Annotated in this window: 53 protein-coding genes (2 of these 53 running past the window's edge); 17 read left to right on the top strand and 36 right to left on the bottom strand. The window is 69.0% G+C overall.

Annotation, left to right across the window (positions count from 1 at the left end):
* The 8 genes from HNQ61_RS05130 to HNQ61_RS05095 all read right to left on the bottom strand — a co-directional run.
* Positions 1–8,417, bottom strand: the 5' portion of a protein-coding gene (locus HNQ61_RS05130) for a non-ribosomal peptide synthetase (RefSeq protein WP_170037702.1). Its footprint begins 607 nt before the window's first position; the window shows 8,417 of its 9,024 coding nt (coding positions 1–8,417); its start codon is at positions 8,415–8,417; the stop codon falls past the left edge of the window.
* The gene (locus HNQ61_RS05125) at positions 8,414–9,946 is read right to left on the bottom strand and encodes a serine hydroxymethyltransferase (protein WP_205761913.1); all 1,533 of its coding nucleotides are present in this window, start codon (positions 9,944–9,946) and stop codon (positions 8,414–8,416) included. Before HNQ61_RS05125 ends, HNQ61_RS05130 begins: the two co-directional genes overlap by 4 nt.
* 1,675 nt (positions 9,947–11,621) lie before the next feature.
* Positions 11,622–13,262, bottom strand: a complete 1,641-nt coding sequence (gene groL / locus HNQ61_RS05120) for a chaperonin GroEL (protein ID WP_170037704.1) — start codon at positions 13,260–13,262, stop codon at positions 11,622–11,624.
* A 69-nt stretch (positions 13,263–13,331) separates the two neighbouring features.
* A complete protein-coding gene (gene groES, locus HNQ61_RS05115) occupies positions 13,332–13,616 on the bottom strand; it encodes a co-chaperone GroES (protein ID WP_170040373.1) in 285 nt (94 codons plus the stop codon).
* Between the two features lie 419 nt (positions 13,617–14,035).
* Entirely contained in the window at positions 14,036–15,292 is a 1,257-nt protein-coding gene (locus HNQ61_RS05110) for an RNA polymerase sigma factor (RefSeq protein ID WP_170037706.1), read from the bottom strand.
* A complete protein-coding gene (locus HNQ61_RS05105; RefSeq protein ID WP_170037708.1) occupies positions 15,279–15,656 on the bottom strand; it encodes a YciI family protein in 378 nt (125 codons plus the stop codon). The genes HNQ61_RS05110 and HNQ61_RS05105 overlap by 14 nt, the downstream gene beginning before the upstream one ends.
* A gap of 85 nt (positions 15,657–15,741) precedes the next feature.
* Positions 15,742–16,095 (bottom strand): YciI family protein, encoded by a 354-nt coding sequence (locus HNQ61_RS05100; RefSeq protein WP_170037710.1) that lies wholly within the window; start codon positions 16,093–16,095, stop codon positions 15,742–15,744.
* Between the two features lie 177 nt (positions 16,096–16,272).
* Positions 16,273–17,649 carry an alpha/beta hydrolase family protein gene (locus HNQ61_RS05095; RefSeq protein WP_170037712.1) on the bottom strand — a complete coding sequence of 459 codons (1,377 nt, stop codon included), beginning with the start codon at positions 17,647–17,649 and terminating at the stop codon, positions 16,273–16,275.
* 190 nt (positions 17,650–17,839) lie between these two features.
* Between HNQ61_RS05095 and HNQ61_RS05090 the strand changes: the two genes are divergently transcribed.
* Entirely contained in the window at positions 17,840–18,136 is a 297-nt protein-coding gene (locus HNQ61_RS05090; RefSeq protein WP_170037714.1) for a hypothetical protein, read from the top strand.
* An 84-nt stretch (positions 18,137–18,220) separates the two neighbouring features.
* On the opposite strand, the gene rnz is transcribed toward HNQ61_RS05090, so the two are convergent.
* The 8 genes from rnz to HNQ61_RS05050 form a co-directional block, all read right to left on the bottom strand.
* Positions 18,221–19,132, bottom strand: coding sequence for a ribonuclease Z (gene rnz / locus HNQ61_RS05085; RefSeq protein WP_170037716.1), 912 nt, complete (start codon positions 19,130–19,132; stop codon positions 18,221–18,223).
* A gap of 124 nt (positions 19,133–19,256) precedes the next feature.
* A complete protein-coding gene (locus tag HNQ61_RS05080) occupies positions 19,257–20,630 on the bottom strand; it encodes an acyclic terpene utilization AtuA family protein (protein WP_170037718.1) in 1,374 nt (457 codons plus the stop codon).
* 145 nt (positions 20,631–20,775) lie between these two features.
* Entirely contained in the window at positions 20,776–21,474 is a 699-nt protein-coding gene (locus HNQ61_RS05075; RefSeq protein ID WP_170037720.1) for a Uma2 family endonuclease, read from the bottom strand.
* A 274-nt stretch (positions 21,475–21,748) separates the two neighbouring features.
* Positions 21,749–22,405: a restriction endonuclease gene (locus HNQ61_RS05070; protein WP_170037722.1), complete on the bottom strand. Its 657-nt coding sequence runs from the start codon at positions 22,403–22,405 to the stop codon at positions 21,749–21,751.
* A gap of 42 nt (positions 22,406–22,447) precedes the next feature.
* Entirely contained in the window at positions 22,448–23,203 is a 756-nt protein-coding gene (locus tag HNQ61_RS05065; RefSeq protein WP_240978998.1) for an ImmA/IrrE family metallo-endopeptidase, read from the bottom strand.
* A 189-nt stretch (positions 23,204–23,392) separates the two neighbouring features.
* Positions 23,393–23,815: a barstar family protein gene (locus HNQ61_RS05060; protein WP_205761917.1), complete on the bottom strand. Its 423-nt coding sequence runs from the start codon at positions 23,813–23,815 to the stop codon at positions 23,393–23,395.
* Positions 23,816–23,820: 5 nt separating this feature from the next.
* Complete coding sequence (locus HNQ61_RS05055) at positions 23,821–25,452, bottom strand: carboxyl transferase domain-containing protein (RefSeq protein ID WP_205761919.1); 1,632 nt, start codon at positions 25,450–25,452, stop codon at positions 23,821–23,823.
* Positions 25,453–25,669: 217 nt separating this feature from the next.
* A complete protein-coding gene (locus HNQ61_RS05050) occupies positions 25,670–25,837 on the bottom strand; it encodes a hypothetical protein (protein WP_170037728.1) in 168 nt (55 codons plus the stop codon).
* A gap of 242 nt (positions 25,838–26,079) precedes the next feature.
* Here HNQ61_RS05050 and HNQ61_RS05045 point away from each other — a divergent pair, with 242 nt between their 5' ends.
* Together HNQ61_RS05045 and HNQ61_RS05040 are read left to right on the top strand one after the other, a co-directional pair.
* Positions 26,080–26,328: a hypothetical protein gene (locus tag HNQ61_RS05045; protein ID WP_170037730.1), complete on the top strand. Its 249-nt coding sequence runs from the start codon at positions 26,080–26,082 to the stop codon at positions 26,326–26,328.
* 275 nt (positions 26,329–26,603) lie between these two features.
* The gene (locus HNQ61_RS05040) at positions 26,604–26,852 is read left to right on the top strand and encodes a hypothetical protein (protein WP_170037733.1); all 249 of its coding nucleotides are present in this window, start codon (positions 26,604–26,606) and stop codon (positions 26,850–26,852) included.
* Between the two features lie 229 nt (positions 26,853–27,081).
* On the opposite strand, the gene HNQ61_RS05035 is transcribed toward HNQ61_RS05040, so the two are convergent.
* Complete coding sequence (locus HNQ61_RS05035) at positions 27,082–27,510, bottom strand: cobalamin B12-binding domain-containing protein (RefSeq protein ID WP_170037735.1); 429 nt, start codon at positions 27,508–27,510, stop codon at positions 27,082–27,084.
* A gap of 268 nt (positions 27,511–27,778) precedes the next feature.
* Positions 27,779–28,684 carry a diacylglycerol/lipid kinase family protein gene (locus tag HNQ61_RS05030; RefSeq protein WP_170037737.1) on the bottom strand — a complete coding sequence of 302 codons (906 nt, stop codon included), beginning with the start codon at positions 28,682–28,684 and terminating at the stop codon, positions 27,779–27,781.
* A 152-nt stretch (positions 28,685–28,836) separates the two neighbouring features.
* On the opposite strand from HNQ61_RS05030, the gene HNQ61_RS05025 reads away from it, so the two are divergent.
* Genes HNQ61_RS05025 through HNQ61_RS05015 form a run of 3 tightly spaced genes read left to right on the top strand, consistent with a single transcriptional unit; the run spans position 28,837 to position 30,094 of the window.
* On the top strand, positions 28,837–29,151 hold the full coding sequence (locus HNQ61_RS05025; RefSeq protein WP_205761921.1) for an ArsR/SmtB family transcription factor: 315 nt from the start codon (positions 28,837–28,839) through the stop codon (positions 29,149–29,151).
* Positions 29,148–29,609, top strand: coding sequence for an SRPBCC family protein (locus HNQ61_RS05020; protein WP_170037741.1), 462 nt, complete (start codon positions 29,148–29,150; stop codon positions 29,607–29,609). Before HNQ61_RS05025 ends, HNQ61_RS05020 begins: the two co-directional genes overlap by 4 nt.
* Positions 29,606–30,094 (top strand): DinB family protein, encoded by a 489-nt coding sequence (locus HNQ61_RS05015; RefSeq protein WP_170037743.1) that lies wholly within the window; start codon positions 29,606–29,608, stop codon positions 30,092–30,094. Before HNQ61_RS05020 ends, HNQ61_RS05015 begins: the two co-directional genes overlap by 4 nt.
* A gap of 132 nt (positions 30,095–30,226) precedes the next feature.
* Here the strand turns inward: HNQ61_RS05015 and HNQ61_RS05010 are convergent, their stop codons facing one another.
* Both HNQ61_RS05010 and HNQ61_RS05005 read right to left on the bottom strand, forming a co-directional pair.
* The gene (locus tag HNQ61_RS05010) at positions 30,227–31,723 is read right to left on the bottom strand and encodes an MFS transporter (protein ID WP_170037745.1); all 1,497 of its coding nucleotides are present in this window, start codon (positions 31,721–31,723) and stop codon (positions 30,227–30,229) included.
* Positions 31,724–31,960: 237 nt separating this feature from the next.
* On the bottom strand, positions 31,961–32,503 hold the full coding sequence (locus HNQ61_RS05005; protein WP_170037747.1) for an MOSC domain-containing protein: 543 nt from the start codon (positions 32,501–32,503) through the stop codon (positions 31,961–31,963).
* Positions 32,504–32,716: 213 nt separating this feature from the next.
* Here HNQ61_RS05005 and HNQ61_RS05000 point away from each other — a divergent pair, with 213 nt between their 5' ends.
* The 3 genes from HNQ61_RS05000 (at position 32,717) to HNQ61_RS04990 (ending at position 34,949) form a co-directional block, all read left to right on the top strand.
* A complete protein-coding gene (locus tag HNQ61_RS05000; protein WP_170037749.1) occupies positions 32,717–32,938 on the top strand; it encodes a hypothetical protein in 222 nt (73 codons plus the stop codon).
* A gap of 299 nt (positions 32,939–33,237) precedes the next feature.
* Complete coding sequence (locus HNQ61_RS04995) at positions 33,238–34,314, top strand: 6-bladed beta-propeller (protein WP_184430707.1); 1,077 nt, start codon at positions 33,238–33,240, stop codon at positions 34,312–34,314.
* 59 nt (positions 34,315–34,373) lie between these two features.
* Positions 34,374–34,949, top strand: coding sequence for a hypothetical protein (locus tag HNQ61_RS04990; RefSeq protein ID WP_170037753.1), 576 nt, complete (start codon positions 34,374–34,376; stop codon positions 34,947–34,949).
* Positions 34,950–35,137: 188 nt separating this feature from the next.
* Here the strand turns inward: HNQ61_RS04990 and HNQ61_RS29155 are convergent, their stop codons facing one another.
* Positions 35,138–37,468, bottom strand: coding sequence for a hypothetical protein (locus HNQ61_RS29155; protein ID WP_170037755.1), 2,331 nt, complete (start codon positions 37,466–37,468; stop codon positions 35,138–35,140).
* Between the two features lie 418 nt (positions 37,469–37,886).
* Between HNQ61_RS29155 and HNQ61_RS04980 the strand changes: the two genes are divergently transcribed.
* Entirely contained in the window at positions 37,887–38,906 is a 1,020-nt protein-coding gene (locus tag HNQ61_RS04980; protein ID WP_183685525.1) for a chemotaxis protein CheB, read from the top strand.
* A 195-nt stretch (positions 38,907–39,101) separates the two neighbouring features.
* Here HNQ61_RS04980 and HNQ61_RS04975 read toward each other — a convergent pair whose 3' ends face one another.
* The 5 genes from HNQ61_RS04975 to HNQ61_RS04955 all read right to left on the bottom strand — a co-directional run bounded on the left by HNQ61_RS04975 (position 39,102) and on the right by HNQ61_RS04955 (position 42,214).
* A complete protein-coding gene (locus tag HNQ61_RS04975) occupies positions 39,102–39,635 on the bottom strand; it encodes a GNAT family N-acetyltransferase (RefSeq protein WP_170037761.1) in 534 nt (177 codons plus the stop codon).
* Positions 39,636–39,926: 291 nt separating this feature from the next.
* Positions 39,927–40,520, bottom strand: coding sequence for an Asp23/Gls24 family envelope stress response protein (locus tag HNQ61_RS04970; protein WP_170037763.1), 594 nt, complete (start codon positions 40,518–40,520; stop codon positions 39,927–39,929).
* Between the two features lie 87 nt (positions 40,521–40,607).
* Complete coding sequence (locus HNQ61_RS04965) at positions 40,608–41,147, bottom strand: GNAT family N-acetyltransferase (RefSeq protein WP_170037765.1); 540 nt, start codon at positions 41,145–41,147, stop codon at positions 40,608–40,610.
* Between the two features lie 178 nt (positions 41,148–41,325).
* Positions 41,326–41,691, bottom strand: a complete 366-nt coding sequence (locus tag HNQ61_RS04960; protein WP_184430706.1) for a hypothetical protein — start codon at positions 41,689–41,691, stop codon at positions 41,326–41,328.
* 67 nt (positions 41,692–41,758) lie between these two features.
* Complete coding sequence (locus HNQ61_RS04955; protein WP_170037768.1) at positions 41,759–42,214, bottom strand: hypothetical protein; 456 nt, start codon at positions 42,212–42,214, stop codon at positions 41,759–41,761.
* Positions 42,215–42,538: 324 nt separating this feature from the next.
* Here HNQ61_RS04955 and HNQ61_RS04950 point away from each other — a divergent pair, with 324 nt between their 5' ends.
* Both HNQ61_RS04950 and HNQ61_RS04945 read left to right on the top strand, forming a co-directional pair.
* Positions 42,539–43,972, top strand: coding sequence for an ABC transporter permease subunit (locus tag HNQ61_RS04950; protein ID WP_170037769.1), 1,434 nt, complete (start codon positions 42,539–42,541; stop codon positions 43,970–43,972).
* Positions 43,969–44,718 carry an amino acid ABC transporter ATP-binding protein gene (locus HNQ61_RS04945; RefSeq protein WP_170037770.1) on the top strand — a complete coding sequence of 250 codons (750 nt, stop codon included), beginning with the start codon at positions 43,969–43,971 and terminating at the stop codon, positions 44,716–44,718. Before HNQ61_RS04950 ends, HNQ61_RS04945 begins: the two co-directional genes overlap by 4 nt.
* Positions 44,719–45,057: 339 nt before the next feature.
* On the opposite strand, the gene HNQ61_RS04940 is transcribed toward HNQ61_RS04945, so the two are convergent.
* The 8 genes from HNQ61_RS04940 to HNQ61_RS04905 form a co-directional block, all read right to left on the bottom strand.
* Complete coding sequence (locus tag HNQ61_RS04940; protein WP_221239652.1) at positions 45,058–45,453, bottom strand: hypothetical protein; 396 nt, start codon at positions 45,451–45,453, stop codon at positions 45,058–45,060.
* Positions 45,454–45,602: 149 nt separating this feature from the next.
* Entirely contained in the window at positions 45,603–46,493 is an 891-nt protein-coding gene (locus HNQ61_RS04935) for a carboxypeptidase-like regulatory domain-containing protein (RefSeq protein WP_170037773.1), read from the bottom strand.
* A 49-nt stretch (positions 46,494–46,542) separates the two neighbouring features.
* Positions 46,543–46,929 (bottom strand): hypothetical protein, encoded by a 387-nt coding sequence (locus tag HNQ61_RS04930; protein ID WP_170037775.1) that lies wholly within the window; start codon positions 46,927–46,929, stop codon positions 46,543–46,545.
* A gap of 211 nt (positions 46,930–47,140) precedes the next feature.
* A complete protein-coding gene (locus HNQ61_RS04925) occupies positions 47,141–47,494 on the bottom strand; it encodes a DUF4377 domain-containing protein (RefSeq protein ID WP_170037777.1) in 354 nt (117 codons plus the stop codon).
* Positions 47,495–47,662: 168 nt separating this feature from the next.
* Complete coding sequence (locus HNQ61_RS04920) at positions 47,663–48,130, bottom strand: DUF1801 domain-containing protein (protein ID WP_170037779.1); 468 nt, start codon at positions 48,128–48,130, stop codon at positions 47,663–47,665.
* A 72-nt stretch (positions 48,131–48,202) separates the two neighbouring features.
* Positions 48,203–48,844: an SRPBCC family protein gene (locus HNQ61_RS04915; RefSeq protein ID WP_170037781.1), complete on the bottom strand. Its 642-nt coding sequence runs from the start codon at positions 48,842–48,844 to the stop codon at positions 48,203–48,205.
* 14 nt (positions 48,845–48,858) lie between these two features.
* Positions 48,859–49,311 (bottom strand): OsmC family protein, encoded by a 453-nt coding sequence (locus HNQ61_RS04910; protein WP_170037783.1) that lies wholly within the window; start codon positions 49,309–49,311, stop codon positions 48,859–48,861.
* 62 nt (positions 49,312–49,373) lie between these two features.
* Positions 49,374–50,252 carry an aldo/keto reductase gene (locus HNQ61_RS04905; RefSeq protein WP_170037785.1) on the bottom strand — a complete coding sequence of 293 codons (879 nt, stop codon included), beginning with the start codon at positions 50,250–50,252 and terminating at the stop codon, positions 49,374–49,376.
* A 179-nt stretch (positions 50,253–50,431) separates the two neighbouring features.
* On the opposite strand from HNQ61_RS04905, the gene HNQ61_RS04900 reads away from it, so the two are divergent.
* Positions 50,432–51,709, top strand: coding sequence for a radical SAM protein (locus HNQ61_RS04900; protein ID WP_170037787.1), 1,278 nt, complete (start codon positions 50,432–50,434; stop codon positions 51,707–51,709).
* Positions 51,710–52,244: 535 nt separating this feature from the next.
* Here HNQ61_RS04900 and HNQ61_RS04895 read toward each other — a convergent pair.
* Together HNQ61_RS04895 and HNQ61_RS04890 are read right to left on the bottom strand one after the other, a co-directional pair.
* On the bottom strand, positions 52,245–52,766 hold the full coding sequence (locus tag HNQ61_RS04895; RefSeq protein WP_170037789.1) for a DUF1232 domain-containing protein: 522 nt from the start codon (positions 52,764–52,766) through the stop codon (positions 52,245–52,247).
* Positions 52,767–52,797: 31 nt separating this feature from the next.
* Positions 52,798–53,352 carry a hypothetical protein gene (locus HNQ61_RS04890; protein WP_170037791.1) on the bottom strand — a complete coding sequence of 185 codons (555 nt, stop codon included), beginning with the start codon at positions 53,350–53,352 and terminating at the stop codon, positions 52,798–52,800.
* Between the two features lie 383 nt (positions 53,353–53,735).
* Here HNQ61_RS04890 and HNQ61_RS04885 point away from each other — a divergent pair, with 383 nt between their 5' ends.
* From HNQ61_RS04885 to HNQ61_RS04870, 4 genes are all read left to right on the top strand, one after another.
* Positions 53,736–54,464 (top strand): phosphatase PAP2 family protein, encoded by a 729-nt coding sequence (locus HNQ61_RS04885; RefSeq protein WP_170037793.1) that lies wholly within the window; start codon positions 53,736–53,738, stop codon positions 54,462–54,464.
* Positions 54,461–54,919, top strand: coding sequence for a GNAT family N-acetyltransferase (locus tag HNQ61_RS04880; protein WP_170037795.1), 459 nt, complete (start codon positions 54,461–54,463; stop codon positions 54,917–54,919). The genes HNQ61_RS04885 and HNQ61_RS04880 overlap by 4 nt, the downstream gene beginning before the upstream one ends.
* A 110-nt stretch (positions 54,920–55,029) precedes the next feature.
* The gene (locus HNQ61_RS04875; protein ID WP_183685523.1) at positions 55,030–55,881 is read left to right on the top strand and encodes an acyltransferase; all 852 of its coding nucleotides are present in this window, start codon (positions 55,030–55,032) and stop codon (positions 55,879–55,881) included.
* Between the two features lie 161 nt (positions 55,882–56,042).
* A protein-coding gene (locus HNQ61_RS04870) for an Lrp/AsnC family transcriptional regulator (protein ID WP_170037797.1) crosses the window boundary here: on the top strand, positions 56,043–56,337 show its 5' end (the start). The gene runs 860 nt beyond the window's last position; the window shows 295 of its 1,155 coding nt (coding positions 1–295); its start codon is at positions 56,043–56,045; the stop codon falls past the right edge of the window.

Below are 56,337 nucleotides of genomic sequence, written 5' to 3'. Positions count from 1 at the left end.
ACGACCACGCAGTCCGCCACCGCGGGCTGGCGGCGCAGGGCGGCCTCCACCTCGCCCAGCTCGATGCGGTAGCCGCGCACCTTTACCTGCCCGTCCACCCGGCCCAGGAACTCCAGCGTCCCTTCCGCCATCCACCGCACCCGGTCGCCGGTGCGGTACATCCGCCCGCCCGGCCCTGTGGAGAACGGATCGGGGACGAAGCGGTCCGCCGTCATCCCCGGGCGTCCAAGGTAGCCGCGCGCCAGCCCGTGACCGGCCAGATACAGCTCGCCCACCACGCCCGCCGGCACCGGCCGCATCGCCCCATCCAGCACGTACGCCCGCGTGTTGGCGATCGGCCGGCCGATGGTGGCGGGGCCGCCCGGGGCGCGCTGGATCCACGTGCTGTAGGTGGTGGATTCCGACGGGCCGTACAGGTCGATGACCCGCTGGATGCCGGCCGCGTACAGCGCATCCGCCAGCTCCGCGCGCAGCGGTTCGCCGGCCAGGTTCACCGTGGTGACCCCCGCGGGAATGCCGCCGCTTTCCAGCAGCGCCGAAATGGCGGAGGGAACGGTGTTGATCAGCCGCACCCTTTCCGCCGCGGCGGAGCGCGGAAGTGCCAGCGCGTTGTCGGTGATGATGACCGTCCCCCCGCGGCTGAGCGGCAGGAACAGTTCGTAGACGGAGAGGTCGAAGCAGATGGAGGTGGCCGCCAGCATCCCCGACAGCTCCTCGCCGGTGTGGATGGTGGCCGCCCAGGACAGGAGCGCCACGGCGGCGCGGTGTTCGATGGCGACGCCCTTGGGCGTGCCCGTGCTTCCGGAGGTGTAGATCAGGTACGCCAGCCCGCCGGGTCCCGCGGGGTGCGGCAGATCGTCGTCGCGCCGGGCCGCGATCGGGGCCGCGTCGCCGTCCAGGCTCACCACCCCGATGCCTTTCGACACGGGGAGCAGGGCGCGCAGTTCCTCCTGGGTGACAAGAATCGCCACACCCGCATCATCCAGCGTAAAGCGAAGCCGCTCCACCGGATACGCGGGGTCCAGCGGGACGTACGCGGCGCCGGCCTTGAGCACGCCGAGGAGAGCGGCCACCATCTCCGTCCCCCGGCGCAGGCACACGCCCACCCGCGACTCCGCCCCGGCGCCCAGCGCGCGCAGGTGGTGCGCGATGCGGTTGGCGCGCGCGTTCAGCTGCGCGTAGGTGAGCGAATCGTCCTCGCACACCACCGCCACGGCGTCCGGCGTGCGCGCCGCCTGCCGCTCGAACAGCTGGTGGATGCACGCGTCCGCGGGGTACGGCGCCGCGGTGCGGTTCCACTCCTCCACCACGCGCCGCCGCTCCTCGTCATCGATCAGCGACAGCTGGGAAAGCCGGAGCCCGGGATCGGAGACCGCCTGCCGCAGCACGTTCGCCAGGTGATCCATCATGCGCAGGATGGTGCCGCGGTCGAACAGGTCCGTGCTGTACTCCACCGCCCCGTGCACCCCGTCCCCCTCCACCGACACGGCGAGGGTGAGATCGAACTTGCTGGTGCCGTTGTCGGTTTCCAGCCGCTGCACCCGCAGGCCGTCCAGCGCCGCGCCGCCGCCGTCGCCCTCCTGCACCACCATCACCTGAAAGAGCGGGGCGTAGCTCAGGCTGCGCTCCGGCTGCAGCGCCTCCACCAGCCGGTCGAATGGAAGCTCCTGGTGCTCGTACGCGCCCAGCGTCACCTCGCGCACGCGCCGCAGCGCCTCGCGGAACTCCGGATCGCCGGACAGGTCCGTCCGCAGCACCAGCGTGTTGACGAACAGGCCGATCAGCCCCTCCACTTCGGCGCGGGTGCGGCCGGCGGCGGCGGTGCCCACCACGACGTCGGTGCTCCCCGTGTAGCGCGCCAGCAGCACCTGGAACGCCGCCACCAGCAGCATGTACGGCGTGGCGCCCTCGGCCCGCGCCAGCGCGCGCAGCCCATCCGCCAGGTCCGCGGGAAGGGCGAACGGCTCACGCGCGCCCCGGTAGCTCTGCACCGCCGGGCGCGGGCGGTCCGTGGGCAGCGCCAGCAGCGGCGGGGCGCCGGCCAGCCGCTCCGTCCACCACGCCAGCACGGCATCCATCCCCTCGCCGCGCAGATGCGCCCGCTCCCACGCCGCGAAGTCCGCGTACTGCACGGGGAGCGCGGCGGGCGCTGTTCCCGCGTAGAGGGCCGCCAGTTCGCGGAAGAGCACGTCCAGGCTCCACCCGTCGCTGACGATGTGGTGCAGGTTCAGCAGCAGCACGTGGTCGGCCGCCGACACGCGCAGCAGGGTGGCGCGGAACGGCGGCCCGGCCTCCAGGTCGAACGGCGCCTCCGCGTCCTCCGCCGCGCGCCGGGCGATCCACGCGTCCGCGTCTCCATCAGCCTCTTCCACCGCGAGGCGGAAGCCGGTGAACGGAGCGGCGCGCTGCACCGGCGATCCGTCCACCTCGGCGAAGGTGGTGCGCAGGACTTCGTGGCGGCGGACGGTCTCGCCCAGCGCGTGCTCCAGCGCGTCTACGCGCAGCGGGCCGTGCAGGCGCACCGCGAGAGGAACGTTGTACAGCGCCAGCCCGGGGCGCATGCGGTCCAGAAACCAGAGCCGCTCCTGCGCGGCGGAAAGCGGCATGGGCCCCGTCCGCGGCAGGGCGGCGATGGGCTCCCGCCGCGGACGCTCCGCGCGGCGTGCCTCCTCCACCCGCTGCGCCAGCGCGGCGAGGGTGGGCGCCTCGAACAGCACCCGCACCGGCACCTCCGCCCCGAACACTTCGCGGATGCGGGATACGACGCGCGTGGCCAGAAGCGAGTGGCCGCCCAGGTCAAAGAAGTTGTCGCGCACGCCCACGCGGTCCACGCGCAGCACGCCGGCCCAGATAGACGCCAGCACCTCTTCGGCCGGGGTGCGGGGCGCAATCCAGCCGTCCGCCGGCGCGGCCGCGGGCGCGGGGAGCGCGGCGCGATCCACCTTGCCGTTGGGCGTCAGGGGGATGACGTCGATGGATACAAAGGCGGAGGGCACCATGTACTCCGGCAGCGTGCGGCGGAGTCCGGTGCGCAGCGCCTCCGCGTCCGCCGCGCCGACGACGTACGCCACCAGACGCCGCTCTCCGGGCACGTCCTCGCGCACGGCCACGGTGCAGTCCGCCACGCCGGGCAGGCCGCGCAGCGCCGCCTCCACCTCGCCCGGCTCGATGCGGAAGCCGCGGATCTTTACCTGCCCGTCCACGCGGGCCAGGAACTCTAGCACCAGCCCGCGCCCGTCCACCGCTTCGCCATCGCCGGATTCCGCCGACGAGACAGAGCTGATCGACACGGCGGATTCCATCGATCCAACAGCATCGGTCGATTCGATCAATGCGCTGGACCCGGTGGATGCCCTAAATCCGGTTGATGCACTAAATCCGGTTGATGCGCTGGATCTGGTTGATGCGCTGGATTCGTCCGATGCGCCGGAATCCGCCGATCCAACGAACGCCGTTGATCCAACGGAATCGGTGGATGGAGGAGCTTCGATGGATGGGATGGATGCGCTGGACTCGATTGACGCGACGGATGACATCGATCGATCGGACCCGGCTTCCACCCACCGGACGCGGTCGCCGGTGCGGTACAGGCGCGCGCCGGGATGCGAGGAGAACGGATCGGGGACGAACTTCTCCGCCGTGAGCGCGGGGCGGCCCAGGTAGCCGCGGGCCACGCCGTCACCGCCCAGGTACAGCTCCCCGGGCACGCCCGGAGGCGCCAGCGCGCCGCCATCCAGCACGTACGCCGTGGAGTGCGCGATCGCCCGGCCGATGGGTACCGTGCGCGCATCCTCACCCACGGCATCCACGTGGTGCCAGGTGCTGAAGGTGGTGCACTCCGTGGGGCCATACCCGTTCAGGAGCCGCGCGGGACCGCCGGCGCGCAGCACGCGCCGCACCGACGCGGCGTCCAGCGCCTCCCCGCCCACCAGCAGCGTGCGCATCGGGCGGAATGCGCCGGGAAGCTCGCGCGCCACCTGGTTGAAGAGCGCGGCCGTCAGGAACATCGTGGTGATCCCCCGCTCCGCCACTGCGGCCGCCAGCCGCGCGGGGGCGAGCACCTCGTCATTCCCCAGAACGACGAGCGCCGCGCCGTTCAGCAGCGCGCCCCAGACCTCAAACGTCGCCGCGTCGAACGACACGTTGCTGGCGTGTCCCATCCGGTCATCCGGCGCCAGACTGACGTAGTCGGTGCCGCGCACCAGCCGCACCACGCCGCGGTGCTCCACCGCCACGCCCCGCGGCGTTCCCGTGCTGCCGGAAGTGTAGATGACGTACGCCAGATCCCCCGCCCCCGCCCCGCTTTCCACCGGCGCCGCGCTTTCCGCGCCGATGCGGTCCCGGTCCCCATCCACGCACACGACGGGAATCTCTCCGTCGACGGGGACGGAGGCGCGCAGCCCGTCGCGCGTCACCAGCGCGCCCACCCCCGCGTCCGCCAGCATGAAGGCGAGGCGCTCCGCGGGATAGCCGGGGTCCAGCGGCACGTACGCGCCGCCCGCCTTGAGCACGGCCAGCATGGCGACCACCATCTCCGCGCCGCGCTCCAGGCAGATGCCCACGCGCGTTTCCGTCCCCACACCCAGCCCGGCCAGATGCCGCGCCAGCCGGTTGGCGCGCGCGTCCAGCTCGCCGTACGCCAGCGACTCCGCGCCAGAGCGCACAGCCAGCGCGTCCGGCGCGGCGGCCGCGCGGGCCGCGAACAGCGCCGGGATTCCGGCGTCGCGGGGATACTCCGCCGGAACCGGGTTCACATCCGCGACTACCGCGCGCCGCTCCGCCGCGTCCATCAGCTCGATGCGTGAGACGGCAAGCGAGGCATCGGCCGCCACCTGCTCCAGCACGCGCCGCAGCTGCCGCAGCATGCGCGCGGCCGTGGCGGGGCGGAACAGGTCCAGCGCGTATTCCATCTCGCAGCGCAGCGCTCCATCCCGAGGTGCGATCTGCAGCACCAGGTCCGAGCGCGTCGTCCCCAGGTCCACCTCCACCTCGCGCACGCGCAGCCCGGCGAGCGCGGGGGCGCGGTCGTTGTCCTGGAGCGCGAACAGCACCTGCACCAGCGGCGCATGCCCCAGCGAGCGCTCCGGCCGCAGTTCCTCCACCAGCCGCTCAAAGGGCACGTCCTGGTGCTCGAATGCGCCCAGCGCCGCGGTGCGCACGCGGCGCAGCACCTCGCCGAAGCCCGGGTCGCCGGACAGGTCGGTACGCAGCGCCAGCGTGTTGGCGAAGAAGCCGATCATCTCCTCCGTCTCGCGGCGCGTGCGCCCCGCCACCGGGCTCCCCACCACGACGTCGGGCCCCGCGCCGCGGCGGCTGAGCAGTAGCTGAAACGCGCCCAGCAGCACCATGTACAGCGACACGCCCTCGCGCCGCGCCAGCGCCTGGAGCGCGTCCGCGAGTTCCGGCGGCAGGTCCATCCACGCGCGGCCGCCGCGGTAGCTCTGCGCGGCGGGACGGGGATGGTCCGTGGCGATCTCCATCCGCTCCGGCACCCCGGCCAGCCGCTCGCGCCAGTACGCCAGCTGACGCTCCACCGCCGGGCCGCGCAGTTGCTGGCGCTGCCACACCGCGTAGTCCGCGTAGCGCGCCGCCGGCTCCGCCAGCGGAGACGGCCGCCCGTCGCAAAAGGCGTCGTACAGCGTGGCCAGTTCGCGAAACAGCACGCCCGTGCTCCACCCGTCGCCCACAGCGTGGTGCATGGTGAGCAGCAGCAGGTGCTCGCCCTCCGCCATCCGCAGGAGCGCGGCGCGGAACGGCGGCCCCGCGGCCAGGTCGAACGGGCGCGCGGCCTCGGCCTCCGCCCAGCGCCTCGCCGCCGCCTCGTCATCCCCCGGCCCGGCGTAGTGGAGGACCAGCGGGAGCCCGGCGAAAAGCATCACCTCCTGCACCGGCGCGCCGCCGGCGAGGGGAAATCGCGTGCGCAGCGGCTCGTGCCGGCGAACGATCTCGCCCAGCGCCCGCTCCAGCGCGTCCACACGCAGCGGCCCGGACAACCGCAGCGCGGTGGCGATGTTGTAAAAGGCGCTGTCCGGCTGAAGGCGGTCCAGAAACCACAGCCGCTCCTGCGCAAACGAGAGGGGAAGCACACCCTCCGCGCGCGGCAGCGGCGGCTCGCCCGGCCCTTCGTCGATGGAGGACGATTCCAGCCGCGCGGCCAGTTCCGCCACCGTGGGCGACTCGAACAGGGCGCGCACCGTCATCCCCGCCCCGAACGCCTCGCGGATGCGCGTCAGGGCGCGCGCGGCCTGCAGCGACTGCCCGCCCAGCGCAAAGAAGTCGTCATGCGCACCCACGCGCGCCACGCCCAGCACCTCGCCCCAGATGGCCGCCAGCGCCGCCTCCGCCGGGGTGCGCGGCGCTGCCCATGGCGCGCGCTCCGCCTCCGCCGGGGGCGCGGGAAGCTGCCGCCGGTCCACCTTGCCGTTGGGCGAAAGCGGAAGCCGGTCCAGCACCACGAAAGCGGAGGGCACCATGTAGTCGGGAAGCGTCTCCGCCAGCCGCGCGCGCAGGTCGCGCGGCTCCGGCGCATCCGCGCCGTCCGCCAGCAGCAGGTACGCCACCAGCCGCGCCTCGCCGCCATCCGCGCGCGCCGTGACTACCGCGCGGGTGATGGAGGGATGGCGGCGCAGCGCGGCTTCCACCTCCCCCGGCTCGATGCGGAAGCCGCGGATCTTCACCTGGTGGTCGATGCGCCCCAGCAGCTCGATGGTGCCGTCCGCCCCGTACCGCGCGCGGTCGCCGGTGCGGTAGATGCGCGCGCCCTCCTGGCCGGGCGCGGGAAGAAAGCGCTCCGCCGTGAACCCGGCGCGCCCCGTGTAGCCGCGCGCCAGCCCGATGCCGCCCAGGAACAGCTCGCCCGCCGTCCCAACGGGGACCGGGCGCAGGTGCTCATCCAGCACGTGCGCCTGCTGGTTGGCCATGGGCACGCCGTACGGAATGCTGCGCCAGGCGGGGTCCACCTCCCCCACGGGGTAGATGATGGAGTGGATGGACGCTTCCGTCGCCCCGCCCATGACGATGAAGTCGCGCATCTCCGGCGCCCACCGCCGCACCCGGTCCACCAGCGGCACGGGAACCCAGTCGCCGCCCAGAAAGGCCAGCCGCAGCCCGCGAGGCGCATCCGCCGGATGCGCCTCGGCGTACTCGCACAGCATGCCCAGCAGCGCGGGGGCGGAGTTCCACAGCGTGACGCCGTGGCGGCGGCAGAGCGCGGCCCACGCCGCGGGGTCGCGCAGCTCGTGTGGCTGGGGGATGACCACGGCGCCACCGGCCGCCAGAATCCCCAGCGTCTCGTACACGCTCATGTCGAAGCTGAGCGACGAGAGCAGGAGCACGCGGTCCGCGGGGCCCACGCCGTGCCGGCCGTTCAGGTCCGCCAGGTTGTTCATCACCCCGCGGTGCGCCAGCGCGATTCCCTTGGGCTCGCCGGTGGAGCCGGAGGTAAAGATCACGTACGCCAGGTTTTCCGGCCCGGCGCCGGACACGGGGCGCGTGTCGCCCTCCGAGGCGATGGCGGCGGCGTCGCGGTCCAGAAAGACGGCTTCCCCCCCCGCGGCAAGGGCGGCGCCGGGGCCCAGTTCCGTCACCAGCACGCGCACGCCCGCCGTGGCGCCCATGCGGGCCAGCCGCTCGGCGGGATAGGTGGGGTCCAGCGGAACGTAGGCACCGCCCGCCTTGAGGATTCCCAGGATGGCTTCGATGACGCGCGGGCCGCGCTCCACGCAGATCCCCACGCGGCTCTCCGGCCCCACGCCCGCGCGGCGAAGGTGGTGCGCCAGACGGTTGGCCCGCGCCTCCAGTTCGCCGTAGCTGATGGATTCGTCGCCGTACAGCACGGCCGTGGCGCGCGGATCGGCGTCCGCGTGCGCCTCGAATGCCTCGTGCAGGCAGACGCCGTGCGGAAGCGGCCCATCGGTGGCGTTCCACCGCGCGCGCACCTCCCGCTCCGCCGCCGTCAGCGGCGACCACTCCAGCGCCCCGCGCGCGGAATCGGCGGCCATCTCGCCCAGCAGCTCGCCCATCCGCACCGCAAGCCGGTCGATCGCCGCCGCGTCCGCCATCAACGTGAGGGAAAGCGGATCATCCCCATCCATCCGCAGGCCCAGAGTTCCCGCCGCGGACTCGTGCATCGCGACCAGCGGAAACGCGCCGTCCCCATCCACGGAAACCGCGCGCAGCGCCTCGTCCGCCGCCGACGCCAGGGCGAGCGCGGAGGGGTTGGCGGACAGGTCCACGCGCAGCATCCCATCCCTCCGGGGCGCGCGCAGCTCCACATCCACCCGGTCCTCGCCGAGATGCTGGGCGAGGACGACGGCGAACGCGGCCAGCGCCGGGGCCGCGCCGGTCGTCCCTGGGAAAACCGTCACGGGACGTTCGGCGAGTCCGGCGGACGGGCTCATGGCGGCGACGCCCTTCATGCGGGCTCCGCGGGGACGGCAAAGGGGAGGAAGGGCGCGGCGGTGATGCGGCCGGCGTTCGCGGGGAGCGGAGCGGCGGGAACCGCGTATCCGGGGATGGGGTGCCGCGCGCAGATCGCCGCCACCTCACGCCGCACCTGCGCCACCGTTCCGGGATCCAGGCGGTAGGTGCAGTCGTCCACCGGGCGCACGGCGGAGAGGACGGCGTGCACCAGGTCCGCGCAGCGCGGCATCTGCTCCGGCCCCATCCCCCGCACCGCCAGGCCGTTGGTGCCGAAGCGCACGCCGCTGGTGACCAAGGCGCTGCGCGGGTCGCCGGGAATGCGGTTCTTGTTCACTACGATCCCGCACTCCTCCAAGGCGCGCTCGGCCACCACGCCGGTCAGGCCGCGCGGGGCGAGGTCCACCAGGACGATGTGGTTGTCGGTGCCGCCGGAAACCAGGGTGTAGCCGCGCTCCCGGAGTTCGTGCGCCAGGGCGCCGGCGCCGGCCACGATGCGCCGCGCCACCTCGCGGAACCCCGGCGACGCCACCCGCGCCAGCGCGCTGGCCTTGGCCGCGATGGACGACAGGCTGGGCGTGCCCTGAAAGAACGGGAACGCCGCGCGCTGCACGAGCGACGACAGGGTTCCCCGCCCGTCCGGCGCCGGCGCGTCGTGGTCGCGCCCCATCAGCACCAGCCCTCCGCGCGGGCCGCACAGCTGCTTGTAGGTGCTGGTGGTGGTGAAGTGCGCGTGGTCGATGGGGCTGGGGTGCTCGCCCGCCGCCACCAGCCCGGCGATGTGCGAGATGTCCGCCAGCAGCCAGGCGCCCGCCTCGTCGGCGATGGCGCGAAAGGCGGCGAAGTCGATGCGCCGCGGATACGCGCTCGCCCCCGCGATCAGCAGCCGCGGGCGGTGCTCCATCGCCACCCGGCGCACCTCGTCCATGTCGATGCGGCCGGCGCGGTTCACGCCGTAGCCCACCGCGTGGAAGTAGCGGCCGGACACCGAGGCCCGCGATCCGTGCGAAAGGTGGCCGCCCGCGTCCAGGTCCAGCCCCATCACCGTGTCGCCCGCGCGCAGCAGGCTGAACATCACGATCTGGTTGGCGGACGTACCGGAGTGCGGCTGCACGTTCGCGTACCGCGCCCCGAACACCTGCCGCGCACGGTCGATGGCAATGCGCTCCACCTCGTCCACCACGCCGCAGCCGGCGTGAAAGCGGGCGCCGGGGTAGCCCTCGGTGGTGGTGTTGATGAGCGCCGTGGCCTCGCACGCCAGCACCGCGGGGTCGGCGATGCTGGACGCGGCCACCATGGTCAGCGTTTCCGCCTGGCGGCTGTGCTCGCGGGCCAGCAGGTCGTACAGCACGGGGTCGCCGGTGCGCAGGCTCTCCATCCCGCGCAGCGCCGTGGCTTCCAGCGCGCCGCCGCCCGCCTGCGGCGGCTCCCCGCCCGGCGCGCCCCACGGCCACGCCGCGGGATGCTGTCCGCCTTCCGGCGGGGAGTCGGATAATGCCGAAACGTCTTGCTCGATGGACTCGGCCATTGGGCGTCGGAATCGTTGTGGGACGGCGTTGCTGGACTGCGCTGGCGCTGCGTGACGGCGGCTGGCCGATGCGGGCGCGGTTCCCCGCCCCGCACCCTGATCAACCGGGATCGATCAGGTGCCCGGCGCTCCCCGGGACGGAATGCGATCCGCGGCCAGCTACTCTGCCCGAAGACGGCCCAGGACGGCGAGACGCGGCGGGGAAGAAAAGACGCCCCGGTGCCCATCAACCTTGAAACCGTCCTGAAAAGACAGGAGCGGAGGCGCGCCAGATCGGGTGTGATGACACGCCCGGTCGCTCGTACCGACCGTCTGTTGTTCCCGCCGGACCGGTCGCCTGGCGCGCGATGCCAGACAGAACGGTAGCAGACGAGGTCAGAGGATTCGGGATTGATCCGTACGGTGCGTTCGCAGCTGACCTATCCTCCTAACACGACAATATCCAAACTGATGATTTCCGGCAAGTGCCATTCTGGGTCCAATGGCTGGTTACCCACGCTCCCAACAGGCCGCCGGGCGAAGTTGCCGTTTTCGCTTTGGATCGGAATGTAGCAGAGGACGATTGTCCACCCCCTTCAACGCTCCTTTTCCGCGACGATCTCCGTGGATGGGAGTCATGCGGAACCGAGCGGCACCACGGACATCGGCGTGTATCACGGATGATCCGCAGAGCGCCTTCCATGGCGCAAAGAGACCGGCAGGTAGCGCGTGCACTCCGCCGGTCTCCGCTTCAGGCCACCCGCCGAGCCGGACGCTTCCCGCCCCCGCTTCCACACGCCCGCCGGCCCGGAATCTCATGATCCGCACCGGGCACTGGCGGCCGGAGACGGCGTTCGGATAGGATGGAGGCCATCATCCGCCGCACGCGCACGCCACTGCCGGTCCTAGCCTCGCAGCAAACCATGCGTCCCGCGGTTTCGCTGCCGACGACACCGGGCTACGTGCCGGTCGACCAGAGCGCCGGCCGTGTGCACCAGGCGCGGCCACTTCCAGCAACGAACCGTTCCGTGCCGACTCGAGCCCAGCGGCGTCAGGGCGCCCGAACGCCCGCTCCCGAGCCCCGCGCTCCACACGCCGCCCAAACCGGGCGCGTGCTGCGCGCCGCATGGGCCGCCAGCTTTGGAGCCACGCTGCTCATCTCGCGGCCGCTCTGGCTTACGGCGCGGGACTATCCGCACGTCCCGGTCATTCCCGGCCTGCCGCAGCCTCCCGAGCCGCTGGCGCAACTGCTGTTCTGGGCGGCGGTCCTCGCGCTCGCGGCCAGTGCACTCGCGACGCGGGGGCTTTCCATCCGGCCGGATCGGCCCATTGCCGTGGTATTGGCGATCACCGCGCTGTGGGCGGGGCTCGATCAGACGCGGTGGCAACCGTACATGCTCACGTATGTCATCGCGGGAGTCGGGCTGCTGATGGCGGCACAGCCCGCAGCCCGCCCATCGTGGGCCATGGCGCCGCTCCAGCTGGCGCCGGTACGTGAGTCCGCACGTTCGTCCAGGCAGCCGCCGCCCGGAATGGCGGGTCGGACCCTGCACCCCACAAAAAGCCCCGCGTACCTCCGCCACCCTCGCGTCCCCCCGCGTGAAACACTCACACGTGCCGCAAAAAGAGACCGGCGGAGAGCCACGAGGGCCCTCCGCCGGTCATCACTCCGGACGATCTACCAAGCCGCGAGGGCTTAGTACATTCCGTCCATGCCGCCGCCGCCGCCCGGCATCGACGGCGCCGAGCCCTTGGGCTCCGGCTTCTCCGTGATCACCGCCTCGGTGGTCAGCAGCAGCCCGGCGATGCTGGCCGCGTTCTGCAGCGCGGTGCGCGTCACCTTGGTGGGGTCGATGACGCCGGCCTGCACCAGGTCCTCGTACTCGTCCGTGCGGGCGTTGTAGCCGTACGAAGCGCTGCTGTTGCCGCGCACGTTGGCCACGACGATGCTGCCTTCGACGCCGGCGTTGGTCGCGATCTGGCGGATCGGCTCCTCCAGCGCGCGCTCGATGATGCGAACGCCGATGTTCTCGTCCGCGTCGTCCAGCTGAAGCGACTTCAGGCCGACCTGCGCACGCAGAAGCGCTACGCCGCCGCCGGGGACGATGCCCTCTTCCACCGCCGCGCGCGTGGCGTGCAGGGCGTCCTCGACGCGGGCCTTCTTTTCCTTCATGGCCGTCTCGGTGGCCGCGCCCACGTGAATCACCGCAACACCGCCGGCCAGCTTGGCCAGGCGCTCCTGCAGCTTCTCGCGGTCGTAGTCCGAGGTGGTCTTGTCCATCGCGTTGCGGATCTCGGCGATCCGGCCCTTGATGGTCTCGGTCTCGCCAGCGCCGTCGATGATCGTGGTGTTGTCCTTGTCGATCACGACGCGCTTGGCGCGGCCCAGGTCGCTGACGACCGCGTTCTCCAGCTTGAAGCCGACTTCCTCGGTGATCAGCTGGCCGCCCGTCAGGATCGCGATGTCCTGCAGCATGGCCTTGCGGCGGTCGCCAAAGCCGGGGGCCTTGACCGCGGCCACGCGCAGGGTGCCGCGCAGCTTGTTGACGACGAGCGTCGCGAGGGCCTCGGCCTCCACGTCCTCGGCGATGATCATCAGCGGACGGCCCATCTGCGCGACCTTTTCCAGGATCGGCAGAAGGTCCTTCATGGTGCTGACCTTCTTGTCGTGGATCAGGATCAGCGCATCCTCGAGGACGGCTTCCATGCGGTCCGGGTCGGTCACGAAGTACGGCGACACGTAGCCGCGGTCAAACTGCATGCCCTCGACGGTCTCCAGCGTGGTCTCGAGGCCCTTGGCCTCTTCCACCGTGATCACGCCGTCCTTGCCGACCTTTTCCATCGCGTCGGCAATCAGGTTGCCGATTTCTTCGTCGCTGTTGGCCGAGATGGTTCCGACCTGGGCGATTTCCTTCTTGCCGGCCGTCTCAACCGAGATGCTCTTGAGCTCGGCGATCACGGCTTCCACGGCCTTGTCGATGCCGCGCTTGAGCGACATCGGGTTGGCGCCGGCCGTCACGTTCTTGAGGCCTTCGCGGAAGATGGCCTGGGCAAGCACGGTGGCGGTGGTGGTGCCGTCGCCGGCCAGGTCGCTGGTCTTGGTCGCGACTTCCTTCACCATCTGCGCGCCCATGTTCTCAATCGCGTCCTCGAGCTCGATCTCCTTGGCGACGGACACGCCGTCCTTGGTGATCAGCGGCGAGCCGAACTTGCGGTCGATGACCACGTTGCGGCCCTTGGGGCCGAGCGTGACCTTGACGGCTTCGGCCAGCTTGTCGATACCGCGCTTCAGCGAGGCGCGCGCATCGGTGTTGAACGTAAGCTCTTTGGCAGCCATGCGTTCGTTCCTTTTATCTGCAGGTTAGGAAAAGTCGTTCAGTAGCACGGACAGGCGGTACGGACGGCTTCAGCCGACCACGGCCAGAACGTCGGACTCACGCAGGATCAGGTACTGCTCGCCCTCGACGGTGACTTCGGTGCCGCTGTACTTACCATACAGCACCTTGTCGCCCACCTTGAGCTCCATGTCGACGCGCTTGCCGTCTTCAATGCGGCCGTTGCCCACGGCGACCACTTCGCCCTGCTGGGGCTTTTCCTTGGCGGTGTCCGGGATGTACAGCCCGCCACGCATCTGCTCGCTCTCCTCGAGCGCCTTGATGACGACGCGGTCTGCCAGCGGCTTGACCTTGATGTCGGTCGCGGTAGCCATCAGTAACCCTCCATTGGATGAGTTTGGGTGAAGCTTGTTAGCACTCAAGTCCGTCGAGTGCTAACGACAGGCGTCAACATACGCGTTCGCCGGCCGATGTCAAGCGCCGGCGATGCGCTCAGCCGCACGGCGCGGCGGATACGGGGCGGCGCGAATGCAGCCGTCGTACCTGAATTTTTCTGCCTTGTTGACGGATTGTGTGCCGGAGCGGCAGGCGGTCTGTCGTGGGCGGCAGAGTCCGTGAACGGCCCTCACGCGGAGGTCGCGGGGGTCGCGGAGGTCGCGGGGAACAGCAACGGATGGGCATCACACAGAGTCAGCAGAGTCAACAGAGAGAACCACTTTGAACTCTGTTTACTCTGTTAACTCTGTGTGAGAATTGCTGTTGATGTGGATGGGTGTCAGGTCGGCGGAGCCGCGCGCAGTTCGTGGAGGCGGCGCTCCAGAAAGCGGCGCTCGGGCTCCTGCCGCGCAAGGGACAGGGCGCGCTCGTACGAGGCGATCGCGTCGGATCGTCTGCCGATTCGGCTGCACAGCTCCGCGCGGGCGGCGTGCGCCAGGTGGTAGTCACGCAGTTCTCCGCCCTCCAGCAGCGCATCGATCAGGCGCAGGCCGGCCTCGGCGCCGTCCCGCATCGCCACAGCGGCGGCACGGTTCAGGGCGACCACGGGGGACGGATCGGCGCGCATCAGCACGTCGTACAGGCCCACGATCTGGGGCCAGTCCGTCGCCTCCGCGGTGGCGGCTTCTGCGTGGACGGCGGCGATGGCGGCCTGCAGCGTGTACGGGCCGAAGCGGCGCGACCGCAGCGCGTGCTCCACCAGCGCCGCGCCCTCCGCGATCCGCTCGCGGTCCCACCGCCCGCGATCCTGATCCGCCAGCAGCACCAGCTCGCCCTCCGCCGTCGTCCGCGTCGCGCGCCGCGCCTCGTGCAGCAGCATGAGCGCAAGCAGGCCGGCAACCTCCGGCTCGGGCAGCAGTTCCATCAGCAGGCGGCCCAGGCGGATGGCCTCGCCGCTCAGGTCCGCGCGCGTCAGCGAGCTTCCGGCGGAGGCGGAGTATCCCTCGTTGAAGACCAGGTAGATGACCTGCAGCACGGCATCCAGCCGATCCGGCAGTTCCGCCGGTGACGGGATCTGGTAGGGGATGCGCGCGTCGCGGATCTTGGCCTTCGCGCGGACGATCCGCTGGGCAAGCGTGGGCGCGCCCGTCAGATACGCGCGGGCGATCTCCTCCGTCGTCAGCCCGCACACCTCGCGCAGCGTGAGCGCCACCCGCGCATCCGCCGAAAGCGCGGGGTGGCAGCATGTAAAGATGAGGCGCAGCCGGTCATCCCCGATCCCCTCCCCTTCCCACTCGTCCGGCTCGGCGTGATCGTCCACGTGCGCGGCGAACTGGGCCACCCGCGCGTCCCATCGAGCCCGCCTGCGGATGGCGTCGATGGCGCGAAAGCGGCCGGCGGAAACGAGCCACGACCGCGGATTGGCGGGCACGCCTTCGCGCGGCCACCGCTCCACGGCCGCCGCAAACGCATCGTGCAGCGCCTCTTCCGCGAGGTCGAAGTCGCCCAGCAGGCGGATCAGCGTGGCGAGAACCCGGCGTGAGTCCGTTCGATACACGGCATCCACCGCCCGCCGCGCCTCATCATCTCCCGTCATCAACCGATGTTTCCGCATCGAACTCCACCACGGGGCGGACCTCGATGCATCCCGTGCGCGCGGACGGGATGCGCGCGGCGATCCGGACCGCCTCTTCCATCCCGCTCGCCTCGATCAGGTAGAAGCCGCCCAGCTGCTCCTTGGTCTCGGCATACGGCCCGTCCGTGGCGGAAATTCTGCCGTCCCGTACGCGCACGATCGTCGCCGTCGCGGCGGGATGCAGCGCCTCGCCCGCGAGGTGGTGACCATCCGCCTCGATCCCCCGCCCCACAGCCAGGCACTCGGCCAGCCACGCGTCCGCCTCGGCCTGCGGCATCGCCTCCCAATCGCGCTCCTGCTGGTAGATCAGGCACAGGTACTTCATCGGTATCCTCGTCCGGGTGCCGTCGAAAGTATTTGCGGATCGAGGGGAGGCGGATGCCCGTCCTCCCCCCGATCCCGGCGATCATCTACATCTCGAATTCCATGATCGGCCGCACCTCCACCGAGCCGACGCGCGCGGACGGGAAGCGGGCCGCCACCTGGATGGCCTCGTTCAGGTCGCGCGCCTCGATCAGGTAAAAGCCGCCCAGCTGCTCCTTGGTCTCGGCGAACGGGCCGTCGGTGGTGGTGAGCTTGCCGTTGCGCACGCGCACCGTGGTCGCGGTGGCCACGGGCTCCAGCGCCTCGCCCGCGATCAGCTGGCCGCTCTGGGCAAGCGCGTCGCTGATGGCGAAGTACTCGTCGATCATGGACTTGGACTCGCTCTCCGGCATCTCGTTCCAGGTCTGTTCGTTGTCGTAGATCAGGCAGAGATACTTCATGAGGACTCTCCGGGATGGATGAAAACCGCCGTGAACACCCATGGTCGAACGGGGAGCGGCGATTTCGACATCGAAGGCGGATGAGGGGACCGGGACGCGTAATCTCCATCAAAAAGCGACGGAGTCAACGGAAACGATCTCCGCCGACTCCGTCCATGCATGCTGCGCGGCTCCGGTTCAGCGCGAGGCGGCGGGGCCGATGTACCGCTGCGCGTAGTCCAGAAAGGCGGGCCAGTTGGGGCCGGTCGTGTGACCGCCCGCGTGCTGGCGGAAAGCGATCTCCCCGCCGGCAAGCGTGGTCTCCTGTGGCGGAAACTGGTCCGCATCCAGCCCCCGCCGCCCCAGCAGCCGGTAGACGGGCCCCGCATGCACGCCGGCGATGAACATCCCGCGCGCGTCGATCCACTGCCCCTCCACCGCGGGCGATCCCACGCTGATGAACACGGGACGCGGCGCGCACAGGGAGATCAGCTCGTGCGCGTCCACCGGCAGGTCGGTGGGCGAAAGCGGGCCTGCGTAGCGGATGAAGTTGCCCGCGAACCAGTGGTACTCGCCGGACGACGCCAGATTCTCCACCTGCTCGCCGAACACGCGGCGCAGGATCTTGGCCCCGCCCGCCCCCGACGAGCCGATGAAGCCGATGGCCAGGCGCGGCTCGTACGCCATCGCCACGATCGCCGCCTTGCCGTAGCGCGAGAGCCCCTCGATCCCCACCCGCCGCGCGTCCACGGCGGGATCCGTCTCCAGGTAGTCGATGGCGCGGCTGGCGCCCCACGCCCACGCCCGCAGCGCGCCCCAGTCGTCCGGCCGCCGCGGCTGCCCGCGGTTCGCCAGCCCGATGACGCCGCGGGTGAGCCCCGCCCCGCTGTCTTCCTGGTAGCTCGTGGGGATCAGCACCGCGTATCCCCAGCCGCGCGCCAGAAGCTGCTGCTGCCATGTCGGCGCCGCGGGAGCCGCCCCGTTTGCAGACACGGGCGGCGGCCGCATCCCCGGCGGCGGCGCCCACCCGAAGTTGATCATCAGCGGCACGGGCCCCGTCGCGTCAGCCGGGGTCGTCACAGTAAGGTCGATGGCGACGGAACGCAGCGGGTACGCCCGGTTGTCCACCCGCCCCACCAGCTTCTTGACGATGACGGGCACGCCGCCGTTCATCTCCCGCGTGGTGCTGGCGACTTCCCACCGCACCCCGGGGACGTCGCGGGGCACGCGGCCGTACACCTCGCGGTCAAAGTGCTCCACGATCTCCGCGCGGCGCCGCTCCCATTCCGCCGCGGTCCGCACCGGCTTGCCGTCATTGAAAACGAGCGGATCGGGGAGCGACGCATACGGCGACGCGCGAGACTCGTCGGCGTTGGCGGCGTTCGGCGCGCGCGGGTTTCCGGACGGCCCGGGCCGCAGCGAATCGATCCCCAGCAGCGCCATCATCCGCCGGTGATCCTCCTCCGCGGTCAGGGCGACGGGCGGCGCCGGAGACGCCTGCGCGCTGGCCTGCTCGGCAGCGAAGACGGCAAGCACGGCCATGACCGGCAGGATGCGGGTTGCGGAGATCGGCATCGGCGGTGGGATGAGGAGGAGAAGAGCCACGGCAGCAAACGGCGCAAGTCATCTTATCACTTCCACCCGCTGGACGAAACTCTCTCCACACGGCACCACGGAACGCCGAACTTGCGCCTATCCATTCAAGACGCTTAGTTGATGGAACCATGGCTACAGGAGCCACACGACCAACCGGAGGAGGGGGACGATGAAGAAGCTCAGGATGGACGATCTGCGCGTGGAGACGTTCGCGACCGGGTCTGCCGGGGGCGAGGGTACCGTGCGCGCCCACGAGGCCGTAACGGATTATCCCTGCTATCCGCAGGAGCCGGACTACACCGAGGCCTGCCCGCCGCACACGTCCGTCACCTGCGACGTCAGCTGCAACGGCTCCTGCTATAACAGCTGCTACGCGAGCTGCCAGAACACGTGCCGCACCTGCTGGCAGGGCACCTGTCCGAACGCCACGTGCTACCCCTGCTATCCGGTCGAGCCGGAGCCCTGAGCCAACCGCGCCGGGAGGATAGAAAAAGAGCGTCCGCGGAGAAACCTCTCCGCGGACGCTCGTCTTTGTACCCGCCGCGGCCTGTCAGGCTTCGCGGTACGGAACCTCGATCACCATGCCGTCATACGCCGTGACCACGTCCGGAAACAGCGGCTTGGCCTCGCGCTCCAGCAGCCGGGGATCATCCGCGTAGCGCGGGGAAAAGTGCGTGAGCGCCAGGCGCCGCACGCCGATGGAGGCCGCCAGTTCCGCGGCCTCGCGGGCGGTGCTGTGCCCCGTGGCCACCGCGCGGTCCGCCTCGTCCTGCGCGAACGTCGCTTCGTGGATCAGCAGATCCGCGTCCCTGGCGTGCTCGCGCGTCCCCGCCGTGGGCCGCGTGTCGCCGGTGTAGACCACGCGGCGGCCGGGACGCGCCTCGCCCACCAGTTCTCCGGGATCGAAGACGCGGCCGTCCACCTCCACCGTCTCCCCGTGGTGCAGCTTGCCCCACAGCGGCCCCTCCGGGATACCGAGTTCCCGCGCGAGCGCCGCGTTGAAGCGCCCCATCCGCGGATGCTCCACCACCGCGTAGCCCAGCGAGCGCCCCGCGTGCTGCGTGCGGAACGGCACCACGTCGTAATCGCCGCGTTTGACCGCCTCACCCGGCTCCAGCTCGTGGATGGGCACCTCGAACGGCACGCGCTCCACGCCCAGGTCCACGGCCTGCCGCAGCGTGTCGGCCGTGCCGCGCGGCGTCCACAGGTGCACGGGCTCCTCGCGCGCCTGCAGCCCCAGCGTGCGCAGCAGCCCGATGACGCCCAGAAAGTGGTCCGCGTGCAGGTGCGTAAAGAAGATGTCGCTGAAGGCGAAGCCGGTGCCGTAGCGCATCATCTGGCGCTGCGTCCCCTCGCCGCAGTCGAACATCATCGTGTCGCCCTCGCGCTGCATGATCAGCGACGAGACGTTGCGGCCCACGGTGGGGCGCGCGGCGGCGGTGCCCAGGAACGTGACTCTCATCGCGCCACGGGCTCCGCGAGGCGAGTACGAAAGTGCGGGAGTACGAGAGTACGAGAGTGGTGACCGATGCCGTCAATTTCGTACTTTCGTTCCTTCGCACTTTCGTACTTCAGTTCCATCCCCTTCACGCCGTCACCACCTCCACCTTCAGCCCCGGCTCGATCTCCGACTTGGGAATCAGCGCCGGCCAGTACGCCATGATCTCCTGCACCGCCGGGCGCCCGCCCGCAAAGCCGGTGACGGACGGCGGGCCGGCCAGGACGAGCGGCGCGATCTCCTTGGTGAAGCGCTCCACCGCCGCTCTGTCCTGCCCGCGCACGCCCCAGCGGACGGTCACCTCGGGCAGGTCGCGCGGCAGCGGGCCGGCGAGCGGGCCGTGGGTGGCGTTCCACCCCACGTATTCCGTCAGCACCTCGTCAAACTTCAGCCCCAGACGGTCCAGCCGCTCGCGCAGCACGCGGTCGGCCATCTGCGCCTTTTCCACCGCGTCGGGCCAGGAGTAGACGAGGGTGCCGGACGCCTTGTAGCCGTCGGAGTACGCGATGCTCACCTTGAGCAGGTCCGTGCGCGGGCCGCCCGTGACGCCATGCACGCGAACGCGGTCCGGGCCGGCCTCTTCCAGGCGGATGCTGGTGAAGTCCGCCACCACGTCCGGCGTGATGTAGCTGTGCGGATCGCCCATCTCGTAGACGAGCTGCTCCTTGACCGTGGGCACCGTCACGCGCCCGCCCGTGCCGTCGTGCTTGGTGACGATGAACGAGCCGTCCGGCGACGCTTCGATGATGGGGTAGCCGATGCGCGCCAAGTCCGGCACCGTGCGCCAGTCCAGCAGGTGGTTGCCGCCCGACGCCTGCGCGCCGCACTCGTTGATGTGCCCCGCCACCACGCCCGCAGCGATGCGGTCGTTGTCGTCCAGACTCCACCCGAATTCGTGGATCATGGGCGCGTAGGTCAGCGCCGTGTCCGTGGACCGGCCGGTGATGACCACGTGCGCGTCCTGGCGCAGCGCCTCCACGATGGGGCGCGCGCCGATGTACGCGTTGGCGCTCTGCACCCGGTCCAGCACGGTGCTGAGCGGCTCGCCCGTTTCCATGTTCTTGAGTTCCACCCCGCGCGCCAGCAGATCCGGCAGGCGCTCCAGGATGTCGTCGCCGGTGATGGTGCCCACCCGCGCGCGGCCGCCCAGCCCCGCCTTGCGGGCCTCCTCCAGCACGGCGTCGCGGCAGCCGTTGGGGTTCACCCCGCCGGCGTTGGCCACCACGCGAATCCCCCGCTCCACCACCGCGGGCAGAATCTCGCCCATCAGCGGCACGAAGTCGCGCGCGTACCCGGCCGACGGGTTGCGGCTGCGCTGCTTCTGCATGATCGACATCGTGACCTCGGCCAAGTAGTCGAGCATCAGGTAGTCGATGGGGCCGCCCTCCACCTGCTGCTTGGGCGCGTCCAGCTGGTCTCCCCAGAAGCCCTGGCCGGAGGCGATGCGGATGGTCTGTTTCATCAGCGGATCGAATGATTTCAGTCGAGGGGACGCAGCCGGGCGGCCCCGCGGGGTCAGGCTCCGGTCCAAAAACAATCCGGAGGCCGCGTGCAGCCTCGGGACGGGGATAATTCACCTCGGAGGCCCCGGCGGCAACCCATGCGGCTCACGCACGCCGTCTGGATGGGCGCAGAATCTCATCCACCGGAACCACCAATCCCGACAGCGCATCGGAAACAAACGAGTCTCCCAGACCGAAACTGCGGACTTCCGCGTAGTCACCGCTGGCCGGCGCCGTGTAGACCGTGATTGTGTTTGCGCCTCCATCCGCGTGCCACATCTCGGGAATCCCGAACCGCGCCCGTTGCCGCCGATGCATCTCGAGGTCGCCAGGGATGGAAGGTGCCGTCGCTTCCATGGTGACCAGCGCGTCCGCCCCGCATGGCCATTCATCCCGGTCATAGTCCTCCAGCCGCCCCCGAAGGATCGAGATATTCGGGATCGCCACGTTGGAATCGTCCAGGATGATCCAGACACTCGCGGCGCAAGGGAGAAAGCGGTCCGTGTCCACAGCGCGGAACAGAAAGTCTGTCGCACGCATCCGGATCCAGCTCTCGACAGCCCCGGTCTGCGGACGTACGAGCAAGAACCCTTCAACGAGTTCCGCATGCTCGGCCGGTGTGATCAGGCCGCCGTTCATCATCTGCTCGTAATCCCGCAGCGACCAGTACCGAACGTGACCGCCGATGGCGTATACCACGCCGTCGAGCAGTTCGTAGCCACGAAACGGAATCAGACCGATCTCGGCGAGCTTGTTGAACTCGTCAACGTTCCAGCGTCGTACGCCCGCAGGTGCTTCGTCCATGCCGTCCTCCCGTCGTTGTGACTGAAGTGCGCGAACTGGACAAAGCTAAAGACAGAGTCGAAGAACGTCAACTCTGTCCATTTACGACACCGGACGCACAACCCGCGGCACCGTAAACCCGAGTCTCAGATGAGGAGGCCAACAACGCCAGCCGTGGAGCATCACAAGCGAAAAGCGGTCGCATGCGGAAACCCGCATGCGACCGCTGTTTCTCTCCACTCTATTTCTAGGTGGGCGCGAGTCACGTTCCGCATGACCTGCACCTTCTGTACGTTCACGTGGATTGGTCGCCTTCAACCTGCCACTCTTCAACGCTCAACCGTATAAAATCCTCCAGAGAAAGTCCGGCCATTGTGCGTCCGGCAGCAGTGAACCCATAGAAATTTTGGTTCTGAGCGACGAACTCGGTCGTCGTCAATGCTGTGTACGTCTCCGGGATAACAGAAAGCCGCATGTTTCCTGGAAGACTTCGTTGGATCACCCAATCCACTTGGCCCTCTGGAAGTAAACGGGCGAGCCCCATTCTGCTGGATTCGGCTACGTTGATCGCAGATTTCTGATACGCCCCCCGTGTGATGATCGTGCCCTTGGTTCCATGTCCGCCGATCTGATCCAGCTTTTTGGAAAATTCCTCGACAACTCGGACTGGAACCGCTGAACTGTAATCTTTGCACTCCCAAATCCAGAGCAGGAACGGACTCTCCGCGCCGGGGATTGTAGCCTCTATGGAAACATCGAAAATGATCTCTTCCTTGCGTATCTGGGAATAATAGGACGGGTTAAGGCGCACCAAGCACGATCTCGGGTCTAAGGGCAAACTGCCGGTTGACACCATCTTGTTCAGCGTGTCGAAAACCTCCTGCTCAAGTGCCTTACCGGTGTTGACAGCCCGCCCTTTTGGTCTCGCGACGGGTTTTCGAGGATTTGCCATTCTGATCTCGCTGGTGAACTGACGCGTTTACCTCTCAACTAGCTAAACTTGGTACAACTGACGAAGTGCTGTCTCCAGATCTGAATCGTAAATACGTTGTAATCCGTAGGTTGAAGACGTGTCAATCAGATTCAGTTCTCGCAGGCGCATCTGAACGACGGCCTGTGATACATTGTAGTGCTGAGCGACACCTTGAACCGTGCGGTAGAAGTCCCTTTTTATATGTTTTTGGTGATCTAACCAGATCTTCCCCCGACGGCTAATCCCAAGATCCCGCTGCACCTTCGCGAGAACTGTCTGGACGGTAATCCGAGGCATCAGGATCGACGCGGCGAATCGGTTTGCCTGCCATTCCATGATTGTACGCGGAACGGAGTCAGAGCGAATCACAACAAAATCTCGCGCGGAATCCCGAATCTCGACCTCACCCTGCTCCTGAAAGGCTTGCGGCTGAACCTTGCTGTGGAGGAAGAAATGGCCGATCTCATGTGCGCAGGTAAACACGTAACGGGGATCGGTCCTCTCCAGATCCTTGCTAATCGTCAAGTGCTGGCGCGAGAACGAGTAGGTTCCAAGACAGGGCTCTCCATTAGGCTTGTATCCTAGATGCCCGTCATGTGAGAAGGTACAGAAGCTCCCTTCCTTCAGATCACGTAGTATGTAGCCAAGATTGGTGGGCAGAGGGAGGTCCACATTCAACGCATACCGGGCGAGTGTGGAGAGGAAATGCTCAGCAACCCGTTCAACATCGTCGCGGCTAAGTCTCGGAATACCGAGATTATCTCGGAACACCCTCATCAGCACCGTTCTCTTCAGGCCAGAAGCAATGGATGTCTAAGATTACTGTTGGGTGCGTCTTAAACTCAACCCCCTTCTTACAACAAAAAGATGGGGCGGCTGGAAATCCCAGCCACCCCGAGAAGAGCATCGCGAGATGCATCACCAAACTTACCGGTAGGCCGTTCTCGACCCGGTTAGGACCATCTATCAGGCCGCTACAAGCCTGATGTTGGGATGATCGGCGATGATCTCGATGACGGTTTCGAAGTAGGTATTACCCACGCCGCGCTCGAGTTCATCCAGTTGGCGGCCGATCAGTTCCACGTTGAAGACATGGGGCCGCTCGAGCTTGGCGCGCAGAAACGCCGTCGTCGTCTCCACCCCCAGCGCGGAACGGCTCGCGTCCATGTCCCGCCAGACCACCGTGACCGCCTCCCGCCCAGCGATGGCGCCAAATCCGCCGGAGAGCAGGTCGTTGAGCGCGTCCAGGCTTTCCCCCAGCGCCCAATCCTCATCCGCCATGAAGACGCGGTTGATCTCCGCGTAGAACGACGGAATGCCGGTGATGCTGCCGCCGGCGATCGTCAAGGTCTTCGCGGCCGCCTCGCCTGTCTCCGCCGGCCCGGTCACTCCCGCTACACGTTGGCCGGGAGCACGAACGCACCCAGGTGCGGGCCGGGATTGTTGAGCGCCGTGCGCAAAGCCAGCGACAGCGTGGCTCGCGTCTCGTCCGGAAGGATGACGGCGTCCACGAAGCCGCGGGCGGCGGCGTAGCGCGCGTCCAGCTGCTGGTCGTAGTCGGCGCGCACGGCGTCGATCTTGGCCTGCAGTTCGGCGTCCGGCTTCTTGCCTTCCTTCTTGAGCGCGTCAAGCTGCCCGCTGAACAGCGCCACCGCCGCGCTGTCGCCCTCCATCACCCCCATGCGCCCCGTGGGCCAGGTGAAGATGAAGTCGGGGTCGAATCCCTGCCCCGCCATCGCGTAATAACCGGCCCCGGAGGCGTGGTTGATGGTTAGCACCAGCTTGGGCACCGTCGCCGTCGCCATCGCCTCCACGAAGCGCGCGCCGGCCCGGATGATTCCCGAGTGCTCCGCCTGCGTCCCCACCATGAACCCCGACACGTCCTGCACGAACAGAATGGGCGTGCCGTGACGGCTCAGGGTATCGATGAAGAACGCGACCTTGTCCGCCGAGTCCGCGTAGATGATGCCGCCGAACTTGGGCGCGCCGCCGTGCGGATCCTTGAGCATCCCCCGCGCGTTGGCGATGATGCCCACGGGAATGCCGCCGATGCGCGCATGTCCGCAGATCATTTCCGGCGCATGGTCCGCCTGGAACTCGTCCAGTGCGCCGCCGTCCAGAATGCACGCCAGCACCTCGCGGACGTCGTACGGCTGCTTGTGCTCGTTGGGCAGCAGATCGTACAGCTCCGCTTCCGCGCGCGCTGGCGGCTTGGGTTCGGTGATGGGAAGCGCGCACGCCTCGCGTGGCAGCTGCTTTACCAGATCGCGGATCTTGCTGATGCAGGCGCGGTCGTCCGGTGTCCGATAATGGGCCACGCCGCTGATGGCGTTGTGCGTCCACGCGCCGCCCAGCGTCTCGCCATCCACCGTCTGTCCCGTGGCGCCTTTTACCAGGTTGGGCCCGCCGAGACCCATGAACGACGTTCCCTCCACCATCAGGATCACGTCGCTGAGCGCGGGCAGGTAGGCGCCGCCGGCAATGCACGGCCCCATGACCGCTGCGATCTGCGGCACCTTCAGGTAGCGCCGCATGATGCTGTTGTAGTAGAACAGCCGCGACGCGCCGTACTGCCCGGGGAACACGCCGCCCTGGTAGGGCAGGTTTACGCCGGCGCTGTCCACCAGGTAGATGATGGGGACGCGGCAGCGCATGGCGATTTCCTGCGCGCGCAGCATCTTGGTGATCGTTTCCGGCCACCACGAGCCCGCCTTGACCGTCGCGTCGTTGGCGATGACCACCACCTCGCGCCCGCACACGGTGCCGAACCCGGTCACCACGCCCGCCGCGGGCGCCTGCCCCTCGTACTGGTCGTGCGCGACCAGCAGGCCGACTTCCTGAAAGCGGGTGCGCGGATCGATCAGCAGCCCGATGCGCTCGCGCGCGGTGAGCTTGCCGTCGTCGTGCTGCTTCTGGATGCGCTTGGCGCCGCCGCCCTGGCGAAGGCGCGCCTCCAGCTCCCGCAGTTCGGCGGCGAGGACGCGGCCGCGCGACTGCGACGGGGTGGCGTTATCCGTGGGGCTCACGCGGTCCTCGCGGGGACGGGACGGGGAAGCCGTTCGTTCGCTGCGCGCATTCTCTCGCGAATCATCTGGCGGGGGCACGGGGCCTGCCCGCCGTTTCTGTGAAAAGAGGGCCAACTTAGGCAACGTCCCGCCCACACGGCAAGCGCGGGGCGGGACGGTGGAGAAGCAGGCGCGGGCCGGCGGCCCGAACCGCCGGCCGTTCAGCATGCGCCGATGCTCAGCAGGTGCGGCAGGCGCTGATGACACAGGTGCCGCCGTAGCTGACGGGGCAGTAGCGCAGCGTGTCGTTGATCTCGTGCGCCGCGACGGTGCCCTTGACGCCTTCGGCGACGACGGTCGTCTCGAAGCTTTCCACCTTCAGCATCTCGATCTCGAGCTTGGCCATGGTTCCAACTCCTGGTTCGGTATGGTGGCGGGTGAGAACTGGAATCGTACTAAAACGGCGGAAAATGCACAACTCCGGATGATGGCTGGGCAAACTCCGATCCCGCACGGCGGTACAATTCATCGCGGCCCGGCGGGATAGGAAAGGCACAGACCCAGATTACCGGCTTGCGGGGCCGCCGCGGTTTCGGTATCTCTGAGGGCAGCACAATCCTTTTCACCCGGAATCTGAGGATTTTCCAGATGGGAAAGCTGCGCCTGAAGATGGAAGACCTGCAGGTCGAGTCGTTCGATGTACGGCAGGACGCGCCGGCCGAGCGCGGAACCGTGCGCGGCCAGCAGAGCCGCGATGAGGGCTGGTGCGAGGGGACCGACTTTGACCGCTGCCCGCCCAGCTACGAGGCGCCGTGCTACTGGACGGGCGACCCGCGGCAGGACTGCTACCCCGCGTCGCAACTGAACCCCTGCACCGACTACCCGGCCTACTGCTGATTGCGGCCATCGTCCGAGCAATCCGCCTGGCGACGGGTTCGGACGGACGACACGGACGCAGCCACGTCCCGTCCGCATGGCAGGCGCGGATCGGGACGGCGGCGCGGCAATCGCGATCGCCGCGGTAACGGGCGGAACGGCGGATCAGCGAGGCGGCCCCGCGGAGCTTTGCATTCCGCCGATCATGATGGAACGCAATGGCTTGCGGGATCGCTCCGGTGCTCCCGTGCAGCTGACCACGAAATCCTCTCCAAACGGATTCCAAGGCATTCGCAATGGGAAAGCTGCGCCTGAAGATGGAGGACCTGCGGGTGGAAACCTTCCGAGTGCGGCCGGATGCGCCGGGCGGACGCGGAACGGTGCACGGCCAGGAGAGCGGCCGCGAAGGAGGGTGCGCCCAGAGCTACTACGATCTGTGCGAGCCCAGCTATGAGAAGCCGTGCTACTGGACGGGTGATCCCAGGCAGGACTGCTACGCCCCTTCGGCCTTGAACGTCTGCACCGATTACCCGGGCTACTGCTGATCGGAGGCCATCGCCGGGCGCACCCGCCCGGCGGCCATCGGACGGATGATGCGGACGCAGCAACGGCCCGCCGCCTTCATGACGAAGGTGGCGGGCCGTTGGCGTATGCGGCTCACCCACGCGAGAGCGATCCTCGTCCGCTCGGCCGACGCGACGGCGCGCATCGACCGGGGCCGGTGCACGCGTGCGTTGTCCGGTGGCGGAAAAGGCGAAATCTGCGCCCGGGCGCCTACTGGTGGACGGACTCGCGGTCGCGCCCGTGCTCGGCGAACCAGTCGCGGATGTACTCCACCGCCGCGCCCGTGGTGGTCCCCGGCCCGAAGAGCTTGCCGATGCCCTGCTCCCGCAGCGCGGCCATGTCTTCTTCCGGGATGATGCCGCCGCCGGTGATGAGGATGAAGTCGGCGCCTTCATCATCCAGCAGCTTCTTGACGGCCGGAAAGAGCGTCATGTGCGCGCCGGACAGAATGGAGAGCGCCACTACATCCACGTCTTCCTGAATGGCGGCGTTCACCACCATCTCGGGCGTCTGGTGCAGGCCGGTGTAGATGACTTCCATGCCGGCGTCGCGCAGGGCGGCCGCGATCACCTTGGCGCCGCGGTCGTGGCCGTCCAGGCCGGGCTTGGCCACCAGGACCCGGATCTTCCGTTCTGGCATGTCAGATGTGCGTCAGTGAGGATCGTCGTGTACGCTGCGCCGTTTTTTCGGCCGCAGCCGGGGCAAACTAAGGCGTCCCCCGCGGGCGCGGCAAGCGAAACTCCCGCTTTCCGCCGCATCTGCGCTCCGCGAGAGGCGGTTTTGCCACTCGCGTGAACAAATCGGAGCGGGCGGCCGTTCCGCTTTCCCCCTCTGAAAGCCGCCACGGTCCGCACCTCGGGCGGTCGCGGCGGAGAACCTTCCGCGCAGCCGGGGCGAGCGGTTCGCGTCAGCCGCGGTCCGCCGGGGCCAGGATCTCCACGCGGCCCCACGGCTGCACGTCCAGCGGCGTCGCATCCACCACGTCGCCGTTGACGTGCGCTTCTTCCTCCGCCGGACCCGCGCGCGTCACCTGGAACTCGCGGGCGTGGATCACCCGGACGCCGGGCACGTGCAGCTGCGCCGTTCCGGGCAGTTCCACGCCCATCCAGAACGCCGCCAGCCGCGCCCGCGAAACGCCGCTCAGCAGAACGAGTTCGATGCAGTCGTCCGCGGGATTCGCGTCGGGAACCAGGACGTGGCTCCCCGCGAACCGCCGCGTCACCGTCGCCAGCAGCTGCGTGGCGTCGTGCTCGAACGCGCGGCCCTGCCCATCGGTTCCCGTCACGCGCAGCGCGGGAAAGTCGTAGCGCGCCCACTCCCGCACGCCACGCGCGCCGATCGCCAGCAGTCCCAGCGAATGCTTGAGCGACACCGGCGTGCGCCCCATCGCCCGCGCGTCGAACCCCACGCCGGCGCCCAGAATGACGGCGCGGCCGTTCATCCGCCACACCCGGTACGTGCACCGCCGTGCATCTTCTGAAAGCGCCGCGATCGCCCGGCTGAGGCGCTTGGGGATGCCGCACTCCGCCGCGACCACGTTCACCGTCCCCGCGGGGAGGATGGCGATGGGGATGCCGCTATCCACCATTCCCGCCACCGCCTGCCCCACCGTGCCGTCGCCGCCGCACACCCACACCGCGTCCGCGCCGGGCAGGTGCTCGCGGACGAGTTCCGTGGCGTGGTCCTGCCCCAGCGTCATCCGCAGATTCACGGACCAGCCGTGCGCGGCCAACTGGTCGCGCAGCCGCTCGGGATTGGGACGCCGCCACCACTGTCCGGCGGCGGGATTCACGATCAAAAGTGCACGGCGCATCGGGCTCCGGGTAGAGTGTAACGGCCGCGTATCCGCAAACCTCCGGCCCGCGGTCAGCCGGATCGAAGCAGATGATCTCCATCCACACCCTTGCGTGCCCGTTCCGCCGTGCGTAGAATGGAAACCATATGGTTACCAATCGAGACGAGGATATGCTTGACCGGGTTTTCACGGCCTTGGCGGACCCCACGCGGCGGGCGATTCTGGCGCGCCTGTCTTCCGGCGAGGCGACCGTGGGCGAACTGGCCGAGCCGTTCCAGATGTCGCGGCCGGCGGTGAGCAAGCATCTGGACGTGCTGCAGCGCGCCGGGCTGGTGCACCGCGTGGCCGACGGCCGCGTGAACCGCTGCCACCTGGACGGCGAGCCGTTGCGCGACGCGATGCAGTGGATGGAAACGTACCGGACGTTCTGGGAGGGCCAGCTGGATGCCTTGGCCCGCTACTTTGACGCGGAGGATGGCGGATGATGATGCAGACCGCGGATGCGCTGACGCTGCGGGTGGAGCGCGTGGTCCGCGCCAGCCGGGAGCGCGTGTACGCCGCGTGGACCACGCCGGAGATCATCCAGCAGTGGTCCGCGCCTCAGGGGATGACGATCGGCGACGGCGAGATGGACGTGTCGCCGGGCGGACGGTGGCGGGTGGTGATGCTGGAGCCGAACGGAACGCGCCACGAGGCGTTCGGCGTCTACCGGCAGGTGATTCCGCCGGAGAAGCTGGTCTACACGCACCAGTGGCATCACGACGGCGGCACTGCCACCCCGGAAACGACGGTCACCGTGGAATTTGTGGAGGATGGCCCCACGACGCGCGTGGTGCTGACGCAGGAGGGCTTCGGCTCGGCCGCCAGCCGCGACGGTCACGGCGAGGGCTGGGGCAGCACGATGGACCGGCTGGTTGAACTCTTTCAATGGGAGGCAGCATGAGCACCCTTTCCGCCATCCGCCAGCAGGCGGTGTCCACGCACCGTGTCGTCAACCTCAACACGGACGGCGTTTCGCACGCGCAGAGTCTGATCGCCCCGAAACCGGCGGGCAACTCGGCCAACTGGGTGCTGGGCCACCTGCTCTGCGTGTACAACGACGTGCTGGGCCTGCTGGGCGCGGCGCGCGTGATGGAGCGCGACGCACTGAAGCCGTACGCCCGCGGCTCCGCGCCGCTGGAGGAAAAGGACGCACTTCCGCTCGACAGCCTCGTCGATGGCTGGAACCGGGCGTGCGCGGAGTTCGACGCGGCGCTGGCGTCGATCCCTGAAACGCGGCTGGCGGAACCCGTGCCGAACAGCCCGACGAACAACCCGGACGAGACCGTCGGGTCGCTGCTCGTCACCGTCATGTTCCACCAGGCGTACCACGCGGGGCAGTTGGGCCTGCTGCGCCGCGTCGCGGGCCACGCCGGCGCCATCGCCTGACATCGGCAGAAACGCAGAAGCCTCACGCAGAGCAGCAGAGAAAAGGACAGGAGAAACGGATGCGATCCGTTCCCCTGTCCTTGTCTCTTTTTCTTTCTCTGCGTCTCTGCGGCTCTGCGTGAGGCCCTTCTGTTATTCGTGCATCATGGGCCCGGGCGACTCCACGCGCTCCAGTTCCGGAATGCGCCACGTGGCGAGCAGCGTGAGTACGCCGAGAATCGCCGTGCCCCAGAATACGACGTGCAGGCTGTCAGACAGGCCGGCGCGCAGCAGGTTCAGCACGTCGGGCGTCAGATGGACGGTGCCCGGCGCGGACTCCGACATCAGGTCCTGAATGCTGTCCAGCGACACGCGGTCCTGCAGCCCCTCGCGGCGCAGGTAGCGGCTCATCAACAGGTTGAGGATGCCGCCGAAGAGGGCTGCGCCCAGCGCGTTGCCCAGAATGCGCATGAGCATGTTGGCCGCCGTGGCCACGCCGCGCTGGTTCCACGGCACGCTCGCCTGAATGGCGATGATGGCGGTCAAACTCAGCAGGCCCAGCCCGATTCCCGTCACGAACGAGCCCACGCCCGCGGCCACCGGACCCGTGGACGCGAACAGGGCGATGATCACCGTTCCCGCCAGCACCGACGCGCCGCCCGCGCGCACCATGGGCCGCACGCCCACGGTGACGATGCGCTTGCCGGCCAGCATGGCGGAAAGCGGCCAGCCCAGCGTCATCGCGGAAAGCGCAAATCCCGCCACCAGCGCGCTTCCGCCCAGCACGCCCTGCACGTACGTGGGCAGAAAGGTGATCAGCCCGATCATCATGATTCCCGACCAGAGCGTGGCCAGGTTGGCGTTGCGGAAGAGCGCGCTGCTCCACAGTTCCATGTGCATCAGCGGGTCCGCCGCGCGCCGCTCCTGCCGCACGAACAGGACGAACGCGATCGCCGAAACCGCGAACAGCGCCGCCGTGGTCGTGGCGGGCCACGTGCTGGCCTCGGTAAGCCCCAGCATCAGCGTGCCGACCGCGGCCAGCAGCAGCCCCGCGCCCGCGTAGTCCACGCTGCTCTTCTTGCGCTCCAGCCCCTCGTGCAGGTACAGCATCACCAGCACGATGGCGGCGATGCCGAAGGGAACGTTGATCCAGAAAATCCACTTCCAGCCGATGCTGTGCACGATCAGCCCGCCGGCCAGCGGTCCCAGGATGGACGAAATTCCCCACACGCCCGAGATGTAGCCCTGCACGCGGCCGCGCTCCTCCAGCGAGTACAGGTCGCCGGCCAGCGTGCTGGTCATGGGCTGCACGGCGCCGGCGCCCAGCCCCTGGATGAAGCGGAAAAGAACGAGCATTCCCATGGAGTTGGCGAGGCCGCACAGCACCGATCCCGCCAGGAACACGACGACGCCCAGGATGAACACCGGCTTGCGGCCCACGATGTCGGCCAGCTTGCCGAAGATGGGGATCGCCACCGCCTGCATGAGCAGAAACGACGAAAAAACCCAGCTGTAAAGAGAGAAACCGCCCAGTTCGGCCGCGATGCTGGGCATGGCGGTGGCGATGATGGTGCCCTCGATGGCGGCCATGAACATTGCCAGCAGCAGGGCGAAAAAGACGAGCGAACGATGAGTGGTGGCTTCCTTCACGCGGAACTCTGGAGTGGAGTGGAACAACGCGCGTCGCCGCCCCGACATCCGGAGCGGCGACCTGCGGCAGCGCCCGTGCACTCCCCGTACCGCGTCGCCAGCATCCCGCCCCGACGAGCGTTCTGCCTCACACTCTCGGCGCTGATCGAGGAACGCTCCCCCGCCGCATCAACCCGCTTCCCCCGTTCTTTCGCACTAACGCACTAACGCACCCAGCACTCACGCACTTTCTTCCCGTCACACGGGCGCGAGCGGAACGTGCGGGCCCGCGGGCGGCTCCACACGGATCGCGTCACCCGCGCGCACGTCCCCGCCCCGCACCACGACCGACATGATCCCCGACTTGCGGATCACGCGGCCGTGCGCGTCCCGCCCCAGCACCGCCGCCATCAGCCCCGGCTGAAAGCGGTCGATCTGTACGCACGGGGTGCGCAGGCCCGTGACCTCCACCACGGCCTCATCGCCCAGGTGCAGCCGCGTTCCCGTCCCCAGCGACAGCAGGTCGATGCCGCGCGTGGTGACGTTCTCGCCCATGTCTCCCGCACCCACGGAAAAGCCGGCCGCACGCAGTTCCTGGTGCAGTTCCGCGTGCATCAGGTGCACCTGCCGCAGGTTGGGCGCCTGGGGGCGGCGGCGCGCGTCGTACCGGTGCTTCACCGTCGCACCCATGTGCGCGTCGCCTTCCACGCCCATCCCCGCCACGAGCCGGATCCACAACTCGTTGCCCTTGCTGAACGTATGCCGCCCGCTCCGGCTCACCGCCTCCACCATCCCGCTCATCCACCGCTCCTTCTGCTCAGAACGTCCTGCCCGGAGCCGATCGCAATCCCGATCACCATCGCTCGGCGCGGCGTCAGATTCAATGCCCGAAGCATTCGGCCTGCGTTCGCCGCCAACTGCCAACAAATGACGCTTGACATCTGCAATCTACCGGACTACCATGGCGGGAGGGAGGCAGATCAGTTCCGGTCATAACCTTCAGGAGGACTGCACATGATCGGCACGTCGAGAATTCGGGCGCTCGCAGTTCGCGTGGTGCTTACCGCCGTGTGCCTGGGGTGCGCGGGGTTCTGGACGCCCAACGTGCAGACGGCAACCGCGCAGAACGTGAGAAGGTGCTCGAACACCGGCTGCGTGGGCATAGACAGGTGCTACTTCAACGCCGGAATCAGCTGTTCGATGACGAACCTGAGTTGCACCAACACCGGCTGCTGAGAGTCCGGACCGGAAACGTACCTCAACCACGGAGCTGTCGATGGCGCACATCCCAAGGTCCCTGCTGCTCAAACTCGTTCTCACGCTGGTTGCGCTGGCCGCCGCGACTCATCTGGGAATCCTGGGCGGAGTTCCCGACGCCCAAGCGCAGACGTGTGCAAATACCGAGTGTCACGGATGGCAGATGTGCCGCTACATGCCCCGCGTGAATTGCGCGCTGTTTTCAAGGGACGGGGGCTGCACGGCAGGGCGTTGCCCGTAGCGGCACAACACTTTTCACGCCCTGAATCATGCCTGTCTTGCAAAGAAAAGCAGGGCCGCTGCTGATCCTTCTGTTCGTGTGCGCGGGAGGGCTCGCGGTGCACACGGCGGCCCGCCGGCTTCCAGCGCCGGAAGGCTACACGGATCCCGCGCTTTCTCTGCCCGATGTCTTTCACGGCCGGGAACAGCCCCGGCTTACGGTCCCCGGCGTACCGGACGAGAGCGTGTTCGGGCTGGTGGGTGACGTGGCGATGGCCAGGGATGGCCGCACATTCGTGCTTGATGTGCTCAATCATCACGTCGGCGTCTTCTCAGCGTCAGGTGAGCGGTCCGCGCTTCTCGGCGGGCGCGGCGGGGGCCCGGGCGAGTTCATGGGCCCCGTCGCCCTGGCGTGGGATGACGCGGGAACCGGTTTGTACGTGCTGGATGAACGGCGTCAGGGAATCGATGTCTTCGATCCGGCGGACGGCACCTGGCGGCGAACCATCCCGCTGGACTTCCATGCCGCAGACCTGTGCTACATCTCCGGGCGGCTCTACGTCCTGGGTGGGCGGAAGGGCTTTCTGCTGCATGAAGTGTCCTCGGGGGATGGACGCGTCCTCCGCTCGTTCGCGCCGGACGCCGCTTCCGAAGACATCCTGCTCCGCGGATACCGCGCCAGCGGCTATCTGGGCTGCAGGGCCGCGGGGGAGATCGCGTTCCTGCCTTCCCTTCGCCCGGAAGTGCTGCGGTTCTCAGCCGTGACAGGCGCGTTGATCGGCACCGCGCCAATCCCCGGGTACCGGCCCGTCCGCGTGCGTCCCACGGCCGATGGCGGAATGCGTTTCGACGTCCCCGGCGGAGGCGGACACGACTACGGGAGCGCCGTCGTTCCGCTGGGCTCGGGCGACTGGCTGGTCCAGGTGGGCCGGCTCAAGAAGGGAACGAACAGCCAGCACGAATTCGATTCGGTTCGATCCTACCTGCTCTCCCGTGGCGACGGCCGCATCCGGCCATTGGAAGTGCGTCTTCCGCGTGTCATGGCGGCGGCTCCGGACCGCTTCTCCATCGTGGAAACCAGCCCCTTTCCGGCGGTCAGCAAGGTGCCCGCCTCGCTTGAGGAACTGTTACGATGAGATTCCCTCGCCTGCGATCCGACGAGTTCCAACGCGGGCTGACCCGTGCGGGAACAGCGGTGTGGCTGTTCACGGGCCTCGCTCTGCTCGCTGTGACGATCCGTGCACAATGGGCATCTCCCGCCCCGGCACCCGCGGCCGTCGCGGCGGCACTCGCCCCCATCAGCGCGGAATCCGCGCGGCGAGTGTATCAGCCATCCACTTCCCTCGCGTCCGGCGAGGAGATTATTCTGGTCTTCATCGGCGCGAGCTTCTGCAACGCGCAGAAGCGGGCGGGCTTTCCCACGGTCGTGGAGACCGCCAAGGTACGGCTGCAGGCCCACGCAAACGCGAGCGGGCTGCGGTTTCGCGCCATCGGTGTCGCCCTGGACTGGCGCACCGCGGACGGACTCGCGTTCCTGGCGAGATTCGGCGAGTTCGACGAAGTCATGTCGGGCGGGAACTGGACCAGTGACGCAGCTACCAAGTACATCTGGCGGGACATTCCAGGCGATGCAGATGTCCCGCAGATGCTGGTGCTGCGGCGCACGGTACAGACGGACCAGGCGATCCGGATCGGGGAAGATCAAGTCGTAAAGCGGCTCCGCGGAGTGAACGACATCGAGGCATGGGTCGCTTCCGGCGCCGCGTTGTAGAAACGCGCGGCATCCGACGGTTCAAAAAGGGGGACCCTGGCCGGGTCCCCCTTTGTCGATCATCAGACGTTTGTTGAGTTCTCCATCCAGGATGGACCAAGAGAAGCAGATCCACATCGCCCGCTCCTTCATCACCGGTTGTCGACCAACCACCTGGCGTCACAGCGAGCGATGTGCCTGCGGTGGCGTCAGGTGATGCTGCCGCCCTGCATGACCAGGACCCATCCCCCCGGCGTCTTCAGCAGCCACGCGCTCCACAGGCCCGCGTTGCCCGCGGGCGCCTCGTCCGCGCCGCGAGGATAGCGCGAATCAAACCGCAGGTCCACCCGGGCAAACGGGCCCAGCACCATCGGCCGCGACACGCGGATGCGGGTGCCGGGCTCCCGTTGCGGAAGCGCCGCGAGTTCCGCGGCGGAGAGCAGCCGCACGCGCGCACCCCAGCGGCGCGCCACTTCTGGCGGCAGGCTGTCGCGCCGCAGCAGCGCGGGGATGGGACCTTCCCCGCGCGCGGTGACCCACGCGCGCGCGGTCTTGCCGTCCACATCCGGCCAGGGCTGCGCAGCGTCGATCTGGATGGCGAGTACCCGGTCCACCAGCACCTCGGCGGTCGCGGAATCGGCGGGAACCGCGTCGCGGAACAGCATGGGCAGCTGCCGCATCCCGAGCGCGCGGTCGGCAACCGACGCCGACTGCACCATCTGCGCGATCTGCGCGGGGGTGTGGATCGCCTCATCCATCCCCACCAGCATCGTGCCGAAGACCAGCCGGGCCGAGTCGGACTCCGCCGCGGCGAGCCGGGCGTGCAGTTCATCCACAATCCGCCGTCCGGTGAGCACCTGCTGAAAGCGCACCGTGGTGCGGTGCGCGGCGTCCCACCGCACTCCCGGACGAGGCAGGGTGGGGTTGGCCGCGGCATAGGCCGGGTTGCGCCCGTCCATCCATTCCAGCCACGCGCGCCAGTCCGCCCCCGGCTCCGGTATCGGTGCATGGGCCGCCGCCTCCCACGTCGCGGCCACCCCGCGCACCGCCATCACCGCATACGCCAGATACGGGTTCGCCGGACCCTCGCGCAGAACCACGGGGCCCCAGCGCGCCGGATCGAACGCCAGCCGCGCGATCAGGCCCAGCGCCCGCAGCCGGGGCTCGCGCGCCTGATCGTATTGCGCCATCAGCAGCTCGCATGCGGCGCGCGTGCACGACCACCGCGTGGAATCCGGCTGCACCGCCGGCGGATCGGTCAGCAGGCCCTGGCGCGGGTCCTCGTACATGGGGTCCAGGTCGATGCCGAACGCGAACGCCAGCCCCGGATCGTTCATGAAGGGGAGAAGGATCTGCAGTTCGGCCGCGTTCACCGGGGGGCGATTGCCGGTGTAGAATCCCTCCACCACATGGCGGACGTAGTAGGCGGTGTCCCCCGCCAGCAGCGCGAGTTGCGCCATCTCCTCCTGCTTCTCCTCGCCCACATGCCAGCCCAGCGCGAGGAGTGCCGCACTCCGGGCGCCGGGGTCGCGTGCGGAGTTCCAGGCGGCGATGAGCGAATCGCGCAGCACCGTGTCGCCTTTGGACAGCCTCTCCTCGATTTCCCCATCGGCAAAGCGGAGCATGCCGCCGCTGTTGTGCCGCCTCGCGGCATCCATCGCCTCCTGCTCGCGCCGGGCGAGACTCGCGGAATCGTACAGCATCCACGCGCGGGTGCGCTCGTAGCGCGCCGGGGTACGGAACCGGCGGCCGTCCGGGTAGCGCAGGGTAGCCTCGCCCGCGTACCGCGCCGTGTCCGCGCGCTGGCGGAAAAGGCCGAGTGCGGGATCGTACAGATGGCGGCCGCGGACAATTCCGTCCGCGACGCGCTCCACCCCCACGGAATCCGCCAGCGTGCGTTCCATGCGGATCCAGCGCTCCTCGTAGCGCACCGCCGCGCTGTCCCGCACGATCCACATCCTGCGCCCCTGCACCATCGTGTCGCGAACGATGATGCTGACGCGTTCGCCCCGCAGCGACTGCGCGTACGGGCCCGCCACCGCGTGCAGATCCACCGGGTCGGTCCACCGCAGCCCGGCCCTGGGCGCGCCCGCGGGAAGCGACGGCACCAGGTCCCACAGCCGCGCGGCGGGAAGGATCAGTTGTCCACCCTCCATGACGCTCCACCCGATCGCCGTCACGGAATCGAGCGCGGACTCACCGGGCGACCCGCGGTACTCGACAGGGGCATCGATGCGGACGAGCCGGCCGCGCGCGTCATGTGTGACCGACGCGGCGGTATCCATGTGGATCAGCAGCGTCCGCTCTCCGCGCGCGCCGTCGCGGCGGACGGAATCGATGGCGATCTGCGTCTGCTCGCCCCCGCCGCGCGCGAACGCGGCCTGCTGGCGCCCGTGCATCCACCGGTGCGAGCCGCTCACCACCATGGTCCACCCCGCAGGCCGCGCTTCCTGGGCGGCGGCGAGGGGTGCGAGGGTACATGCCGCGAGCAGGGCGGCGGCAAACGGGAGGTACGCGCGGCGCGGGGTGATCGTGTTCATGCAAGAACGCGGTGGCGTAATGGGATGGCGCGAAGGAAGCAACGGATGGATCACGGGCCTGGCTTTCCGATCAACGTCCCAGCGGGGAAATCACGAACGGCCCGCCCGCACCCGCATCCCGCGCGGGAGGCGGGGTGCCGGAAGCGGCTTCCGCGCAGGCGGCTGCTCATTCGGAGATGTGCGGCATGCACGCAAAAAGGTTGCGTCTCATTCGCGGATGCTGCACCTTCGTCTGTTGCAGCTACGGCCACACCTTTACTCGGGACACCGGGCTCCTTCCGCGAAGTCATCTGCTTCCGGTCCAGCTCCCGCCCTGCTGGCGGATCACGAGTTCCCATCCTCGCCCTGAGGGCGACCCCATGGACCCAGCGTTGATGACCTTTCAGCAGCACAACGGCTCCGGCCGCCGGAGCGCACGATGATCGCGCCCGAGACCGGCGGCCGCGACATCATCGTCATCGGCGCGTCCGCGGGCGGGGTCGAGGCCGTTCGCGAGATCGCCGCGCGCCTTCCGGCCGACCTTCCCGCGGCGGTCTTTGTCGTCCTCCACTCGTCCCCCAACAGCCGCGGCCTGCTGGCCTCGCTGCTGAACCGCGCCGGCCCGCTTGACGCGTTCATGGCGGAAGACGGAGCGTCGGTTCTTCATGGACAGATTCACGTCGCTCCGCCGGGCCAGCACCTGCTGCTGCGCCCGGGGCACGTGCACCTGTCGCGCGGGCCGCGGGAGAACTGCGCGCGGCCCGCGGTGAACCCCCTGTTCCGGACAGCGGCGGCCAGCTACGGCGACCGCGTGATCGGCGTGGTGCTCACCGGGAACCTGGATGACGGGACAGCGGGGCTGCTGGCGATTGCGGACGCGGGCGGCGTGACCGTGGTGCAGGATCCGGAAGACGCAATGTACGCGGGAATGCCCCGCAGCGCGGTAGAAAACGTGCGGGTGGACCACGTGGTTCCCCTCGCGGAAATCCCCGCCCTGCTGGAGCGGCTGGTCCGCGAGCCGCGTACGAACACGGTGCCTCCCCGAGCTTCGCACGTCCCCCCGGAGCATGGGGAAGACGGGATGCGGTGGCTGGGGAGCTACGCCCAGCCCGGCCGCGCGGCGGGGTTGTCGTGCCCGGAATGCGACGGTCCGCTGTGGGAGGTTCGCGATAGTGACCTGCTGGAGTTCGGCTGTCTGATCGGCCACCGGTTCTCTCCCGAAACGCTGGCGCAGGCCTCGGCCGTGGCGCTGGAAGAAACGCTGAGCGTGTCGCTGCGGGCGCTGGAGGAACGTGTGCGGATGGCGGAGCGGCTGGCGGAAAACGCGCGGGAGCGGGGCCAGAACCCCATCCGCGCCGACCGCCGTCTGCGCGAGGCGGAACGGGCCCGGCGCATCGCCGCCCAGATGCGCGGATTGATCGAGACGAGCCCCGCCACCGAAGCCGACGCCGCGGACTGAGTTCCAGCTGTGGCGGGATCTGGATGATGGACTGCGGCGGAGCGCCTGGTGTGCTCCGCCGCGGTTTTTTTGTGGCCCGCTGTCTCCCTCGCGCGAGATGCTCATCTTCGTCCCCAAGATGAACAGCCGTTCGTAAACAAGCTCGCCAGGTGCGCTGTTCCGAAAAAGCTGTTCACCAGCGTTCCGGACCCTCCATCAGACAAGATCCAGATCGTACCGCTGCTCGGCGACATCAACTCCCCAGACGGGGCCGGGCTTCTGCTCGGCGAGCCGGAACCCCTCCGCAAGGTACAGGCGGATCGCGGAATGCAGCGAATCCACCGTCCACAGTACGATGCGGCGGTACCCCGCCACGCGGCTGAACGCGATCGCGTCCCGCAGCAGCGTGCGGCCCAGCCCGGCGCCGCGCGCGTCGGGATGCACCACGAACCACCGCAGTTGCGCCGTCTCCTCGTCCGCGCGCACGATGGCGATGCACCCCGCCAGCCGGCCGGCGCGTTCCGCGATCCACACCCGCTCGCGATCGGAGCGGGCGAGAAAGAACTCGGCGAGCGGACGCGCCACCAGCGCCTCCATCCCCGGATCGAACCCCAGGCCGCCCGCGTACACCGTCCCGTGCAGGGCGATGATCCCGCCCAGGTCCCCCGGCCGCACCTCGGTCCGCACCGTCATGGCGAACCCGTCCTGATCGTTCATCCGCATCGCCATGGTCGCGAAGTGAAACGCCACCCATCCAGAACACGCCGTGGGTGAGCGCGGGAGAACGCGAGACCTCCGCGACGGCCGATAGCCTGCGCTCTACCATGCAGTTGAAGCCCCGAACGGCGCCTGTGGGCGACGTGTCGGGGCTTACCGCTGTTCGAGCGGCGGATTCATTCGCTCAAGATCATTCGCTCAGGGCCATTCTCCGCCCGACGACCGGACCCTCCGCCGCACCCCAACCCTCCCCCAGTCTTTTTTGGGGGAGGGTGGGCCGGTGGTGCCGGCCCGGGTGGGGGCCGCCCTGAAGCGATGCTCCCATCAGCGAAACGTTCCCCACGGATCGCCCCCTGGGCCGGCCCCGGAAGCGGTGTCCGGGCCGGACGCGTCCATGCGCATGGGCGGAAGATCGGGCTCGGGGATGATGCGGAACGTGGCGGCAACTGCCGCGGCGGCGAGCACCGCCACCGTCAGCAGCCGCGACGGTTCCGCCGGGTTCCATCCGCCCAGCAGCGCGGCCGCCGCCGCGGAAAGCTGGCACGCGAGCGCGACCACCGTCTGCGGCATGGAGCCCGTGCGCCGCGACTCCTGGCAGGCTTCCAGGGCGTTGGAACCCGCCACGAACAGCAATATCAGCACGATGATCCCCACCACCACGGCCACCCACAGCAGGTACGGACCCGCCTCGATCAGCATTTCCGTGTAGCGCGAACCCGGGTCCGCGAACAGGCCGGACGGCGACTTGCCCGCCCGGATCGCGGTGTGCGCGTTCCAGATCCCCAGCCACGCCAGCACGCCCAGCACCGCGGGAATCATGGTGAACAGCGCGACACCGTACTCACCCAATCCGCCACGGAAAACCGCGACGAGCGGAGCGGCCAGCAGCAGGCCGAACATGATGTAGGTCAGCGTCATCCGCGTGGCGGTGGGCGTGGAGTGTTCCTGGGATGGATGGACCGCGACACATCGGAACGGGCCGCGGCGGAGGGGCGGCGGCGGGGATCAGCTCGCCGCAACTTCTTCCCGCAGCAGCGCATGCAGGAGCTGATCGACCACCACGCCGTCCTTGATGGCACTCTGCCGCATGCGCCCCTCCAGCCGGTACCCGGCTTTCTCAAGCACGCGCGACGATGCGCCGTTCCAGTCGAACGGGACCGCGAACAGGCGCCGCAGCTGCGGATCGGCGTCGAACAGCGCACGGCTGAAAGCCGCCACGACCGTCGTCATCAGCCCGCGCCCCCAGAACGGCGCGCCGAGCCAGTAGCCGATCTCCGCGGAAATCCGTTCCACGTCATCGTGCGGAACATAGCTGATGCCGCCCGCCGCGTCTCCATCCACCTCGATGGCGAACGACGTGGCCGGCTGCTGCCCGCACACCGCGCCCAGGTACGATTCCGCATCCGCCCGCGAGTACGGGTGCGGAAAGCGGTCGCGCAAATTGAGCCACACGCGCCGGTCGTTTGCGTGCAGCGCCAGCGACTCCGCATCCGATTCACGCCACGCGCGAACGATGCAGACGCCCAGGTCCAGGTGGATCGCCATCGACGGAAAGCAGGGATGCGGAACGAAGGATGGAGCGAATTGCCACCGGGAGATGGTAAGCCGTGCCTCCGTGTGGAAGCAAGCGCCCCGTGAAGTCTTCAGCGCAGAAGACGGACCCGAACACACGGAACCCGCCATCGCCAGCCGAGCCGGCGATGGCGGGTCCATCCGCGCGGCCTCAGCCGTCGGTCTCGTTCGCGAGCTGGCGGATTACGGCGATCTCGATGCACGCGCAGAACAGCGCGAACGCCGCGCCGGGAAGCGAGCGGCGCCGGTCGAAGGCGCCGCGGCGCGAGCCCTCGGCCATCATCACCGTGTCCATGACTTCGCTGGCCAAGCGCGCGTACATCCACGGGCGCACGTCCGCCGCGCCGGCCAGCCCCGCCCCGACCACCAAGTCCCGCACGCCGAGCGCCTGCGCCAGTCGCGGACGGTCCCGGAACCCGGAAAGGTGCGCCACCAGACGCGGCGCGGCCAGGGACGCCACGGCAAACCCGAGGCTTCCCCACCCCAGAAGTCGCGCAATCGGCACGGGATTCATCATCATTCCTCGTTCGGGAGAACGCCGGGCGAACGCAGCACGCTCACCGTTGCGGACACGGGTGATTCGCTCAAGGCGCCGACTGAAGGTGCTCGCGGATCTCCTCCAGCACGTCGATGGCGGTCTGGAGCCGCGCCGGATCCACCCAGCCGATAGACTTTTCGATCGTCCCCTCGAACGGCGCATCCAGCGTGGACAGCAGCGTGAGCCCGGCGGCGGTAATGGTGAGGCGCATCGATCCCTCGATGAGCCCCTTGGTCTTGAGCTTGTGCAGCAGCGCCAGCAGGCGGTCGGGTTCGTGCACCATCCGCTGCTCGATCTCCACCCGCGCGCGTCCTTCCGCGCCGGCACCGCGCAGAATGCGCAGCACGTTGTACTCGTCCAGGCGCAAGTCGGACGGGCGCAGCACCGCGTCCAGCGCGGCGCTCAGGTGCTGTTCTGTCCGGAAAAGGTTCAGCGAGAGTTCGCGGGCCAGCGAGTTGATGGGCTTGGCGATCCCGAGTTCACGCTCGATGCTGTGCGGCATTCGTGATGGTTGCGGTCGGATTTCATGACTGTGGGGAGAGTTGCCGCCGCCTCTGCGAATCGGATGCCGCAGCAACCTCCAGATCGCGGCGCGGCGTACCCCACGCGGGCTCGTGCGGGAAAGAGACTTTCCCTACCCGCCACGTTGGAACCGGCACCCGCGACTTGAGTGATTCCCGCGCGGGACGTAGCTTCTCCCGCCCGCCGGATCCGCCGCCTCCTCCATCCCGCCCGTTTGAGATTGCGCCTCCCGCTCCCCCGCCGTCCCGCCCGGCTGATTCCGCTGTTCGCGATTTCCGCACTTTGCGCCATCGCCGGTGCAACCGTGACCGAAGCACAGACGCGCCCGCCGTTCCGCTGGGGAGGCGACGCGGAGGGCGGTGCGCCCTTCGTGGAGGCGGACGCGGCCGACCCCACGCGCGTGCGCGGCTTTGACGTGGAAATCGCGGAGATGATCGCGCGCGGGTTGGGGCGCGAGCCGGTCTTCGTCCAGGTAGCGTGGGCCTCCCTCGCCCAGTCCGCCGAGCGGGGGGATTACGAGATCGGCCTTTCCGGCGTGGAGGACCGGCCGGAACTGCGCACGCGGCACGCGCTTACAATTCCGTACTTCGAGTTCCAGGAGGTCCTCGCCGTGCGCCCCGCGGACCGCGGCCGCTTCCGCACCCTTGCCGACCTGGCCGGCCGCCGCGTGGCCACGCTGGGAGGCACGATGGCGTACGACCTCCTGCTCGCGGAGCAGGCGCGCACCGGCCTGGTCCCCGTCTCGTACGATGACGACGTGCATCCGTACACGGATCTGGTTGCGGGGCGCGTGGATGCGGTGCTTCTGGACGACGTGATCGCGGCGCGCTCGCTGCGGCGCACCGGCGGGTTCGTCATCCAGCCGCAGTCCGTGGCGGCGGGGCACTATGTGGGGGTGATGGCGAGTTCCCACGCGGTGCTGCGTGACTCGGTTGACGACATCCTGCGCGCACGGATGGCGGACGGCTCGCTGGAGCGGACGTTTCGCGCCTGGGGCGTGTGGAGCGATGCGCAAGCCGCGTACTTCGAACGCGTTCTGGCCGCGGAGGGGACGCCGGCTCCGGCGCACGCCGCGCGGCAGGCGGAGGCACCGGCGCGGAACCGCGGGCTGGGCGCGTACCTCCCGGCGCTGGCGCGCGCGGCGGGGATCACGCTTCTCCTTTCCTGCCTCGCGATGGCACTGGCGGTCGCGCTGGGGATCGCGGTGGCGGCCGGGCGCGTGTACGGGCACCCGGTGGTGCGCGGCGCGCTGGCCGTGTACGTGGAAGTGGTGCGCGGGACGCCCGTGCTGCTGCAGCTCTTCGTGCTGTATTACGGGCTTTCGGGCGTGGTGCGGCTGCCGGCGTTCGCCGCGGCGGTGCTGGGGCTGGGGCTGAACTACGCCGCGTACGAATCGGAAATCTACCGCGCGGCGCTGCAGGCCGTTCCGCGCACGCAACTGGAGGCCGCGCGCACACTTGGACTGTCCGAAGGGCAGATTCTGCGGCTGATTCGCGGCCCGCAGGCGCTTCGCCTGGCCCTGGCGCCCATGACCAACGACTTCGTGGCGCTGCTCAAGGATTCGTCGCTGGTGTCCGTCATCACCGTGGTGGAACTGACCAAGCAGACCGCCATCTACGCCACCAACGCGGGAAGCTGGGTGGTGCCCGGAATCGTCTGTTCGCTCATCTACCTGGCCTTTTCGCTCCCCCTTTCGCGCGCGGCGCGCATGCTGGAACGGCGCTGGAGCGCGGTATGAACCCTGTCCTTTCCATCCACGGACTGCACGTGGCGCACGGCGCGCGGCAGGTGCTGCGAGGGGTCGACCTGACGGTGGCGCCGGGGGAGATCGTGGCGCTGATGGGCGTGTCCGGCGCGGGAAAATCCACCGTGCTGCGGTGCGTGGCGGCGCTTCAGGCGTTCGATGCGGGATCGGTGCAGGCGGGTGGCTTTGCGCTGCGCCCCGGCCCCGTGCCGCGCGAACGTTCGCTGCGGGAACTGCGCGGCCGCGTGGGGATGGTGTTTCAGGCGCACTCGCTGTTTGAGCACCTGACGGCGCTGCAGAACGTGACGCTGGCGCCCCTGCACGCGCTGCGCTGGGCGCCGGCGCGCGCGGAGGCGGTGGCGATGGAACTGCTGGGGATGCTTGGCGTTGCGGGCCGCGCGGGGGCGTATCCCCGGCAGCTTTCCGGGGGCGAGGCGCAGCGGGTGGCCATTGCGCGGGCCCTGGCGCCGGACCCCGCGCTGCTGCTGATGGACGAGCCCACCTCCGCGCTGGACCCGGCCCGCCGCGGTGCGCTGGGAGACGCGCTGAGCGCCCTGGCCGCGCAGGGGCGCGGCCTGCTCATTTTTACGCACGACACGGACTTCGCGCGGGAGCACGCGCATCGCGTCGCGGTTCTGTCGGAAGGGGTGATGGTGGAAAGCGGCGCCGCGGCGGAGATCCTCACGCGGCCCGCACATCCCGCCACGCGCGAGTTGCTGCGCGGCTCCGCGCCGGACTAGACGCCTACCGTCGCGGTCTCAGCGGAACACTGCTGTATCGCTGAAGTACAGAGAACAAACGGTTGGCTTGAGCCAGCCTGCGAAGGGCGCCAGAGCGGACGTGGCTGTCGGTGCGCGGTTGGGCCAAACCAATGCTGGTGTATGGTTTAATCGCGGTTGTGCAGTACGTGCTATGGTGTAGTTTCGGACTATTCCCTATGCCTGAGGAGGTTGCTTTGAGAGCTTTTTACAGTTTCATAGCGCATCGCCTTCTTCGGTCCGCAAGCCCTCGTCCGAAAGCCCCTGCAAAGGGGCTTTCGGCGTTTCAGGATCCACGGAAATGACGCTCGAGGTGCCGGACTAGACGCGCCGCAGCAGCGCGGCGAGGGTATCCAGATCGTGCGCCACGGCCTGCACGTCCGCCGCGAACTGCGCGTCCGTCATTCCCGCCTCGCGAAAGACGGTAAAGAGCACCAGGCTCGTCTCCCTGTCCGCGATCACGCGCATCGGCACGTACACTTCCCCGCCCTGCGGAAGGCGGACGGTGTGGTCCAGCACGCCGAACACATTCTCATCCGCGTAGCGCAGGAACGCGGTTCCCGCCTCCGTGGGCACTTCCCATCCGCCCTCCACCGGGCGCGCGCCGGTGCCCAGCCCCGCCGCCCAGCGCGGTAGGTTGGCGCCATCCGCCACGAACGCGTACACCTCCGCGGCCGGGCAGTCGATCGCCACGGTCAGGGTGCGAGACTCTCGCATCATCAATTCCCGTCAGGTGCAGAAGGTGAATCCGCTCGATCGGCGGATTCGGCTCCGCCGGCCCGGGATGCCCCACCGCCTGGACAAAGCGATGGTCGTCCGCCGAAACGGAGCGCGTGAAGTCCCGGATCACGCCACCGGATGGATGGTCAGCGCACGCGGCGAAGGACAAAATCCCCATGCGCGCCGCAGCAGTAGGCGCGCTGCACCCACTGCCCCACGATGCTGTCGCCTCGCGCCCGCCCCGAGAGCGATACGCCGCCGTGCGAGATCCGCGGAATCAGGCCGATCTCCACGCTGTCCCCGTCCATGACGGTGCCGACCACCTCACGCTCGAAAGTCCCGCCTCTCGATCCGAAAACCGTGGTCGAAACGTCCGACGCGACCCGCGAGCCGAAGAACGGGGTAAAGTCGATCTCCGACAGCCCTTCGGTCGTCCAGACGTACCGGTCCCGCTCAGGCGGACGCTCTGGATCCACCAGATTCAGCGTGTCGTTGAAAGTGAGCGTCCCCTCCACGAAGCGCTGCGCCGGCGGCGAGCGCCGGGCGCCCGGCTCCCTGATCTTGAACCGCACCTGCCACGTGCCGGTGAGGGTGAGGCGCACGGGCGCGGCACGGCGCAGGGCGACATTCAACGTATCCACACGGCCGGCGGCAAGTGTCACGGTGCGCACCTGGGGACGGTATCCCGCCATCTCGACGGTGACTTCCGATACGCCGGGAACTACGTACTCCATCCGGTATTCGCCACCCTCGTCGCCGAATTCATATTCGTTGTCCGTTATTATGCTGGCCCGCACGGCCTCTCCCGTTTCCGCGTCGGTAATCCGGCCCACCAGCGTGGCCAGCTCAGGATCCCGCTCGCCCGACTTGATGGAGGAAACGACGACGGGAACGGCGACGGTATCCGTGACGGTGGCCGTCTTGGGACCGCGGATGGTGCGTGGCACGGACGCGATGGATGGCGCGGGTGCGGGATCGGCGGCCGGGCGGGCGCATGCGGTCAGAAGCGCGGCGGACAGGAGCACGGTTCGGCGCATGTCGGGATTCGGGAGAGTCAGCGGCGGCGTGAAACGGACCGGTGTCGCGTCATCTGACGCCGCGCGGAACGTGGAACCAGGTGTGCGGGCAGACGAGGCAGATGCGCGCGGTGGGGCTGGCGGTGAGCGCGCCGCACGCGGGGCAGCGGTTCAGGTACACCTCGTCCGGATGATCGCGCACGATGCGCTCAGCGATCCGCTGCCGTGCCGCGTGCCACCCGGCCTGCGCGTCCGCGATCACCCGCGGGTCGTCAGAAAGCCAGTGGCGTTGCAGCGAGTGGATGTGGTTCGTCTCCATCGCTGTCCCGGGCGCGGGCAGGTCGCCGGTGCCCTGCTTGAAGAGCGTGGTCAGGTGCCGGTTCACGGACCGCTCGTGCTCCGACATCAGATTGCCGTGGTACTTCAACACGTAATCCGCCAGCCGCGGCTCGTTCACAGGCGTACTCCGGCATGCCCCGGCCGCCAACACGCAGGGAAGATCGGGGACGAACGAAGCGCGATCGGATAGCGCGTCATGAGCGTGGCTGGCGTCAAACGAGATGAGTGCGGCGGAGGGGCTCGATGCCCGGAGAGATGGGCCGGCTTTCAACGACACGGCACCGGGAGCATGGAAGCGCCCGGTGCCGGATGACCGATCAACAGATGTACTACAGACTTGCGGCGACGGGCCGCTTCTCGATCAGGCGAAGAAGCCGGTACGCGGCCGAGGAGCCGTCCGCAGGCGGATTCTTGATCTCGCGCACTTCCACCTGGACCTTGTAGATGAACCCGGGCTCGTAGGTGAATCCTTCGATTTCCCGGTAGAACAGGCCCCAGCTGTCCGACGGATCTTCGCGAACCCGCATGCACGTGGTGGGGATCATGGCCATGCAGGGCACCAGCTGCGAATCGATCTCGAGGGTGACGATGTCCACGTCCGTCGATTCGAACGGCGACGAACAGGCGCCCAGAGTGACGCAGAACGCCAGGAGCGCAAGGAGAGAACGGAGCGCGGTTTTCATGTCGATGATCAGCAGCGGTGATGGCGGGAACGGGACCGGCGGATCGGAATCACCGCGTGGCCCGGAGTGGATCGCGGACACAACGTATGAACCTCCCGCTCTCGGACGGGAGCCGCCTGGCGGGTTGGGTGTGTCGGTCCCTGTCGAAATCAGACGGCCGGGCGCAAATCAGCGCTTCGCGGCCGACCGCTTCCTCGCCCCGTGCGCCGCCTCGTGAAGCTCGATCGTCCGCTCCGGCGGGGTGGACGCGATGAGTCGACCGATGGTTTCCATCGGCAGGTCGTCCAGCTTCTTGAAGCGAACGCATGACTTGCCCATGTCCAGCTTCTTTCCCGCCGCGCTGAACCCATCGCGCAGAACGGCTTCCTGCGCCGCATCTCCATACACGCCCAGCAGATAGAGCGAATACGCGTTCTTCTGCGCGGCGAGCGCGGCATACCCCAGCGGCCGCCCGTTGTACGTCGGGGAAAAACGGCTGAGCGGGACCTCGTACGAAATCATCCCCCACGCCATCGTCTCCTGATAGCCGTCCGGCAGGTTGCGGACGATCTCGTCGCGCACCGCCGACACCACGGCGCGCCGCTCCTCCGGCAGACTGGCCAGGTACTCCTCGACGGTTTCCGCGGTGCTCTGCATGACGGGATCCGGGATTCGGGGATAGGATCGGTGGATAAAGGGTCGATCAGGGCGGATTCGGCCGATGCCGATTCAGCCGAGGTCGGCGAGTACGTCCAGCGCGGATGCGAAGTGCACCCTGCGCTCCTCGCGCGACTCGGCGGATGGCAGCTGCTCCTGGTGAAAGCTGATGACGGAGCCCGTTGCCGCCGCGTTCACGCGCACCTGGATGACGGACGCCTTGTCTGCCCCCGGCTCGCGCAGCTGCAGCCGGAAGTGCGAGCCCGGTTTATGGACGCGCACCTCGGCGATGGCGCCATCGCGCAGACGGAACGCCGAGCCCGGCTCCCACGCGATCGGCTCCTCCGGCTCACCCAGCCATCCCGCGACGCCCTCGGGAGAGAGCACGCGCCGCCACGCCTCGTCCGGCGCAAGCCGCAGCGTCCGCCGCACCCCGATCTGAAAGCCGCCGCCCGCCACCTCGCCCAGCGCCCGCCGGCCGATGAGGCGCTCGTAGCCGGTAGCAACCATCTGCCGCCACCAGCCGCTCTCCACGGCGCCCGCGCCGCCCAGCAGCGTGACGATCTTTCCGTGCGGCAGTTCCGCGGCGCCTGCGGCGTTCAGCCACTCGGCCCATTCCGCCCAGCCGCGCCCCGTGGCCGCACGGATCGCGTCATCGGCCGCCAATCCGTCCAGCGGATCGACGCCCGCGGCCCGGGTTCCGGGTTCGCTCATTCCATCCTCCCGGTTCAGGACACCGCCGCGTCCGCCGGCTCGGGCGCGGCGATCACGTGCAGCCCGCGCTCCAGCGTCTGCTTGATGGGGCAGCGGTCGGCCAGTTCGGTCAGGCGCGCGCGCTGCTCGTCCGTAAGGTCGCCCTCCAGCTCCAGTTCGCGCTCCACCTGGTGCACGCCCACGGGTGCGGACACGCACTCCGCACAGTCCGCGTCGTACTTGCGCGCCTGCCGCAGCCGCACGACCACGGACTCCAGCGGCCATCCTTTGCGGTCAGCGTACATGCGCAGCGTCATGGCCGTACACGCGCCGATGGAGCCGAGCAGCAGGTCGTACGGCGTGGGGCCCGCGTCCTTACCGCCCACCTCCAGCGGTTCATCCACCACCACGCGCTTGCCCCCGGCCAGCACCTCGGCCCGGTAGTGCTCACGCCCGGCGTGGATGACGACGTCCTTGTTTTCGGCCACGGAATCTCCTGGTGCAGTGGGGCGGGCGGGCGCACGCGGCGCCCGCCCGGGGTCGTGCGGAATCAGGCGTCCGGCGCGGATGCGTCGGCGATGGCCTGAAACTCTTCGTCGGTCAGCCGCAGCGCGGAAGCGGCCACGTTCTCATCAAGATGCTTCACCTTGCTCGTTCCCGGAATGGGCAGCATCACCGGCGAGCGGCGCAGCAGCCACGCGAGGGCCACGGCACTGGGCGTCGTTTCCAGCCGCCGCGCCGCGTCAGCCAGCGGCCCACCGCTTTCCGCCAGCTTGCCGACCCCCAGCGGAAACCAGGGGATGAAGCCGATCGACTCCTTTTCGCAGTAGTCCAGCACGGACTCCCACTCGCGATCCGCCACGTTGTACCGGTTCTGCACCGTCACGATGGGTACCTCGCGGCGCGCCGCCTCGATCTCCTCCACCGTCACCTCCGACAGCCCCACGTGACGGATCTTGCCCTCGCGGCGCAGGTCGGCCAGGGTGCCGATCTGGTCTTCCGCCGGGATTTCCGGGTCGATGCGGTGCAGCTGCCACAGGTCGATCACGTCCACCTTGAGCCGCTTGAGGCTGGCTTCGCAGGTGGCGCGGAGGTGTTTGGGATGGCCGTTGGGCGTCCACTGGTCCGGCCCGGGACGCTCCAGCCCGCCCTTGGTGGCGATCACCAAGCCGCGGGGATACGGATGCAGCGCCTCGGCGATCAGCTCCTCGCTCACGAACGGGCCGTACGAATCGGCCGTATCGATCAGGTTGATCCCCACTTCCACCGTGCGCCGCAGCACGCGGATGCACTCCTCGCGGTCCTGCGGCGGGCCCCAGATTCCCTTTCCGGTAATCCGCATGGCGCCAAAGCCGAGCCGGTTCACTTCCAGGTCTCCGCCAATGCGAAAGGTGCCGCTCGCCGCCGCGTCCAGCTTGTTTTCCGCCATCTACAACACTCTCGTTCTGCGGTGGATGAAGAGCATCGCCGCCGCAATCTGGCGACCTCGTCAACCCCTCCGCGAGCCTCGTTCCACGCCGAGCGCGGGGTGGATGAGAAAACCCTTGCGCCGGGCACCACTTCGGCTTTTATTCGGGTATAATCTAACGTCGAAGCCGGAGGGGTGCCATGGATGCGATGACGCTGGACCAGAAGCTGGAACTGCTGATCGGGCTGGCCGGGGACGACCGGGACGGCGCGCCGGGGAGCACCACGACCCTGCCGCCGCGGCTTCGCCACGCCAACGATTCCGGCGCGCTGCGCCCGCTCAACATCCGCGATCTGCGCGTGCCGGGCAAAGGCAGCGTGTCGCTCATGCGCATTCTGATGACCAACGCGTGCAGCTTCAACTGCCACTACTGCCCCATGCGCCGCGACCGCGACATGCCGCGTACGCTGCTGAAGCCGCCGGAACTCGTCCGCATCTTTCTGGAGGCGTACCACCGCGGGTGGTGCAGCGGGCTGTTCATCACCACCGGCATTCCCGGCCGGCCGGTAAAAGTGATGGATGACCTGATCCAGGTGCTGGAACTGCTGCGCGAGAAGCACCGGTTCACGGGATACGTGCACGTGAAGATGGTACCCGGCGGGCAGCCCGCACAGATCGAGCGTTTGACCGCGCTAGCCAGCCGCATCTCGCTGAACCTGGAGGCGCCCTGCGGATCATCGCTGGCGCAGATCGCGCCGGAAAAAAACCTGGACACGTCGCTCGCGAGCCTGGAGCAGGCGCGGCGCAACGTGAACCGCGAACGCGCGGAGCGGCGCGACGGCAAGATCGGCGACCCGCTGCACCCGGGCGGCGCGTCGGGAATGACGATGCAGTTCGTCGTGGGCGCCACGCCGGACAGCGACCAGGCGCTGCTGGGGCGCGTGACGGACCTGTACTCGCGCGGCGGAATCCACCATGCGCACTTCAGCGCCTTCCGCCCCATCCGCGACACGCCGATGGAGCACACCGCGGAAACGCCGATTCTGCGTGAGAACCGGCTGTACCAGGCGGACTACCTGCTGCGCCAGTATGGCTTTGGCGCCGACGAGGTGGTGTACGACGAAACGGGAAACCTGCCGCTGGGCAACGATCCCAAGACCACGTGGGCTCTCGCGCACCCGGAGCGCTTTCCGGTGGAGATCAAGACGGCGTCGTATGAGGAACTGCTGCGCGTTCCGGGGATCGGACCCGGGTCCGCGCGGCGGATCGTGAACGAGCGCGGCGCAACCGTGATCAGCGGATTGGCGGACCTGCGCAAGATGGGCGTGGCGACCACGCGGGCGTCGGGGTTTCTGACGCTGAACGGCAGGGCGTTCCAGAGCGTGCGCTGGACGGAGCAGCTGGGCTTGTGGGGCCCGGCGGAGGACGCGGGTACGCCCCAGCGCACCTACAGCGTCAGCCCGGGCACGTTCCGGTAAGCAGAGTCGGGCCGGTCGATGGAGGAGGATATCCTGTCTGCGGCCAACTTCACGGCGGCCCCTACCCGGGCTCGTACTACTCGCCCACCCTCCCCCGCGAGAGCGAATGAATCCGCCGCTCAAACAGCGGGAACCCCCGCACCGGCCGCTGGCGCGTCCGGTTCGGGGCTTCAACAGCGTTTGGGGCAGTAGACGGTGTGGCAGCCGGTCCGCGGAGGCTGGTTCCGCCTTTTGGGAGGCGCGGTTTCAACCGCCGGGGCCGAAGCACGCCGATCCACATCGCCGTCTGCCCCCGCGCTGAGGTCTCCCCCTCTCCCGCTTGCGGGAGAGGGGGCCGGGGGGAGAGGGGTGCCCGCCGCCGCGCCACACCATCCGAAACGAGATGAGTTGTCCTTCTCCCCTCTCCGTGCGGCTGTTTGCACGGGGAGGGGCCGCGAGGCGGACGGCGCACCAGAGCGGGGCGTCCGAAGTGCCCGGACGAGAGAACGCCGCCCGGCGCGGGCCGGGCGGCGTTCTCAGGACGGGTCACGGTGGCTCAGCGGCCGCTGCCCAGCAGCATCCGCAGCGGGCCGGGGATCATTGCGCTCACGTTGTCCAGCGAGGTCAGCGCCTGCTCCAGGCTGTCCGGATCGCCGTGCCAGTGGTCCAGCAGCACGTCAGCGTCCGTGTTGTGCACCAGGCGGGCCAGCGCAAGCATCAGGAAGTACACGTCTTCCACGCTGCCGATGACCGGCAGGATCGCCTCGGGGATCAGGTCCACGGGCGAAAAGAAGTACGCCACGGCCGCCAGCACGATCGCCTTGTCGGCCGCGTTCACCCGCTTGTCGATCGCGATGCCGCCGATGAGCCGGATGAAGTTGGGGATGTCGCGCACGATGGCGGGAAGCGTCGGGGCCGGCGCGCCGCGCCCGCGGGCTCCGCGCCGGGGGCGCTCTTCCACCTGGTTGTCGTCCATCTCAAAGCGCCCGCGCGCCCTGCCGCCGCGGCGGGGACCCACCAGATCGTCGTCGCCGCCGGCAGTGCCGCGGCGGGGCTGATCGTCGTCGCTGTAGCTCACGCTGAACCCTCGGGTGCTGGTTGTGGACCGCCTACGGCGCGGGCGGCCCGCTCTGCGGATCCCCGTCCGGCCTGCGCGCGGGTGGCGCGGCCGGAGGAGCGCCGTTCTGCTCGTCGCGCGCTCCGTTAGGAAGAACCACGCCACCCACTTCGCCCAGCACCGTGCGCCCGGCCTCAGTGAGCCCGGAGAACAGCCGTCCGGCCGTGCCAAACAGCCCGCCGTCGCTGGCCGGCGGCACCTGCGCGGCCTGCGTGGAAGCGGACGGCGGCGTATCGGGAGCAGACGCCCCGGACACCACGCTCCCCACCTCGTTGATTACGGAGCGCCCCGCGTCGGTAATCCCCGACACCACGCGCCCGGCCGTTCCCACCACGCCCAGCGCGCCGCGGATGGTGCCGAAGGCGATCCCCTGCTGGCGCATCTTGTCTTCCAGCAGTTCGCCGAAGCGCTGAATCCCGTTGGGCGTGCGCACCGAGCGGTTGTACTTGCTGGACAGGAATTCGATGTAGTCCAGCACCTGGTACAGCTGCTCTTCGGGGAGGGCTTCCAGGTGGCGCATCACGCGGTCGCGAAGTACGTCGTGCATCACGGACATGGGATGGATGGCCTTCCAGGTGAACCGGGCGGCGGGCCGTGATCGACCAGCGCCGCGAACCGGGGGCCGTACGCGCCGTTGGGCGCGGTGGTTTCGCAATCTGATCCGCGCGACGGGAAAGGGGAAGGGTGAGAGTGCGTGAGTGCTGAGTGCGGGGTGCGTGAGTGCGAGGGATGTGAATCCGCGCGTGCGGCGGCTCACGAGCACGTCCAGGCTCACCGCCGATCGATACCCGGGTAGAAAGCAGCAACCCATGCCCTCGCACTCACGCACTAACGCACCCAGCACTCACGCACTTCCCCTACCGTCGTTGCCGTTCCCCGGCCCGGCGGGTAGCTTCGGGGCTCGCGATTTCCGTCCCGCCCTACCGGTCCATGCGCCTGCTCCGCCACATCGCCCCGCTGCTGGCCCTCGCCGCCGCCCTGCCCCGCCCCGCGGCCGCGCAGGACGTGTGGCCCTCGCGGCGGGAAACGGTCGCTGGCGCCGCGCTGATCGGCGGCGCGCTGCTGCTGGACCGCACGGTGGCGAGCGGGATTCCGGACGGAGGCGGAGAGCGGTGGAAAGGGGTGTCGGACATCGCCAACTATGGCGGGCGGCCGCAGTGGAGCGCGGCGCTGCTCGGAGCCACGTGGGGTGTGGCGCGCGTGGCGGGAAATCGTCCTCTGGCGGACGCGGCCGTGCACGTGGGCGCGGGGCTGGCGGCGGGCGGCGTGGCGAACGGACTTCTCAAGTTCGGCACCGGGCGCACGCGGCCCAGCCGCACGGACGATCCGTTCCGATTCCACGCTCTCAGCAGCGGCAACAACCGGCAGTCGTTTCCCTCCGGCCACGCCGTCGTCGCGTTTTCCCTCGCGTCCGCCGTGTCGGAAGAGGCGCGGCGGCCGTGGGTGACCGTCCCCGCCTACACCGCCGCCGCTGTAGTGGGGTGGAGCCGCGTGTACGATGACAAGCACTGGACCAGCGACGCCGTCGCCGGGGCGCTGGTGGGCGCGGCGGCCGGCCGCGGCACCGTGCGCCTGCTGCACCGGCGCGGCGCGGGCCGGGCCACGGTCGCCCTCACCCCTTCCGCCATCGCCGTCCATCTACCGATCCGGATTCCATGAGCCACGATCCGTTCGCCATCCGCCCCGCCATCCCCGCGGACCTGGACGTCGTTTCCGACCTGCTGGAGGCGCAGCTTCGCGAGCACGACATCCCCATCGCCCGCGCCGACCTGGAGTTCGCGGTCGATGGCGTGCTGCGTGTGCCGGACCGCGGCTTCATTCTCTGCGCGGAGCACGACGGCTCGGTCGTGGGCGTGTCCTCCGTCTCCTTTACCTGGAAGGTGGAGCGCGGCGGGGCCGTGGCGTGGCTGGACGACCTGTACGTGCGCCCCGAACTGCGCAACGCCGGCGTGGGACGCGCGCTGCTGACTGCGACCGTCGACCAGGCACGCGAGGCGGGATGCCTGGCCCTGGAGCTGGAAGTGGAGTCGTCGCACACGGATGCGGAGCGGCTGTACCAGCGCCACGGCTTTGAGCCGCTCCCGCGCCGCCGCTGGACGCGCTTTCTGCGCTGACGCGGACCCGCCTCCCCTGTTTACGTTACTTGTCCGGAAGTGTATCTTGCAGGCCACTCCCGACCGCGCCCCGCGGCGGATTCACGACGAACACCGACGGTCGAGGCTCCATGCCCCGCTATCCTCTCAGAAAGTTGGACCCCGCGGCCGAGGCCACGACCCTGTACCAGGAGTGGCTGGATGAGATTCGCACCGCGCTCGAGCGCGGCGACGACCGGTGGGAACTGTGCCGCCGCACGCTGACGGGGATCTTCTACCCGCACCTGGCGGATGTGGACCCGTCCACCCTCCCGCTTTCCGCCCGTGCCGCGCTGGCGCAGATGGACGCGCGCAACGTGACGCTGGAGCCGGAATACTACGCCGAGGTGGACCAGGAGCAGTTCTACGCCCGCAAGCCGCTGCTGTGGATGTGGCAGATGTTCGACCGCAGCCCGCTGGGCGGCAACGTGCACCTGGGCGTCCTTTTCCGCCGCACGCTGGCGCCGTTCCTGTTCAAGCGCGTGGGCCGCAACTTCAAGTGCTTTCACTTCGTGGAGTTCAGCTACGGCTACAACATGGAAGTGGGCGACGACGTGGTGGTGCACCGCAACGTGCTGCTGGACGACCGCGGCGGCATCGAGCTGGGCAACGGCGTCAGCATCAGCGACTTCGCCAACATCTACAGCCACACGCACAGCATCGTGGACCAGGTGGATGTGTCCAACCTCAAGACGGTGATCGACGACGGGGTGCGCATCACCTATCACGCCACCGTGCTGGCGGGGACGCACGTGGGCAAGGACGCCATGGTGGGCGCGATGGCCGTGGCCACCAAGGACGTGCGCCCGTACCACGTCAACGTGGGCATTCCCGCCAAGTCCGTGCGCGTAAAGCCCAACGCGCCCCCCGAGGCGTACAAGCTCACCCTGCGCCGCGGCGACGAGCCGGAGGCGCCGGCCGGCGGCGTCGCGGGCGAGGGCTGACCGCGCGGCACGGAGCCGGGGATGGCGCGTCGCGAGGCCGCCGCATTCCCGGCTGATGGCAGGTAAGGAAATTCCCTCTGTTCACGGGCGGCGCGGAGCCGTATCGTCCCCATCGGGCGGTGCGCTCCGCGCCGCGTGTTTCTGTCAGAAGCGAGCAGCCGATGAGTGAAGCCTTTCGTGCGGCGGAGGCGGGAACGGTGCCGGTTGAGACCACCGATCCCGTCAACGCGCGCATTCTTGAAGTTTCCGAAGACCGCATCACCGGCTTTCAGGCCGAACCGTTCGCGGAAATCAGCCGGCTTTCCGGCGTGGACCTGCCCACGGTGCTGGAGCGCATTCGCGCCATGCTGGCCGCGGGCGTCATTCGCCGCGTGCGGCAGACCATGCTGGCCACCAACCTGGCTCCGGGGGCGCTGGTGGCGTGGCAGGTGGATGCGGAACAGCTGGATTCGGCCT

Origin of the sequence: Longimicrobium terrae, from assembly GCF_014202995.1 — a bacterium.
GTDB lineage: Bacteria > Gemmatimonadota > Gemmatimonadetes > Longimicrobiales > Longimicrobiaceae > Longimicrobium > Longimicrobium terrae.
This window is presented reverse-complemented; position numbering and strand designations above follow the sequence as displayed.

Bases quoted from the DNA above. Each gene is read 5' to 3' on its own strand.
- HNQ61_RS05125 (WP_205761913.1), bottom strand. From the start codon at position 9,946: ATGGCCGAGTCCATCGAGCAAGACGTTTCGGCATTATCCGACTCCCCG.
- groL (WP_170037704.1), bottom strand. From the start codon at position 13,262: ATGGCTGCCAAAGAGCTTACGTTCAACACCGATGCGCGCGCCTCGCTG.
- HNQ61_RS05110 (WP_170037706.1), bottom strand. From the start codon at position 15,292: ATGACGGGAGATGATGAGGCGCGGCGGGCGGTGGATGCCGTGTATCGA.
- HNQ61_RS05105 (WP_170037708.1), bottom strand. From the start codon at position 15,656: ATGAAGTACCTGTGCCTGATCTACCAGCAGGAGCGCGATTGGGAGGCG.
- HNQ61_RS05100 (WP_170037710.1), bottom strand. From the start codon at position 16,095: ATGAAGTATCTCTGCCTGATCTACGACAACGAACAGACCTGGAACGAG.
- HNQ61_RS05095 (WP_170037712.1), bottom strand. From the start codon at position 17,649: ATGCCGATCTCCGCAACCCGCATCCTGCCGGTCATGGCCGTGCTTGCC.
- HNQ61_RS05090 (WP_170037714.1), top strand. From the start codon at position 17,840: ATGAAGAAGCTCAGGATGGACGATCTGCGCGTGGAGACGTTCGCGACC.
- rnz (WP_170037716.1), bottom strand. From the start codon at position 19,132: ATGAGAGTCACGTTCCTGGGCACCGCCGCCGCGCGCCCCACCGTGGGC.
- HNQ61_RS05080 (WP_170037718.1), bottom strand. From the start codon at position 20,630: ATGAAACAGACCATCCGCATCGCCTCCGGCCAGGGCTTCTGGGGAGAC.
- HNQ61_RS05075 (WP_170037720.1), bottom strand. From the start codon at position 21,474: ATGGACGAAGCACCTGCGGGCGTACGACGCTGGAACGTTGACGAGTTC.
- HNQ61_RS05070 (WP_170037722.1), bottom strand. From the start codon at position 22,405: ATGGCAAATCCTCGAAAACCCGTCGCGAGACCAAAAGGGCGGGCTGTC.
- HNQ61_RS05065 (WP_240978998.1), bottom strand. From the start codon at position 23,203: ATGAGGGTGTTCCGAGATAATCTCGGTATTCCGAGACTTAGCCGCGAC.
- HNQ61_RS05050 (WP_170037728.1), bottom strand. From the start codon at position 25,837: ATGGCCAAGCTCGAGATCGAGATGCTGAAGGTGGAAAGCTTCGAGACG.
- HNQ61_RS05045 (WP_170037730.1), top strand. From the start codon at position 26,080: ATGGGAAAGCTGCGCCTGAAGATGGAAGACCTGCAGGTCGAGTCGTTC.
- HNQ61_RS05040 (WP_170037733.1), top strand. From the start codon at position 26,604: ATGGGAAAGCTGCGCCTGAAGATGGAGGACCTGCGGGTGGAAACCTTC.
- HNQ61_RS05035 (WP_170037735.1), bottom strand. From the start codon at position 27,510: ATGCCAGAACGGAAGATCCGGGTCCTGGTGGCCAAGCCCGGCCTGGAC.
- HNQ61_RS05030 (WP_170037737.1), bottom strand. From the start codon at position 28,684: ATGCGCCGTGCACTTTTGATCGTGAATCCCGCCGCCGGACAGTGGTGG.
- HNQ61_RS05025 (WP_205761921.1), top strand. From the start codon at position 28,837: ATGCTTGACCGGGTTTTCACGGCCTTGGCGGACCCCACGCGGCGGGCG.
- HNQ61_RS05020 (WP_170037741.1), top strand. From the start codon at position 29,148: ATGATGATGCAGACCGCGGATGCGCTGACGCTGCGGGTGGAGCGCGTG.
- HNQ61_RS05015 (WP_170037743.1), top strand. From the start codon at position 29,606: ATGAGCACCCTTTCCGCCATCCGCCAGCAGGCGGTGTCCACGCACCGT.
- HNQ61_RS05005 (WP_170037747.1), bottom strand. From the start codon at position 32,503: ATGAGCGGGATGGTGGAGGCGGTGAGCCGGAGCGGGCGGCATACGTTC.
- HNQ61_RS05000 (WP_170037749.1), top strand. From the start codon at position 32,717: ATGATCGGCACGTCGAGAATTCGGGCGCTCGCAGTTCGCGTGGTGCTT.
- HNQ61_RS29155 (WP_170037755.1), bottom strand. From the start codon at position 37,468: ATGAACACGATCACCCCGCGCCGCGCGTACCTCCCGTTTGCCGCCGCC.
- HNQ61_RS04980 (WP_183685525.1), top strand. From the start codon at position 37,887: ATGATCGCGCCCGAGACCGGCGGCCGCGACATCATCGTCATCGGCGCG.
- HNQ61_RS04970 (WP_170037763.1), bottom strand. From the start codon at position 40,520: ATGACGCTGACCTACATCATGTTCGGCCTGCTGCTGGCCGCTCCGCTC.
- HNQ61_RS04965 (WP_170037765.1), bottom strand. From the start codon at position 41,147: ATGGCGATCCACCTGGACCTGGGCGTCTGCATCGTTCGCGCGTGGCGT.
- HNQ61_RS04960 (WP_184430706.1), bottom strand. From the start codon at position 41,691: ATGATGAATCCCGTGCCGATTGCGCGACTTCTGGGGTGGGGAAGCCTC.
- HNQ61_RS04955 (WP_170037768.1), bottom strand. From the start codon at position 42,214: ATGCCGCACAGCATCGAGCGTGAACTCGGGATCGCCAAGCCCATCAAC.
- HNQ61_RS04945 (WP_170037770.1), top strand. From the start codon at position 43,969: ATGAACCCTGTCCTTTCCATCCACGGACTGCACGTGGCGCACGGCGCG.
- HNQ61_RS04940 (WP_221239652.1), bottom strand. From the start codon at position 45,453: ATGCGAGAGTCTCGCACCCTGACCGTGGCGATCGACTGCCCGGCCGCG.
- HNQ61_RS04935 (WP_170037773.1), bottom strand. From the start codon at position 46,493: ATGCGCCGAACCGTGCTCCTGTCCGCCGCGCTTCTGACCGCATGCGCC.
- HNQ61_RS04925 (WP_170037777.1), bottom strand. From the start codon at position 47,494: ATGAAAACCGCGCTCCGTTCTCTCCTTGCGCTCCTGGCGTTCTGCGTC.
- HNQ61_RS04920 (WP_170037779.1), bottom strand. From the start codon at position 48,130: ATGCAGAGCACCGCGGAAACCGTCGAGGAGTACCTGGCCAGTCTGCCG.
- HNQ61_RS04915 (WP_170037781.1), bottom strand. From the start codon at position 48,844: ATGAGCGAACCCGGAACCCGGGCCGCGGGCGTCGATCCGCTGGACGGA.
- HNQ61_RS04905 (WP_170037785.1), bottom strand. From the start codon at position 50,252: ATGGCGGAAAACAAGCTGGACGCGGCGGCGAGCGGCACCTTTCGCATT.
- HNQ61_RS04900 (WP_170037787.1), top strand. From the start codon at position 50,432: ATGGATGCGATGACGCTGGACCAGAAGCTGGAACTGCTGATCGGGCTG.
- HNQ61_RS04890 (WP_170037791.1), bottom strand. From the start codon at position 53,352: ATGCACGACGTACTTCGCGACCGCGTGATGCGCCACCTGGAAGCCCTC.
- HNQ61_RS04885 (WP_170037793.1), top strand. From the start codon at position 53,736: ATGCGCCTGCTCCGCCACATCGCCCCGCTGCTGGCCCTCGCCGCCGCC.
- HNQ61_RS04880 (WP_170037795.1), top strand. From the start codon at position 54,461: ATGAGCCACGATCCGTTCGCCATCCGCCCCGCCATCCCCGCGGACCTG.
- HNQ61_RS04875 (WP_183685523.1), top strand. From the start codon at position 55,030: ATGCCCCGCTATCCTCTCAGAAAGTTGGACCCCGCGGCCGAGGCCACG.